This window comes from Streptomyces vilmorinianum (assembly GCF_005517195.1).
Lineage (GTDB): Bacteria > Actinomycetota > Actinomycetes > Streptomycetales > Streptomycetaceae > Streptomyces > Streptomyces vilmorinianum.
This window is the reverse complement of sequence record NZ_CP040244.1, coordinates 6,460,263-6,514,916: the sequence shown is the minus strand read 5'-3', so window position 1 is coordinate 6,514,916 and position 54,654 is coordinate 6,460,263. Positions and strand designations below refer to the sequence as shown.

The window sequence follows — 54,654 nt, the reverse complement described above, 5'->3', positions numbered from 1 at the left end:
GCAAGCTCACCCCCATCAGCGACCGGAACGACCGGAGCAGCCGCGCCACCGAGGCCGTACCGATCACCTTCGCCCTCTCCACCCTCGACACCCAGCGTGTCGCGTACGCCGAGTCCTTCGCCGAGCACGTACGGCTCGCGCTGGTCGCACCCGTCGCCCCCGGCAGCGAACCCACCGTCAGCCCCGGCGACCGCACCTACACGCTCGACAAGGACAAGTGAGGCCGGTATGAGCACCAGGATCCTGCCGGCCGTCGCCGACCCCGACGCGGCCCGGTCCGTCGTCACGCTGCTCAGCCAGCTCCCCGACGCCGAGCCCGCCGCACCCGTCGCCGACTCCACCCAGCTCGTCGACACCCTCGCCCGCCTGGCCGCCGAGTCCGTCGACGAACTGCCCGAAGTCGTCCTGGTCCACGAGCGGATCGGCCCGGTCCCGGCCCTCGAACTCGTCCGCGAGGTCGCCCTGCGCTTCCCCGCCGTCGGCGTCGTCCTCATCACCGCCGACGCGAGCCCCGTGCTCTTCTCGGCCGCCATGGACTCCGGCGCCCGCGGCCTGGTCACCCTCCCCCTCGGCTACGAGGAACTGGCCAGCCGCGTCCAGGCCGCCGCCCAGTGGTCCGCCGGCGTCCGCCGCCACCTCGGCACGGGCGCCGACGTCCTCACCGGGCCCGGCGGCACCGTCGTCACCGTCAGCGGCGCCAAGGGCGGCGTCGGCACCACCGTCACCGCCGTGCAGCTCGCCCTCGCCTCCCGGGCCTCCGGCCGCACCGTCGCCCTCGTCGACATGGACCTCCAGGGCGGCGACATCGCCTCCTACCTCGACGTACAGTTCCGCCGCTCGGTCGTCGACCTCGCCGCCGTCGACGACATCTCGCCCCGCGTCCTGCAGGACGCGGTCTACACCCACGAGACGGGCATCGCCCTCCTCCTCGCCCCCGGCGAGGGCGAACGCGGCGAGGACGTCGCCGACCGCTCCGCCCGCCAGATCATCGGCGCACTGCGCTCCCGTTACGACGTCGTGGTCGTCGACTGCGGCACGTATCTGACCGGCGCGGGCGCCGTGGCCGTCGAGATGGCCGACGCGGCGCTCCTCGTCACCACCCCGGACGTGGTCGCGGTCCGCGCCGCGAAGCGGATCGTACGGATGTGGGACCGTCTCCAGATCCGCAAGGCGGAGGAGAGCACCGTCCTGGTGAACCGGTACACGCGGTCCTCCGAGATCCAGCCCGCCCTCATCCAGAAGATCACCGGGACCCGGTTGGCGGGCGTCGTCGTCCCCGCCAACTTCAAGGAACTGCAGGGCGTCGTCGACGCGGGCCGGATGCACGAGCTCGACGCGCGCTCGACCGTGAAGCAGGCCCTGTGGTCCCTCGCCGGTGAACTGGGCCTGGTGCAGGGGCCGGAGGCCCGTCCACCGCGGGGTGGCGCTCCGCGGGGGCCGGGCAAGCAGCTCGCCCTCACGCGCGGCGACGACCGGGGATCGGTCGGCCTGCGACGACGCGGGAAAGGGCGCTGAGCCATGCCGGCCTACCAGGCGCACCAGGCGCACCAGGCGTACCGGGAGTACCAGGCGTACCGGGCGTACCGGGAGTGCAGGGACTACCGGGACGACCGGGGGCAGGTGGCGATCGAGTTCCTTGGCATGGTGCCGCTGATCCTGCTCACGCTGGTGCTGCTGTGGCAGTGCGTCCTGGTCGGCTACACCTTCACGCTCGCGGGGAACGCGGCGGACGAGGCGGTACGGGCCGGGGCGGTGGAGGGGGACTGCCAGGAGGCCGGCAGGCGGCACCTGGAGGGGGCGTGGGCGGCGGGAGCCTCCGTGGCCTGTGCCCCGTCCGGGGAGATGGTGCGGGCGACGGTACGGCTCAAGGTGCCGGTGCTCTTCCCGGGCGCGATCAGCTTCCCCTTCACCGTGACCGGTGAGGCCGGAGCCGTACGGGAAGACAGGGAGGGGCCATGAGGTCACGTGACCGGGGCCAGGTCGCCGTCGAATACCTCGGCTTCCTGCCCATCCTGCTGCTCGTCGCCCTCGCGGGCATCCAGCTCGGCATCGCCGCGTACGCCGCCCAGCAGGCGGGCACGGGAGCGCGCGCCGCGGCCCGTGCCGCCACGCACGACGACACGACGCTCGGCCCGGAAGCGGCGGGCCGGGCCGCGATGAGCGGCTGGATCGCCGAACGCAGCGACGTCTCCGCCCCGGAGGGATCCGACGAGGTCACGGCGACGGTCACCGTCCGCATCCCCTCCGTCGTCCCCTTCTGGGACGGCTTCGGGTCCGTGACGAAGGCCGCCACCCTGCCCCTGCCCGAGGAGGACGAGTAAGCATGAGTCTGCGGGCCCGTATCAGCGCCCCCGAGGAGAACGGCGCGGGAGGCAGGGAGGACGGCCACCTCGTCGCCTCCTTCCGCGTCAAACTCCTCGAGGAGATCGACCTCACCGAGATGTCCGCGCTCGCGGCCGCCGAGCGGCGCGCCCGACTGGAGCGCGTCCTCGGCCACATCATCAGCCGCGAGGGCCCCGTCCTCTCCACCACCGAACGCGCCCAGCTGATCCGCCGCGTCGTCGACGAGGCGCTCGGCCTCGGCGTCCTGGAACCGCTCCTCGAAGACGCCTCCATCACCGAGATCATGGTCAACGGCCCCGACCAGATCTACATCGAGCGTGCGGGCCGGGTCGAACTGCTGCCGCTGCGCTTCGCCTCCCACGAGCAGCTGATGCAGACCATCGAGCGGATCGTCTCCACCGTCAACCGGCGTGTGGACGAGTCGAATCCGATGGTCGACGCCCGACTGCCGTCCGGCGAGCGCGTCAACGTGATCATCCCGCCGCTCTCCCTGACCGGGGCGACCCTGACGATCCGCCGCTTCCCCCGCGCGTACACCCTGCGGGAGATGATCGGGCTCGGCTCGCTCGACGAGCAGATGCTGTTCCTGCTCGCCGGCCTCGTCCAGGCCAAGTTCAACGTGATCGTCTCCGGCGCCACCGGTACCGGGAAGACCACGCTCCTCAACGCGCTGTCCGGACTGATCCCGGACGGCGAGCGCGTCATCACCATCGAGGACTCGGCCGAACTCCAGCTCCAGCAGTCCCATGTCATCCGTCTGGAGAGCCGCCCCCCGAACATCGAGGGCCGCGGCCAGGTCACCATCCGCGACCTCGTCCGCAACTCCCTGCGCATGCGCCCCGACCGCATCATCGTCGGCGAGGTCCGCGGCGGCGAGACCCTCGACATGCTCCAGGCGATGTCCACGGGACACGACGGCTCGCTCGCCACCGTCCACGCCAACTCGGCCGAGGACGCGCTGATGCGCCTGCAGACCCTGGCGTCGATGTCGGAGGTCAAGGTCCCCTTCGAGGCGCTCAGGGACCAGATCAACAGCGCCGTCGACGTCCTCGTCCAGCTCACCCGGCACGCCGACGGCACCCGCCGCATCACCGAGATCGCCATCCTGGCCTCGAACGGACGCGAGCGCTTCACCCTCGCCACCGTCTGCGCCTTCCGCGCCCAGCCGCTCGCGGCCGACGGACGGGTGTACGGGTCGTACGCGTACTTCCCGCTGCCCCGCAGGGTCGCCGACCGGCTGTACATGGCGGGCCAGCCGATCCCCCAGGCCTTCGGCGTCGCCGCGTCCGACGAGCAGCTCGCCACCCGAGAAGCGAAGTAGGGGGACCGTCCATGAACCACCTCACCTGGCTGGTGACCGGCGTCGCGCTGCTCTGCTGCGTCCTCGGGGTGCTCGGCATCCATACGTACGCCAGTGGAGCCGCCCAGCGCGCCGCCCTGGTCGCCCGGCTCACCGAGAGCGGCGCGCCCGAGGGCGGCGGCCGGCGCAGACGCCGCTTCCGTGCCGTCGACCGGCGCGTACGCCGTACCGCGTTCGGGCGGAGACTGGAGCTGCGGATCTCCGCCACCGGACTCGACCTGACCCCTGGGGAGTTCGTCGTCTCCATGGCCGCGACGGTGGCCGCGCTGTGGATCACCGGACAGGCCGTACTCTCCCCGTTCTTCGGGCCCATCTGCGGCTTCCTCGGCGTGTGGGTCGCCCTGGGATTCCTCAACTGGCAGCGGCAGAAGCGCATCGAGAAGTTCATCAACCAGCTGCCGGAGCTGTCGAGGATCCTCGCCAACGCCACCCAGGCCGGACTGGCGCTGCGGATGGCGCTCAGCATGGCCGCCGACGAGCTGGAGGCGCCCGCCGGCGACGAACTGGAGAAGGTCGCCCAGCAGCTCGCGGTCGGCACGTCCGTCGACGACGCCCTCGGCGAACTCGCCGAGCGCCTGCCCTCCCGCGAACTGGTCGTCCTCGTCACCACCCTCGTCCTCGCCAACAAGGCGGGCGGCACGGTCGTCTCCTCGCTGCGCAACCTCACCGAGACGCTGGAGGAGCGCAAGGAGACCCGTCGCGAGGTCCGTACCCAGCTCTCCCAGGTGAGCATGACGGCGTACGCGGTCCCGGTCATCGGCATCGGCTCGCTTCTCCTGATCGACAACATGCAGCCGGGCGCGCTCGACCGGATGACGGGCTCGGGCCTCGGCCAGTTCGCCGTCGTCGCCGCCTTCGCGCTGTACGTCGTCGGCTTCGTCGTCATCCGCCGCTTCTCGAAGATCGACGTCTGAGGGGCTGACGCGTATGGAACTGTTGTTGGCCCTCGTCGCCGGCCTGTCGGTCGCCGGGATCTTCCACGGCATCCGCCTCTACCGCGCGGACGCCAAGCTCCCCGACGACCTCCGGCTCGCCCTGGAGGTCGGCTCCACGCGCACCGGAGCCGTGGACTCCGTCGTGGACCGGCTCGGCATGCGCTACTCCGCCGCCGTACTGCGCCTGATGGGGCCCAAGCGGGTCAACGCCGTCCGGCGCCGGATCGACCTGGCGGGGAACCCGGGGGGCCTGACCATCGACCGGTACGGAGCCCGGCGCGCGGTCTACGGATTCCTCGGCGGCCTGGGCGGCCTGGTCATGCTCTCCAACGGCGACTTCTTCGTCGCGCTGCTGCTTCTCGCCTTCGGTGCCTTCTGGACCGAGGTGGGCATCTGGTCGGCGATCCGCATCCGCAAGGACCAGATCGAGCGCACGCTGCCCGACTTCCTCGACGTGCTGGCGGTGGTGGTGTCGGCCGGGCTCGGCTTCCGGCAGGCACTGGACCGGGTGGCGGACAAGTACGAGGGCCCCTGGTCGGACGAGCTCAGGATCACGCTGCGCCAGATGGACATGGGCGTGAGCCGCCGACAGGCCTTCGACGAACTGCGGCGGCGCAACGACTCCGAACAGGTCGCCCAGTTCGTGACGGCGCTGCAGCAGGGCGAGGAGCTCGGCGCGCCGATCGTCGACACGCTGATCCAGATCGCCAACGACATGCGCAGGACCGACGCCCAGAACGCACGGAGGAAGGCGGCGAAGGCGGTCCCCAAGGCGACGATGGTGATCACGACCCTGATGGTCCCGGCGACGATGATCCTGCTGGGCGCGGGCTTGTTCCTGGGGACGGGAACGAACTTCGGCTCGATCACGGGAGAGTGAGCGGTGTCCGTGTCAGCGCCCATGTCCGCGCCCGTGTCCGCGCCCGTGTCCATCAATCTCCAGGTCAACGCGCTCCAGGCCATGTGCCGTCAGGTCTTCGGCTTCCGGCTCGCGATGATCGCCCTGGCGACCCCGGCCGCGCTGCTGGGGGCTGCCCCCGGCCTCGCGGCTTGGCTCGTCGGCGCGGCCGTCCTGGTCACCTTCATGGTCTCGTACGCGCTGTTCAGGGACTGGGAGCGGTTCGGCCCGCTGCTGCTCCGGCACCCGGCGCTGCTCGCCGCGGACACGCTCTTCGGCTCGCTGCTCCTGGGCACGGCGGGCCCGGAGAGCACGCTGGGGTACGTCAGTGTCTGCACGCCGCTGCTGGCGGGTCTGGCCTACAGCTGGCGCGGGGCCGCGTTCTTCGCGTGCCTCCAGTCGCTGATACTGCTGGCGATCTACGCGGCCTATGCGGCCGACGTGGGCGAGGCCACGCTGCTGCCGGGCCTGTGCGTGATCACCGGCGCGCTCGGGGTGACGCTCAGGAACCTGCTGCTCCGCTTCGGGGCGGCGACGCGGGCCCTCGCAGCGGCGCAGGCGGTGGAGGAGGAACGGGCCCGCCTCGCACGCGACATGCACGACTCGGTGGCGAAGACGCTGTACGGCCTCGCGCTGGCGGCGGACGCCCTGGCGGTGTCGCCGGACCCGCGACAGCAGGCGCAGGTCGTGGCCCGCTCGGCCCGCAGGGCGGCGGCCGAGTCGCGCGAGCTGCTCGCGGACCTCCGCAGCCGGTCATACGCCGGGGGGAGGACGGGCGCGGTCGACGTGACCGCCGAACTCACCGACCGGGTACGGGACTTCGCGGTCCGCTCGGGCATCGAGGCGCGGTACGTGGGCGCCGGGGCCGGCGCCGACGCGGACGCCGTACCGCCTGTGCCGTACGCGGTGGCGCGGCAGCTGCTCACGATCGCCTCGGAGGCGATGGAGAACGCGGGCCGTCACGCCCACCCGACGCGTGTCGACGTCTCGGCCGGTGTCTTCGCGGGCCTGCTCCGCATCAGCGTGCGCGACGACGGCCGCGGCCTGCCCCCGGGCACGACCCTGGACGACCTGCGCAGGACCGGCCACTTCGGCCTGGTGGGCATGGTGGAGCGGGCGGCGGAGGTGGGGGCGCGGATCCGCATCGGGCGGGGCGCGGCCGTGAAGGGCACGGAGGTCCGCCTGGAACTCCCGGTCTCGGTCGAGGGGGCTGCGGGATGACGCTCAGAGTCGTGATCGCGGACGACAACCCGGTGGTCCGCGCGGGCCTGACGGCCCTGCTGGACGGCCACGCCGACATCGAGGTGGTGGCCCAGGCCCCGGACGGCCGCACGGCACGCGAGGCGACGGAACGCCACCGCCCGGACGTGGTCCTCCTCGACGTCCGCATGCCGATCGTCGACGGCCTCACGGCCCTGCCGCACCTGGTCCGCCTGGCTCCGGTGCTGATGCTGACGTACAGCGGCGAGAGCGCGGTGGTGCGGGAGGCGCTGCGGCTGGGGGCGGGCGGGTACCTGGTCCACGGGGAGTTCACGGCGGAGGAACTGGTGACGGCGGTCCGGGACGTACGGGCGGGCCGGGCACACTTCACGCCGACGGCGGCGAATGCGCTGCTGGGGGTGGTGCGAGGGATTCCGGATGCGACTGCACATGGTGGTGGGGTGCCAAGTGTCTCGAATTCATTGCGGTTTCGCGAAATGACTTCGCATGTGCAACCGAATGTGGGACGGTTTGGTCTGAGTGGGAGGGAGGCGGAGGTGATGGACCTGATCGCGTCGGGCCTGAGCAATCGGCAGATCGCCGACACCTGCTTCATCAGCGAGAAGACGGTCAAGAACCACATCAACCGCATCTTCGCGAAACTCCACGCCACGACACGCAGCGAGGCGATAGCGGCCTGGCTCGGCACGAGGACGGCGTCGTGAATTGGGCCCGCATTTGGGCCTGCGGGCCCTTGGGTAGGGGTGGGGTGGCCGCGTACCGTGCGCGGGCCTACACATCCGGAGGGGACCATCATGAGCGACGTGCTGCTGAAGGCCGTGACGAGGACAAAGGTCCACTTCGGCGGCTGGGTGCGAGCGCGGTCGAGGGACCGGGGGCAGACGGCGGTCGAGTACCTGGGGATCATTGTGGTGGTCGTGGCGATCGTGGTGGCGATCACCGGTACGAGTATCGGCCAGGACATCATGAACGCGATCAGGACCAAGATCTCCAGCCTCACTGGCGGTGGCGGAGGCGAGTGACCGGTCGTCGCACCGGCGATTCCGGGCAGGCCTTCCCCATCTACATCACCGTGATGGCGGGTCTGCTCTTTCTTGCGTTCGTGTACTTCGCCGTTGGGCAGGCCGCCGCGACGCGCAATGGGGCGCAGACGGCGGCTGACGCCGCCGCGTTGGCGGCGGCCCAGGACGCTCGGAACCAGCTTCGGGACGGATGGCTTGAGGTCATTCTGGATCCGGCCGCGTGGGATCGATTCCTCAATGGCGAGAGTTACATCGCGCCTCGTGCTTGCGAGCGTGCGGCGTCGTTTGCTGCCAAGAACGATGCGGAGCTCTGGGGTAAACGCTGCGCGCGCCTGCCTGTTGGGGAAGAGGGGTTCCGTGTGCAGGTTCGCACCCGTTACACCGTGGGTGAGTCCATCATTCCGGGCACAGAAGGGCAGCACGCCACGGCGGAGGCCACAGCAGTGCTCGAACCACGGTGCACCTTCAAGGCTCCCGACCCCACACCGGAACCGGAACCAGAGCCGGCTGAGCCTGACCCCAAGCCCGCGGAGCCCGGCCCGATTCAGGGCCTGTCGTGCGACGGTGATCCCTGGGAGATCGACCCCGAGCGCCCGAGGCTGCCGAGCGCTGCCGATCTCTTCACTGTCCGACTGGCCGATTGATTAGCAGAGGAACTCCAACTCATGAGTGTTCGGTACGCGACGAAGACCCGCAGGGGGATGGTCGCTGTCGTCGTTGCGGCTGGTCTTACCCTCGGTGCCGGCGGCTGCGGCAGTGACGAGGAGCCTCCGCAGAAGAAGACCTCGGCGAGTTCCCAGGCCCCCAACACACCGGAAGGCAACAAGGGGGCACAGACCGAGGAACCAACCGAAGTCCTTGCCGTGCTCAAGGGACAGCAGGGGCTTGAGTTCACCGTCGAGTCGGCGAAGCGCGACGCAGGAGGGTTCCTGACCGTCAGCGGCAAGCTGGTCAACACCTCGGGCTCGACCCAGATCATCCCGACCCAACTGGCGGGCGATGAGACCGAGATCATCCAACACGGGATCTCGCTGGGCGGTGCGACGCTTGTGGATTCGGTCGGGAAGAAGCGCTATTACGTCCTCCGGGATACGGACGGCCGGCCGCTGACCACGACCGGTCTGTCGGACCTCGGTGCGGGACGTTCGACGAACGTCTTCATGCAGTTCCCCGCTCCTCCGGTCAACACCACCGAGGTGACGTTCCAACTGCCCACCTTCCGTCCCGGCACCATCAAACTCTCCTGACGGACGCCGCCATGACCACTCCCCACCGCCTCGCCGCCCTCGCCGTCGCCACCCTCTTCCTCACCACCCTCTCCACCGGCCCCGTCCTCGCCGACGATCCCCCCGGGTCCACCTCCAGCGCCTCCCCGCCCCCCGAGATCGACGCGAACTCGCCCGAGCTCATGCTGCCGGACGGCGCCACCCTCGCGCCCGCCAAGATTCTCGACATCAAGCAGGTCGTCGAGGAGGAGGGCGGCGAGCAGCGGCGTGAGGACACCAATGTCGATGTGACCTTCGCCCTGCAGGCCGAGGTGCTCTTCGCCAAGGACAGCGCCAAGCTCAGCCCCGCCGCCACCGCCCGTATCGCCGCCATCGCCGTGGAGATCAACAAGCAGAACTCCAGCAAGGTCCGCGTCTTCGGCTTCACCGACAACCTCGGGACGTACGAGCACGGCCTCAAGCTCTCCAAGCAGCGGGCCGACGCCGTGCAGCAGGAGCTGGCCAAGAACCTGGACCCGGGCAAGACGTTCGACATCCGCGGGTACAGCGAGGACTACCCCATCGCGGACAACAGCACCGAGGAAGGCCGGACCAAGAACCGCCGCGTCGAGATCTCCTTCCCGCGCACCACGGGCGGGTAGCGGGTCGGGCGAAGCGCCTGTGCGGATACTCTGCCTGGCGGCCAAGACAGCCAACGCCGCGCGCGTGCCGGGTAGGGAGAGTCCGTTCATGTCCGACGACAACCGCCGTTCCGGCGCGCATCCCACCGCGCAGCCCGTCATACAGCCCGCCGCGCCCCGCTTCGTACAACTGCTGCCTTCGTGGGGCGTAGGGGGCGTGACGATCCTCGTGCTCTTCGTGGCGACAGCCCTGCTCTCGTGGGAGCTCGTAGGCAAGGACCGACCCGAGGCGTACACCTCCGTCAGCGGCAACATTCTCCTCGTACACCTGCCCGCCGTCCTCACCTACGCCCTCGGTACATGGGCCGCCGGAGCGGTGCACCGGGCGCCTTCGCGTGACGCCTCACTCCGCCACTGCGTCGCCTTGTTCGTCCCTGCCCTGGTCGTGCAGGCGCTGGGATTCTTGCTGCCGGCCGCCAACCTCACCGTCCTCGGGGTCCTGATCGCGCTGGCGGATCTCGTCATCGGCTGCGCGCTCGGATTCCTTCTCGACCGGCTGCGGCGCCGGTAGGCGCCGACGGGGCCGGGGCAAGTGGTCCGCCCTGCCGGCCTTGACGCCGAGGATCAGATCGCGCCAGGCCTCACGGCCGGCGGTGCGGTAACGATCTTCCTGGCTGAGGACAGCGATGCAGCTCTGCGACCACGGCCCGGCGGCAGCGGGCCGGGTAGGCGCGTGGCCCACTCATCCCGGGCCCGGGCCGCGACTCTCGAGGCCCGGCCCCCGTCCACGGCTTGCCTCAGATGCCCTCGACGTGCGCTCTGTTTCCGCAGAGCCGTGAGAATGATCCGAGGACCGTGGTGACTCAAAGCTGTAGCGGCAACCACCGCGTCGATGGCGTACTTGTGGCCGTGCAGGTTCGCGTTGCGCAACAAGGCTGGCGAACGTGGTGGACGACTGGGGCGGGGAGTGGGGGATCGACGAGGCGCAGCCCGCCCCACCGGGGGACGAAGTCCTGGGTGGTACCACTGCCCCGGTGACCGTGCGAGTCGTCCTGCCTGGCCGGGGCCGGTCCACGGTCAGGCGAGGCCTCGATGCCGCGCCAGGCTGATCAGCGCCAGATAGGACACCAGCCCCAACGGGAGGCCGACGAAGAGCCGTACGTACACCGGCCCCCACGTGTCGGGTCCCGCGATGGTGGCTCGCTTGCGGGGGCGGGCGGGGTCGTAGCAGACCCGGACCGGTTCGCCTTCTCCGTATCCGAAAGCGCCTGGCCGGTCCTTGAACTCGACGAGTTCGCCGTCCGGAGTGCGGAAGGCGAAGGTGAACTGGGGATGGCTGCTGTTGTTGCTGGTAGCCCGGAACATCTCGCGCTTCGCGCACCACCCGTCGGCCCGCTCGCCGCGCATCACCAGCCGGATCACGATCAGTACCCGGCGCAGACAGAGGACGCACACGATCGCGCCGGCCAGACCTGCGAGCAGGAAGGCGGTTTCCATCGCCGTCACGCCGGTACCTACTTTCTTGTGAGGCAGAGGGGCGAAGGCCGTCCAGGCCGACTGCGCCGCGTGCTCGGGCATGTCATCGTAAGGGGATCACTTGACCGCGAGAACTCAAGGACGGCCCGGCTCCAGGCGTCCTTCCGCCGCGTGGCTCGACCTCGTTCCAGGCGCCGCAAGTTCGCTCAAGTGGCCAGCCATCAGGCAACCCGCCGCGTCGGTCACCTGGAGCCTGGCGACGCTTCCCGACGAACCGGATCGCGAACGTCTGGACTGCCTGGTCAAGGTGGTCGACCAGGCGCTCGCCTCCTGCGTCGGCCCGATCGGAACGTCGCGGTGGGGACGCTGCAGGAGACCCTCAACATGTGTTACGGAGAAAAGCTGGTGGTGGACCGGGACTTCGGACCCGCGACTCGTGCCGCGTTGATCCGCGCCCAGCCGAAGGCCGGCACTCCCGCAGATGGCGAGTACGGGCCCAACACCCGGAAGGCCATCAAGCACAAGCCGGTGAGCGGCAGTACGTGCGTCCGCGTCCCCTAGCCAGTGCACCGGTTGGCGTCAAAACGCCCTGGACCGTGATCGGTGCAGGGCGCTCGGCCCTGGACCGTAATGCCGCGATGACCGCCGAAGGGTGGGCGAAGCCCATCGCGCGGCGACGCGACGAGGAATGAGGAGCGCCCTTGGCGCGGCGCCGGAAGGCGCGACTCTCGGAAGGGAGGACGGTCGGCGCCGGAGGCCGGCAAGGGCGTCGACTCCAGGTCCCTACGCCGTCCCGTTCGAGTCCCCGAGCGCTCCCAGTGCCGACCGGATCGTCGTGGTCACGCGGTCCGGGTGGTGGAAGACGTCCGTCGCCGTGAAGCGGAGCACCCGGCGGACGTCCGGGCAGTCCGTCAGGGCGTTGAAGCGGGCGATGTCGCGTTCGTGGGCGTGGCGGGTGCCGTGGAAGGCGTAGCCCTCGATCTCGACGACGAGGCCCGCCTCGCGGAAGAGGAAGTCCGGGCGGAGGGGACGGCCCGAGCGGGTGAGGAGGAGCGGCTGGGACTCCGGGTGGAGGCCGGCGTCGCGCATGTGGAGGCGGGCGATCGTCTCCGCCGGGGAGCCCGACGCCGGGTCGGTCAGCGTCAGCCAGCGGCGTGCCGGGGCCGCGCCCGGGCGGCGCGGGGACAGTGCGGCCGCCACGTCCTCGGCGCGGACCAGCGGCTCGCGGCGGATGCCCCTGACGGTACGTCGGGACAGCGCGGAGTCCGCCGCGACCACGGCCTCCTCGCGCGTGCCGCACCGCATCAGGTCGCCGACCGTCCGCGCCGGGGTCGTCACCCGCAGCCCGGCCCGTACGGACACGTCCCGGTCGGCGAGCAGGCCGGTGGAGTGGACCCGTACGCCGGTACGGTCCGCGATGCCCCGCCCGCCCCGGCGGAGCGTGGCGAACTCCAGCTCCTCCGCCCCGCCGTCGTCGCGGCTCAGCATCTCGATGCGGTGCAGCCTCGCCGCCGTCCCGTGACTGCACATCAGATCGGGGCGGAGGAGCTGCACCGCCCTCGCCCGCACCTTCCAGTCCACCTCCTTCCCCCGGACGGCCCAGGCCCCCCGGCAGACCCGCTGCCACCCCTCGCTCCTCAGCCGCCCCTGCAACCGCCCGCGTGGCCAGCCCGCCGCATACGCCCACGCGGTCAGGAGCACGCCGCCGCGGGCCAGTCGCGCCAAGTCCTGCATGGGGCCAACGATCCACGGACGAGCGACCGTTCGCATCCCCTGTGGATAACGGGCGGCCTTATGCCGCATCCTGGTGCGAACGGGCGCAAGGACTGCACCGAGGTGGACTGCTGATGACGACGACAACCCCGAGCGTGCAACTGGTCAGTGACCTCGTCACGCGGATTCCCGAGTTCCAGGACGCGTTGGAGGCCCATGTCTTCAACCAGGGCGGAGTGCTGCCGCACGTGTTCTTCTGGGACGTCGTCCAGGACACCGTGCGCTCCTTCCTCGGCGAGGACCCGGCGGCGGCCCACTGGCGCCGCACGCTCGACTTCCTGGAGGAGCAGAGCTGCCGCGGCGTCCTCGGCATCGACGAGGTGATCGTCACGTCGTTCCTCAACGACCTGCCGTACCCCCACGAGCCGGGACACGCCATCGTCCAGCAGCTCGGTCCGGTCATGGCGGCGAAGTTCGGCAGGATCCGGCCCGGTGGCTGACACGGGTCGGGAGGCACGGCTCCGTGAGGCCGTCGGGGAGCTGCGGCGACTGCTCGCGGAGCAGGGTTCCGCACCGGCCGTCGTCCAGGGCGCGGGCGATGCCGACGCCCACGACCGCTGGGCCCTCTCCCGGCGGGCCGCGGCCGTCCGTGCCCGCGAACTCGCCGTCCACGAGACTCTGGAGGCCGGGTCCGGCCCGAGGACCTTGGCGCGGACGACATCGACGGGTGGTCGGACTGGCTGCGGCGCCGGGTCGCGCTCGGCATCGACGACGCTCGTGTGCTGACCCTCCTCGCCCGGGCGGGCCGCACGGGGAAGGTGCGGAGCACGGCTCGCGCACGGGCGGCGACCGCGCCCTCACCCCCGGAACCGGCCCCGACATAATCGACCGCATGTCCCCAGACCGGTCCCGTTCCTCCGACTCGCTCGCCGCCGCGCTCGGCGGCTATGCCGCCGCCCGCGTCCTCGGCCTGGCGATCCTCGCCCTCGCCGCCGCCGCGACCGGCAAGGACGGGCTGCACCGGCTGTCGGGCCGCTGGGACGCGGTCTGGTACGTCCGTATCGCCGAGCACGGTTACGGCTACGAGGTCACCCTCCCCAACGGCAGCGTCCACTCCGACCTCGCCTTCTTCCCGCTGTTCCCCCTCCTTGAGAGAGCTCTTCCGCTCGACGCCGCCACGGCCGGCCTGCTCGTCTCCTGGGCCGCCTCGCTCGCCGCCGCCTGGGGCATCTACGCCGTCGGCGCGCACGTCGCAGGCCGCCCCGCCGGTGTCGCCCTCGCCGTCCTGTGGGGCGTGTACCCGACCGCGTTCGTGCAGTCGATGGCGTACACGGAGACGCTCTTCACCGCCCTCGCCGCCTGGTCGATCCTGGCCGTGCTGCGCGACCGCTGGATCCTGGCCGGTGCGCTGTGCGTGCTCGCCGGGCTCACGCGGCCCACCGCCGTCGCGCTCATCGCCGCCCTCGGGATCACGGCCCTCGTCACCGTCGTACGCGAACGGAAGCTGCCCGCCCGCATGGCGGCCGGCGTGCTCCTCGCCCCGCTCGGCTGGCTCGCGTACATCGTCTACGTCGGCGTCCGCGAAGGCAGCCCCACCGCCTACTTCGAGGTCCAGGCCGCCTGGGGGAACTCCATCGACGGCGGGGTCGCCCTCGCCCGCTTCATCTGGGGTCTGCCGCCGCTCGCCGCCCTCGGCCTGTGCGCCGCGCTCGGGCTGCTCGCGTGGCTGGTCGTCCTGTGCGTACGGCAGAAGCAGCCCCTGCCCCTGCTCGTGTACACGGTCGCGGTCGTCGGCGTCTCCCTCGTCGGCGCCGCGTACTTCGGCTCCCGGCCGCGCCTGATGATGCCCGCGTTCGGGCTCCTGCTGCCGCCCGCGGTGGCGCTGGTACGGCTCCGCCTGCGCGCCCGTGTCGTGGTCCTCTCCGCTCTCGCGCTCGCGTCGGGGGCCTACGGGGCCTTCACTCTCCTCGGCTCGGGGCCACCGTGACCCGTACCTCCGCCCCCGGCCACAGACCCCAGCCCGCCATCGCGCCGCCCTCCGCCTCCAGCACGTGCCGGGCCCGGAGCCGGAGCATGCCGAGCCGCCCCGGTCTCATCGTGACCACGTCGAGGACCCGGAACGCGCGGTCCAGATAGGCCACGTCGATCGCGAAACGCATGCCGAAGGTGTGGATGCTGTTGGCCGGCGTGAGGAGCAGCGCGCCCGTGATCCCGTCGCGGCCGAGCAGCCCCCGCCGGCGGGACCGGTACGAGGCCGCGATCTCCAGCGGGACGGCCTCCAGCGGCACAGGCTCCAGCGGGACAGCCTCCGGCACGGTCACCGCCTGCTCCACCGTCAGCGTCCCCGCGCCGTCGCGCCATTTCCCCGGTCTCCCCATAGGGGAGACGGTAGCGGTGCGGCTGGGTAGGGTGCGGCGGGTGTTCGCCACGCTGATCGCCGTCGCCGCCCTGTGGGGCGCGGCCGTCGGGCTGCTCGTTCCGCGCGCCGCGTACCGGCTGTCGGTCGAGCCGGGGGAGCGGTGGCGCGACGACTGCCCGGCGGGGCACGCCCTCGCGGGGCCCGCGCGCGGCTGGCTCGGCGGCGCGCGCTGCCCCACCTGCGCCCCTCGCGCCCCCCGTGTCAACCGCGCCCCCCGTGTCAACCGCGCCCCCCGCGCCGCCGCAGCGACGACGACCACCGTCACCCGCACGCCCTCCACCTGGGCCCCCTCGCTCGTCACCGCCCTCGCCTGCGCGGCCCTCGCCGCCGCCACCGGCCCCCGGCCCGAACTGGCGGTCTGGCTGCTCTACGCGCCCTTCGCCGTGCTCCTCGCGACCGTCGACATCCGCGTCCACCGACTGCCCGACCAGCTCACGCTCCCGCTCGCCGCCGCCACCCCGCTGCTCCTCCTCGGCGCCGAACTGCTGCCGTACGACGCCGGCTCCTGGCTCCACGCGCTGCTCGGCGGACTCGCCCTGGGCGGCGGCTACTTCGTGCTGTTCCTGATCCACCCGAACGGCATGGGGTTCGGCGATGTGAAGCTCGCCCTCTCCCTCGGGGCGGTCCTCGGCTGGTACGGCTGGGGCGTTCTCTTCGCCGGTACGTTCGCCGGCTTCCTCTCCGGTGCGCTGTACGGGTTCGGCCTCGTCCTCGCACGGCGCGCGAGCCGCGGGTCCGCGATCCCGTTCGGCCCCTTCATGATCGGCGGCGCACTGCTCGGCCTGCTCCTCGGCGCGCTCTCCGCGACCCCCTGAGGTTGGCCGCCTAGCATCCAGCCGTATGCGGACAATGACTGACATTCTGCCCGTGAAGGCGCAGGCGGAGGCCGTCGCGCGGCCCACCCCATGGTTCCGCCGACCGGCCGCACTCTGGTGGGGCTGGGCCGCGGCCCTGTGTCTCCTCTACTCGACCGTCGCCGTGCGCCGCCACATGCTCCTGCGGACCACCGGCTACGACCTGGGCATCTTCGAGCAGGCCGTCCGCGCCTACGCCGAACTCCGCGCCCCCGTCGTCCCCCTGCGCGGCGAGGGCTTCCTCCTGCTCGGCGACCACTTCCATCCCCTCCTCGCGGCCCTCGCCCCCCTCTACCGTCTCTGGCCCTCACCGCTCTGCCTGCTCATCGCCCAGTCCGCCCTCCTCGCCCTCGCCGTCGTCCCCCTCGCCCGCTGGGCCCGGCGCGCGCTCGGCCGCCGGGCCGCCCACGCGGTCGCCGCCGGATACGGGCTCAGCTGGGGCATCGCCTCCGCCGCCGCCTTCGACTTCCACGAAGTCACCCTCGCCGTACCGCTGCTCGCCTTCGCCCTCGAAGCGCTCGGCCGGCGGCGCTGGGGACCCGCCGTCGCCTGGGCCGCGCCCCTCCTGCTCATCAAGGAGGACCTGGGCCTGACCCTCGCCGCCGTCGGTGTGTACATCGCGCTCAAAGGCCCGCGCCGCCTCGGTCTGGCGACGGCCGCCGCCGGACTGCTCGGCTCGCTCCTGGAGATCACGCTCCTGCTGCCCGCCCTCGACCCCACCGGCGGATACGCGCACGGCGGCAACCTCGCCGAGACCCGCACCTCCCTCCTCGGCGCCCTCGCCCACGCCCCGCTCGACCTGCTGCGCCCCGAGACCAAGGCGACCACGCTCGTCCTCGTCTTCGCCCCGTCCGCGCTGCTCGCCCTGCGCTCCCCGCTCGCCCTGATCGCCCTGCCCACCCTCGGCTGGCGGATGGTCTCCGAGAACGGCTTCCACTGGGGCACCGCCTTCCACTACAGCGCGATCCTCATGCCGGTCGTCTTCGCCGGGCTTCTCGACGTCCTCGGCCGCGAGACCAACCCCCGCAACGTCCGCGCCTCGCTCGCCACCGTCCTCGCGGTGACCGCCGTGCTCCTGCCCTCGTTCCCGCTGGCCCAGCTCGCCCAGCGGGCCACCTGGCAGACCACCCCGCACCTGCGGGCCGCCCGCGCGCTTCTCGACGAGATCCCCGACGGCGCGACCGTCGCCGCGTCCAACCGGCTCGCCCCGCAGCTCACTTCTCGCTGCACCGTCGTCCTCTTCCCGACCTTCCCGGTCGGCGGCCGGCTCTACGAGTACCGGCGCGAGGACCTTCCGCCGCCCACTACCGAGTGGATCATCCACGACGAGCGGACCCCGGAGGCCTGGCCGTACCGGCCGGGGCACTGGCCGTACCCGCTGCGGCAGCAGAGGGCGGAGCTGACGGCGGCGCAGGAGAAGTACGGATACGAGGTGGTGGCCGCGCGGGACGGGGTGACCCTGCTGCGCCGCGCCGCCCACTAGGTGCGCCGCCGGCCGCCCTCCGCCTGTCCGCTAGGCGTGCGGGCCCACCGTCGTCATCCGTACGTCCGCCGGCATCGGGCTCGCCCCGGAAGGGATCGCGCCGAGCGCCCCCGTCCACAGCGGCAGATCGGCGGCCGGCAGCAGATGCACGGTGCCGCGCGGTCCGTACGCCTTGACCAGGGTGCGGTCCTACCAGAGCGCCGCCCGTACGTCCGTCCGCGTCGCCTCCGCCGTACGCAGCGCCACGGACAGCTCGGCGGCCGACAGGACCTGGGCGTGCGCGCCGAGCATCGCGGCGGTCAGCGCCGCCGGCGGGGTGTCCGCCGGCTCGTCCAGGAACTGCCGGAGGCCGTCTGCCGTCAACCGGGAGGCCTGGTCCAGGGGTCCCTCTTGGGAGGTACGAAACCCGCCGCCACGCCGGGGCGCAAACCCGCCACCGGGGCCCACGGCCCTTGTCCCGACTGGGCTCCGCGGATTCTGGGACAGACCAATGGCGGCACGTGGCGCGCAGCACCAGTAATGAAGGGTTATGGTGGAAACCCCCCCTCGGGCCGGTCCGTATCCCCCCCACGGACCGGCCCGTTTTTCTTTCCCACCACCCCGGTGTCAGCGGTGGGAGCGGATGGGAGCGGTGTCAGCCTCGTCCGGCCCAGATGTTGGTGCCCTCGGTGTCCACCGCGAAGGAGTCGATCTCCTTCAGCTCCTCTCCCGTCAGCGGCGGCCCGGCCAGCGCGGCCACGTTCTCCTCCAGCTGCCCGACGCTGGACGCGCCGATCAGCGCGGACGTCATCCGCTCGTCGCGCAGCACCCACGACAGCGCGAGCTGCGCCAGCGACTGCCCGCGGCGCTCGGCGATGTCGGCGAGACCGCGCAGCCGCCGCAGCACCTCGTCGGAGAGCAGCTTCGGGTCGAGGGACTTGCCCTGCGTGGCCCGCGACCCCTCCGGGATGCCCTTCAGATACTTGTTGGTGAGCAGGCCCTGGGCCAGCGGCACGAAGGAGATGCAGCCCATGCCGGCCGCCTCCAGCGTGTCCAGGAGCGCGTCCTCCTCCGTCCAGCGGTTGATCATCGAGTACGACGGCTGGTGAATGAGGGCCGGGACGCCCATGTCCTTGAGGATCTGCGCGGCCTCGGCGGTCTGCTCGCTGTTGTACGAGGAGACGCCGACATACAGCGCCTTGCCCTGCTGGACGGCGGAGGCGAGCGCCCCCATCGTCTCCTCCAGCGGGGTGTGCGGGTCGAAGCGGTGCGAGTAGAAGATGTCGACGTAGTCGAGGCCCATCCGCTTCAGCGAGGCGTCGAGCGAGGACATCAGGTACTTGCGGGAGCCCCACTCGCCGTACGGGCCCGGGTGCATCAGATAGCCGGCCTTGGTCGAGACGATCAGCTCGTCCCGGTACGGCGCGAAGTCCTGGGCGAAGATCTTGCCGAAGTTCAGCTCGGCGGAGCCGGCCGGCGGCCCGTAGTTGTTCGCCAGATCGAAGTGGGTCACACCGAGGTCGAAGGCGCGGCGCAGGATCGCGCGCTGCGAGTCGAGCGCGCGGTCGTCGCCGAAGTTGTGCCAGAGACCGAGGGAGACGGCGGGGAGCTTGAGCCCGCTGCGGCCCGTGCGGCGGTACTCCATGTGCTCGTAGCGGTCCGCGGAGGCGCGGTACAGGGGGGAATCAGTCACGTATCTCTGCTTATCACGGACTTGTGACAGTCCCGGGCTGGGAGCCCGTTACCCGTCCGCAGTAATGTGGCGGCTTCGGGGACCGCCGTCGGCATGGAGGGGTTAAGAACAGTGAACCTGCGCGACCTGGTGTACGGGCTCTACGCACGCCGGGTGGAAGGCCGACTCGATCACGCCCAGGTGCCCAAGCACATCGGCGTCATCCTCGACGGCAACCGGCGCTGGGCCAAGGCCTCCGGAGGCACCCCCGAGCAGGGACACAAGGCCGGCGCGGACAAGATCCAGGAGCTGCTCGGCTGGTGCGCCGAGACCGACGTCGAGGTCGTCACGCTCTGGATGCTCTCCACGGACAACCTGAACCGGCCCGAGGAGCAGCTCGTCCCGCTGCTCGGCATCATCGAGAACGCCGTGCGCGCGCTCGCCGCCGACGGCCGCTGGCGGGTGCACCACGTCGGCACGCTCGACCTGTTGCCGGCCCGCACCCAGTCCGTACTGAAGGAGGCCGAGCAGTCCACCCACGACAACACGGGGATACTCGTGAACGTCGCGGTGGGCTACGGCGGTCGCCAGGAGATCGCGGACGCGGTCCGCTCGCTGCTCCTGGAGCACGCGGAGAAGGGGACGAGCTTCGAGGAGCTCGCGGAGATCGTCGACGTCGAGCACATCTCCGAGCACCTCTACACGCGCGGGCAGCCCGACCCGGACCTGGTGATCCGTACCAGCGGTGAGCAGCGGCTGTCCGGCTTCATGCTCTGGCAGAGCGCCCATTCCGAGTACTACTTCTGCGAAGTGCACTGGCCGGCCTTCCGCAAGGTCGACTTCCTGCGGGCGCTGCGCGACTACGCGGCCCGTCACCGCCGCTACGGAACCTGACGCCGGAACCAGTCGACGGAACCCGACGACGGAACCTGACGCCGAACCCGACAGCGGCCCCGGCGGTCCGGTCACCTCCCGTTCATGAACACGCCGTCATATGCCATGGCATGGGCGGGGGTGTTCGAGGGAATACCCCTTCCAGAGTGAGCGGCACGGAGACCGCCACCCGGGAGGCCCGTTGCACCAGGACGACCGTGCAGGACATGTACGGACGAAGCGGAGGGCCGGTGCTCGGCCCACGTTTCGTGGCCAGAGCCCGGTCCCATCCCGCAGCGACACCGGTTCCGTCGCACCCCGACCTCATGAGGGTCGTCAAAGGGGGTCTGTCCTTCCGTGGTGACCAGCACTAAGCGCCGCTTGTCCGACAGGCGCACCTATGTTCTCGACACCAGCGTCCTGCTGGCCGACCCCAACGCCGTGTCACGCTTCGACGAGCACGAGGTCGTGCTCCCGATCGTCGTGGTCACCGAGTTGGAGGCCAAGCGGCACCACCCCGAGCTCGGCTACTTCGCCCGGGCGGCCCTGCGCCTCCTGGACGACTTCCGGGTCCGGTACGGGCGCCTGGACGCCCCGCTCCCCATCGGGGACCTGGGCGGCACCCTGCGTGTCGAGCTGAACCATTCCGACCCCGGCGTGCTTCCCGCCGGCTACCGGTTGGGGGACAACGACTCACGGATCCTGGCGGTCGCGCGCAACCTCCAGGCCGAGGGGTACGACGTCACGGTCGTCTCCAAGGACCTGCCGCTGCGCATCAAGGCGTCCTCGGTCGGTCTCCTCGCCGAGGAGTACCGCGCCGAACTGGCCATCACGGACAACAACGGCTGGACCGGAATGTCCGAACTGGCACTCTCCGCCGACCAGGTGGACATCCTCTACGACCAGGACACGCTCTACGTCCCGGAGGCCGCCGAGCTTCCGGTGCACACGGGCCTGGTCCTGCAGTCCGAGCGGGGCAAGGCGCTCGGCCGGATCACGGCGGAGGGCAACATCCGGCTGGTGCGCGGCGACCGTGAGGCCTTCGGCATCCGTGGCCGCAGCGCCGAGCAGCGCATCGCGCTCGACCTGCTCCTCGACCCGGACGTCGGCATCATCTCGATGGGCGGCCGGGCCGGCACCGGCAAGTCCGCGCTGGCCCTCTGCGCGGGCCTGGAGGCGGTCCTGGAGCGCCGGCAGCACCAGAAGGTGATGGTGTTCCGTCCGCTGTACGCGGTCGGCGGCCAGGAGCTCGGCTATCTGCCGGGCAGCGAGGCCGAGAAGATGAGCCCCTGGGCGCAGGCGGTCTTCGACACGCTCTCGGCGGTCGCGGGCCGCGAGGTCATCGAGGAGGTGCTCGGCCGCGGCATGCTGGAGGTCCTGCCGCTCACCCACATCCGGGGCCGCTCCCTCCACGACGCCTTCGTCATCGTGGACGAGGCCCAGTCCCTGGAGCGGAACGTCCTGCTGACCGTTCTGTCCCGGATCGGGGCGAATTCCCGTGTGGTGCTGACCCATGACGTCGCGCAGCGCGACAACCTGCGGGTCGGCCGGTACGACGGAGTCGTCGCCGTCGTCGAGAAGCTGAAGGGGCATCCGCTCTTCGCGCACGTCACCCTGACCCGCTCGGAGCGCTCGCAGATCGCCGCGCTCGTGACCGAAATGCTGGAGGACGTGCATATCTGAACCGATTGAGACGGTTCCTACCGTCTCGTACGCGTACAGCAGTTGGCGCCGTCCGGCGAAGCGGAGGAGCTTAGCCGGGCGGCGCCCTGCTGTCCGCAGATTCGGCCAAAACTCCTGTGGCTTGCGAGGTGTGAGCTTTCACACGCAACGCAGAATTGCCTTGCGGTGTCGGCGTCCGGCAGAGTCTTGCTTCCGTCAGGCCCCGCATACGGCACACGTGCACCCTCAGGGGTGCGGCACCACACAACTCAACAGCCGTTCGCCGTATGCCGCCCACAGCACCACGGGCCCGTGTCTTCTGTGACCCAGTACGTCGAAGACCAGCGCCAGGGGCACGATTTCGCCCGCTTGGTCACCTGCGTGGGCGATGCTGGAAGGAAACCGTGTGAGCCGGATCTCGGTCCGGGGATTCGCGGTGGCTTCGGCCACTGCGGTCACCACCGTCGGCGCCGTCGTGGGTGTTGCCTCGGGCAACGCCCAGTCCTCGGACGACAACTTCGAGGCCACCGCGGCCGACACCACGCTGCTCGCGGACATCCCCGCGGGCGAGCAGGCCCAGGTACAGGTCTCCTCGCTCTCGGAGCAGGCCGACGTCCAGGCCGCCGCGGCCGACTCGGCCGCGAGGAAGTCCGCCGAGGAAGCGGCCCGTCTGCAGGCCGCCAAGGACGCCGAGGCGAAGAAGGAAGCCGCCGACAAGGCGGAGCAGGAGCGCAAGGAGGCCGAGGAGCGGGCCAACCGCGCCGCCGTCCGCGACGCTTCGAGCTTCTCGGCCCAGGGGTCGTACACCATCGCCGAGGTCAAGGCGATCGCCCGCCAGATGATCCCGGCGGACCAGTTCCAGTGCTTCAGCAACATCGTGGACCACGAGTCCGGCTGGAACTACCGTGCCGTCAACCCCTCCTCGGGTGCCTACGGCCTCGTCCAGGCCCTCCCGGGTTCGAAGATGTCGACGGCGGGCGCCGACTGGCAGACCAACCCGGCCACCCAGATCAAGTGGGGCCTGAACTACATGAACAGCCGCTACGACAGCCCGTGCGGCGCGTGGAACTTCTGGCAGGCCAACCGCTGGTACTAGACCGGCGAGCTCAACCTCGTGGAGCCCCTCACCGTCCTACGGTGGGGGGCTCCAGGCGTGTAGGTTCACAGTTCCACGGCTCCCGGGGGGAGTGAGCGGGGGGAGAGAGAAGATCATGTCGACACTGCCACGATGGCTCGGCCGGCTGGGCGAGGGGCTGAGCCGTATGGGCGAACGCCTGGACGAGCGCCGCGCCCGCGCGGAACGCGCGCATGAACTCGACCCGCCGTTCGGGGACCCCGGTCCCCCGGCCGCGTCCCCGGCCACGTCCGCGGACGGGCACGCGGACACGGAGGGCGTCGGGCGACGTGGCACCGGCCCGGGCGGTTCGCCCGAGTCCGGGCGGCGCCCCGGTCCCGGAGCCGGCCCCGCCGACGGCCGGGACCCCGGCCAGGGTCCGGGTGAGGCGGCCTCCGACGACAAGCGGTACGCCGAGGGGACGCCCCCGTCCGAGCGGTGGCCCGGACGGCGGGCACCGCAGGGCGAGACCCCCGGCTCCTCCGTGCCCGCGCCCCCCGCCTACGCGCCCGCCGTCGCCGCACGCCCCGACCCCGTCGCCGCGATCCCGTGGGGCATGCGGGTCGCCGCCGAGGCCGGCTGGCGACTGCTCGTGCTCGCCGGCACGGTCTGGGTCCTGATGAAGGTGATCAGCTCGGTGCAGCTGGTCGTGCTCGCCTTCGTCGCCGCGCTGCTCATCACCGCGCTGCTCCAGCCCACGGTGGCCCGGCTGCGGAAGATGGGGCTGCCCCGCGGGCTCGCCACCGCCGTCACCGCCGTCTCCGGCTTCGTGATCATGGGCCTGGTCGGCTGGTTCGTGGTCTGGCAGGTGATGGACAACCTCGACAACCTCTCGGACCGCGTCAGGGACGGTATCGAGGAGCTCAAGCGCTGGCTGCTCGACAGCCCGTTCCATGTGACCGAGTCGCAGATCAACGACATCGCCGAGAACCTCAGCGACACCATCGGCTCCAACACCGAGCAGATCACCTCCGCCGGACTCCAGGGCGTGACCGTGGTCGTCGAGGCCCTGACCGGGATACTGCTCGCGATGTTCTCGACCCTCTTCCTCCTCTACGACGGGAAGAAGGTCTGGCAGTGGACGCTGAAGCTGGTGCCCGCCCAGGCCCGGCCCGGCGTCGCGGGCGCGGGGCCCCGGGCCTGGCGGACGCTGACCGCCTATGTGCGCGGCACGGTGGTCGTGGCCCTGATCGACGCGGTCTTCATCGGCATCGGCCTCTACTTCCTCGATGTCCCGATGGCCGTCCCGCTCGCCGTGTTCATCTTCCTCTTCGCCTTCATCCCGCTGGTCGGTGCCGTCATCTCCGGCGCCCTCGCGGTCGTGGTCGCCCTGGTCACCAACGGGGTCTTCACCGCCCTGATGGTGCTCGTCGTGGTCCTGGCCGTGCAGCAGATCGAGGGCCATGTGCTCCAGCCCTTCATCCTGGGCCGGGCGGTACGGGTCCACCCCCTCGCCGTCGTCCTCGCGGTCGCGGCCGGCGGTCTGACCGCGGGCATCGGCGGCGCGGTGGTGGCGGTGCCGCTGGTCGCGGTCACCAACACGGTGGTCGGCTACCTCCGCGCGTACACCCATGAGCAGGCCCTGCTCAGCACGCCGGAACCGCGCGGGGCGACCGCGTACGCGGTGGCGCCGACCCCGGCGCCCGGCTCCAGGGACAAGGGCGAGGCGTGATCTCCGAACCGGAACTGGTGGGCGGGGCCGACTTCCCGACCGGTGAGGTGCTCGCCCCCGAGCCGAAGACCCCGCGCCCGCCGCGCCCGCGCCGCCCCTGGCTGTGGGCGCTGGGCGGCGCGGTGGTGGCGTCGGCGGTGTGGGGCGGCGGCCTCTTCGCGTACGACCGGACGCGGGACGAGGGCCCCGACCTGGGCGGGTACGGCAGCGTCGTCGACCTGTGCGAGAAGGCGGAGCTCAAGGCGCTCGCCGACGCCCTCGGAGAAAGGTCCGTGGACGGCCTCAGCGAGCCGATGAAGCACCCCGCGCTGGAACGGGCCGGTTGCTCGCTGGCCTTCGGGCCTCCCGAGAGCGGGTACAGCGTGCAGATCGACTACACCCTGCACAAGGTGACCGATCCGGAGCCCGAGTTCGGTTCCCGGTTCGGCGACGGGATCGAGTCCACCGAGCGGATCGACGGGCTGGGGGAGAAGGCGAACTTCCTCCGCCAGGACAACGAGTACGCGTGGATCGCCGTCCTGGACGGCCAGGCGGAGATCGAGATCATGATCAACGCCCAGTACCAGTACGACGAGAACGGCGAGCCGGTCCAGTCGACGCGGAAGACCGACCTCTCCGGCATCGACGTCCCGCTGTCCCAGGACGTCAAGGCGCTGATGGCGGCGCTCAAGAAGTGACAGAAGGGCCCCGGGGCGAACCCCGGGGCCCTTCTCGTCACGTCACGCGTCTCACTCGGCGATGAGCGCTTCCGCGTCCAGCGTCACGCCGACCGCCTGGATCACCGAGGCGATCTTGACGGCCTCCTGGATCGTCTCGCGGTCCACGCCGGCCTTGCGCAGGACCTGCTCGTGCGAGTCCAGGCACTGGCCGCAGCCGTTGATCGCCGAGACGGCGAGCGACCACAGCTCGAAGTCGACCTTCTCGACGCCGGGGTTGCCGATGACGTTCATCCGCAGACCGGCGCGCATCGTCCCGTACTCCGGGTCCGACAGCAGGTGCCGGGTCCGGTAGAAGACGTTGTTCATCGCCATGATCGCGGCGGCGGACTTGGCCGCCGTGTACGCCTCGGGCTTGAGGTTGGCCTTGGCCTCCGGCTCCAGCTCCGCCAGGACCTTCGGCGAGCGCGAGGCGATCGCGCAGGCCAGGACCGTGCCCCAGAGCTGCTGCTGCGGGAGCTCGCTGTTGCCGATCACCGAACCGAGGTTCAGCTTCAGGTCCTTGGCGAAGTCCGGTATGGCGGACTTGAGTTCGTCGAGAGCCATGTCAGATCACTCGCCCGACAGGAGCGCGGCCGCGTCGAGGGTGTTCTCGCCCTTGTTCCAGTTGCACGGGCACAGCTCGTCGGTCTGCAGGGCGTCCAGGACCCGCAGGACCTCCTTGGGGTTACGGCCGACGGAGCCGGCGGTCACCATGGTGAACTGGATCTCGTTGTTCGGGTCCACGATGAAGACGGCACGCTGCGCGAAGCCGTCCTCGCCCTCGACGCCGCAGTCGCGCATGAGCTCGTGCTTGGAGTCGGCGAGCATCGGGAAGGGCAGGTCACGCAGGTCGGCGTGGTCCTTGCGCCAGGCGTGGTGCACGAACTCGGAGTCGCCGGAGACGCCGAGGATCTGTGCGTCACGGTCCGCGAACTCGTCGTTCAGCTTGCCGAAGGCGGCGATCTCGGTCGGGCAGACGAAGGTGAAGTCCTTGGGCCAGAAGAACACCACACGCCACTTGCCCTCGTAGGACTTGTGGTCGATCTGCTCGAACTCCTTGCCGCTCTCCAGCGACACGCAGGCGGTCAGGTCGTAGGTGGGGAACTGGTCACCGACAGTGAGCACGCGCTCTCCTCGCAGGTTGGAAGGGTCCCTTTTGGGGTCTTCCGTAAGGGGTTGGACGGCCCACAGCATGGCACGGGGTGCATTGATCAGTGAAATAGCTACACTCGGTCGGGTTGATCGAAGGTGGTTATCAGTGATCCCTGCACGGCGGGTGAAGCAGCCCAGCCTTTCCCAGCTCAGAGCCTTCGCGGCGGTCGCGGAGTATCTCCACTTCCGGGACGCGGCGGCGTCGATCGGGATGAGCCAGCCGGCGCTTTCGGGCGCGGTTTCGGCTCTCGAAGAGGCACTCGGTGTCCAGCTCCTCGAGCGTACGACGCGCAAGGTACTGCTCTCGCCCGCGGGGGAGCGGCTGGCCGTCCGGGCGAGGACCGTCCTGGACGCCGTCGCGGAGCTGATGGAGGAGGCGGAGGCGGCGCAGGCGCCGTTCACCGGGGTGCTGCGGCTCGGCGTGATCCCGACCGTCGCCCCGTATCTGCTGCCCACCGTCCTGAGCCTGGTCCACGAGCGCTATCCGGAGCTCGACCTCCAGGTCCACGAGGAGCAGACCTCCTCGCTCCTGGAGGGGCTCGCGGCCGGGCGGCTCGATCTGCTGCTGCTCGCCGTGCCGCTCGGGGTGCCCGGGGTCTCCGAACTGCCGCTCTTCGACGAGGACTTCGTGCTCGTCGCCCCGGAGGGACATCCGCTCGCCGGACGCGGTGACATTCCGCGCGAGGCGCTGAAGGAGCTCGACCTGCTGCTGCTCGACGAGGGGCACTGCCTGCGCGACCAGGCCCTCGACATCTGCCGCGAGGCCGGCCGCACCGAGGGGACGCCGGTCACCACGACCGCGGCGGGACTGTCCACGCTGGTCCAGCTGGTGGCGGGCGGCCTCGGCGTGACCCTGCTGCCGCGCACGGCCGTCAAGGTCGAGACCGCCCGCAACACCGCCCTGTCGACCGGTCGCTTCACCGCCCCGGCCCCCTCACGCCGGGTCGCCCTCGCCATGCGGACGGGGACGGCCCGTCACACGGAGTTCGAGGAACTGGCACACGCGCTGCGGGGTGCGATGAAGCGGCTTCCGGTACGGGTGGTGGGCGCGGGCCCGGGCTCGGGCTCGGGCGCCGGCGAGTGAGCCCGGGGTGGTCATCGGCGGATCTCCTCGGCGAGCCGGTCGAGCCGTGAGGCGATCAGTTCCAGCCAGCGCAGATCGGCTTCGAGATGGAACAGGGCGTGGTCGCAGATCAGTTGGTCGGCGAGATCGCCGCCCTTCTTGCGCCGGGTCAGCTCGCGCGTCAGCCGCAGATGTTCGGTCCGCTGCGCATCGATCAGCTCGGCCGCCCCGCGTCCGGTGAGCAGCGCGAGGACGACCTTGGCGTGGAGCGTGGACCGGAGGTACGGCTCCGGTTTCTCGGGGCGGCCCAGCCACTGCTCGACATCGGTGACGCCGGCCTCGGTGATGGCGTACCGCTTCCGCTCGGGGCCGGCGCCCGCCTCGACGCCGTCCACCTCCACGAGGCCGTTCCTCAGCAGCCGGGACATGGTCGAGTAGACCTGTCCGTAGTGCAGCGGCCGGTCGTGGCCGAAGCTCTCGTCGAAGGCGCGCTTGAGGTCGTAGCCATGGCGCGGACCGGACTCCAGGAGCCCGAGAAGGGTGTGACCGACGGACATGCGGCTCACTGTACACACGGTGTATACACGCGATGTACAGCTGGCCGACAAGTGCCCCTTGCTGACACGTCAGGGGTGTTGTGACCGATTGCGCACAACCATCCCGGTCCCAGAAGCGTCGGTTCCAGCGAGACGGGTGCTGATTCTCACGTCCGGAAAAGACCGGATCGATAGGCCTTTGTCACCATCAGCGGTGTTAGCTTGCTGAGCTGATCCGGCCAGGGCACCCGGCCGGAACCACGACGAGCGGAGCGACGAAGAAAATGGGCCGAACGGACACGCGCCAGGGGAAGAAGGGCGGGCGCATACGCCGTCTCTTCACCTGGAAGAAACTCCTGGGCACGTTCTTCGTCGGCTGCCTGCTCGCCATGGGCGCGTTCTACGTGATCTACCTGATGGTCCCGGTGCCGACCGCCAACGCCCAGGCGACCATGCAGAGCAACGTCTACAAGTTCTCCGACGGCAAGGTCCTCGCCCGTACCGGCGAGATCAACCGCGAGATCGTCGGCCTGGAGAAGATCCCCAGGGACGTCCAGGACGCCTTCGTCGCCGCGGAGAACAAGACCTTCTACAAGGACAACGGCGTCGACATCAAGGGCACCACCCGCGCCGCCTGGAACACGATCACCGGCAAGGGCAAGCAGGGTGGCTCGACCATCACCCAGCAGTACGTGAAGAACTACTACCTGAGCCAGGACCAGACGGCCACGCGCAAGCTCAAGGAAATGGTGATCGCGCTCAAGGTCGACCAGCGCATGGGGAAGCCCGAGATCCTCGCCGGGTACATGAACACCAGCTACTACGGCCGCAGTGCCTACGGCATCCAGGCCGCGGCCCAGTCGTACTACGGCATCGACGCCTCCAAGCTGAACGTCGCCCAGGGCGCCTACCTCGCCTCCCTGCTCCAGGCCCCCAACCAGTACGACTGGACCTCCGCCACCCCGACCGGCCGCAAGCTGGTCGAGGAGCGGTGGAACTACACCCTGGACAACATGGTCGAGGAGGGCTGGCTCGACGCCTCCAAGCGCGCCACGCTGACCTTCCCCGTCCCGCAGAAGGCGAAGGCCGCCCCCGGCATGGAGGGCCAGACCGGCTACATGGTCGAGGCCGCCAACCAGGAGCTGATGCGCCAGGGCATCCCCGAGGAGGACATCAAGGCCGGCGGCTGGACGATCACCCTCAACATCGACGAGAAGAAGCAGAAGGCCCTCGTCAAGGCGGTCGAGCGGCAGCTGGAGGCGAAGCTCGACCGCAAGGGCGACAAGAAGGACGCCACCGTCCAGGCGGGCGCCACCTCGGTCGACCCGAAGACCGGCAAGGTCGTCGCGATGTACGGAGGCGTCGGCGCCACCGAGCACTGGACGTCGAACGCCACCCGCCGCGACTACCAGCCCGCCTCGACCTTCAAGCCGATCGTCCTCGCCGCCGCCCTCGACAACGGCGCCGAGACCCAGGACGGCCGGAAGATCGGCCTCGGCACGATCTACGACGGCAGGAGCCGGCGGCCGGTCGTCGGCAGCGACGTCCCGTTCGCCCCGGAGAACGAGGACGACCGCAGCTACGGCCCGGTCACCGTGCAGAAGGCCACCAACAGCTCGATCAACTCCGTCTACGCGCAGATGATCGTGGACGTCAGCCCGGGCAACACCAAGAAGACCGCCCTCGCCCTCGGCATGAAGGACGGCGCGGACTTCGGCGAGACCCCCGCGATGTCGCTCGGCACCATGGGCGCCTCCACCTGGGACATGGCCGGCGTCTACGCCACGCTCGACAACCACGGTGTGAAGGTCACCCCGACCATCGTGAAGTCCGCCGAGCACCGGGACCGCAAGGCCGAGCCGGTGAAGTCGATCGGCGAGCAGGTCATCAGCCGCGAGGCCGCCGACACCGTCACCAAGGCGATGACCGGCGTCGTCCGCAGCGGCTCGGGCTTCCGTGCGGCCGGCGACTACGCGGCGGCGGGCAAGACCGGCACCTCGGAGAACAACCGCTCCGCCTGGTTCGTCGGCTACACCCCCGAACTGGTCACCGCCGTCGGCCTCTTCGGCGAGGACGCCAAGGGCAACCAGGTCACGCTCACCGACACGATCAACCCGGGCCGCGCCAACGGTGGCCGGACCCCGGCCCAGATCTGGGGCGACTACACCACCGCGGCGCTCGGCGGCGGCTCCGACGCCCGGTTCGACCTGGAGACCGACAGTTCGCAGGACGTCGTGGAGTCGGCCCCGACCCCGTCGCGGAGCAGCGAGGCGCCGACCTCGACCCCGCCGCCCGTCACCGATTCCCCGGACCCGACGCCGCCGCCGACCTCGACGGCGACCACGCCGCCGCAGCCCACGGACACGGTCACGACGCCGCCGCTCCCGACGCGGCCGACGAAGCCCCCGGAGACCACGGACCCGACGATCGAACCGCCGGTCTTCGACCAGCAACCGCAGCAGTGACAGCCGTGTACTGACGACGAAGGCCGGACCCGACAGGGCCCGGCCTTCGTCGTCACCCGGGCGACCGTGTCGCCGCGCGTGCCGATCCGTTCGGCTCGATCCGTTCGGCTCGATCCGTTCAGCTACGGGTCGGAAGCTCGAACCAGACGACCTTGCCGCCCGAGAGCCGCGTCGCGCCCCACCGCCTGGCCAGCCGGTTCACCAGGAAGAGACCGCGCCCGCCCTCGTCGGTGTCCCGGGCCCGCCGCTGCCGGGGCAGCTGCGGGGAGTCGTCGCCGACCTCGCAGCGCAGCACGTCGGTCTTGAGCAGCCGCAGGGTCACCGGCCGCTCCGCGTACCGCACGGCGTTCGTCACGACCTCGCTGATCAGCAGCTCGACCGAGTCCGTGAGCTCCTCCAGGTCCCAGCGGGCGAGCGCCCGCCGGGCCAGCCGCCGCGCCCGCCCCGGGGCCGCGTCCTCCGGCTCCAGGAACCAGTACGCCACGTCACTGGGCGCGATCCCGTCGAAACGGGCCGCGAGCAGCGCGATGTCGTCGTCCCGGTCGCCCGGCCCGAGCATGTCGAGGACGTCGTCGCAGAGCGCCTCAAGGGGAGGCGAGTGGTCGGGGCCGGTCAGCTGGGCGGTCGCCGCGAGGCGCTCCCGCAGCTGCTCGATCCCGGTCCACACGTCCCGCAGCCGGGACTCGACCAGACCGTCCGTGTACAGCAGCAGCGTCGCCCCGGCCGGGGCGTCCAGCTCGACCGCCTCGAAGTCGACCCCGCCCACGCCGATCGGCGCCCCCGGCGGTACCCGCAGGACCTCCGCCCGGCCGCCGAGGTGGAGCAGTATCGGCGGCGGATGGCCGGCGTTGGCGATGGTGATCCGGTGCGAGACCGGGTCGTACACCGCGTACATACAGGTCGCCATCCGGTCCTGGCCGAGGCGCTGGGCCTGCTCGTCCAGGTGGTGCAGCACCTCCTGCGGCGGCAGGTCGAGCCCCGCCAGGGTCTGCGCCGTGGTCCGCAGCTGGCCCATGATCGCCGCCGAGGTCATGGAGTGGCCCATGACGTCGCCGACCACCAGCGCCACCCGGCTGCCGGGCAACGGGATCGCGTCGTACCAGTCGCCGCCCACCCGGGCCGTCTCGGCGGCCGGCAGATAGCGGGAGGCGAGCCGCACGCCGGTCGGCTGCGGCAGCGAGTCCGGCAGCATGGTGCGCTGCAGCTCGTCGGCGATGTACGCCTCGCGGCCGTACAGCACGGCCTTGTCGATGCCGAGCGCGGTGTGCGTCGCCAGCTGCGCCGCCACCAGCAGGTCGTTCGGCTCGAAGCCCGGCCGCTCGGGGCGGCGCAGGAAGACCGCGGCGCCGATCACCCGGCGCCGGCCCCGCAGCGGGGCCAGTATCGCCCGGTGCCCGCCGGGCAGCACATGGTCGGGCCCGAGCAGCTCGGGCAGCGCGGCGCGGGCGGCGGCGGAGTCGCCGAAGACCGGCCGCACCCCGCGCAGCACCTCGGCGAGCGCGCTTCCGGAGCGGACCTCGCACAGCTCGGCCGCCGGGGTCGGATCGGGGTCGGGGACGAGCAGCAGCTCCTCGCCCTCCAGGTCCGTTAAGCGGAGCCGGTCGGTACGGCGCAGCCGCAGCACGAACGGCGCGACGGGGCGCTCGTCGCCCACCGGCAGCGGGTCGCGCAGATACACCAGGATCGCGTCGGAGAAGGTCGGCACGGTCGCCCGGCACAGGCCGAGCACGATCTCGTCGAGGTCTATCCCGCGCGCGATCCGGCGGGTCGCCGCGCCCACGAACCGCAGCCGGTCGCCCTCGCGCCGCGCCTCCGCGGCGTCCTGTGCCGGGGCGCCGCCGCCGGGCCCCGCCACGGCCATCACCGCGGCCGCCATGCCCTGCCCCGGCACGGGACGGCCGGTGTCGCCACCCGTCCCTGTGGCGGTGTGCCCACGGTCGCCGCCCGCGGCTGCCGTCCCGCCCGAGGCGGGGGCCGCCGCGGCGGATGGCGTCACCTGCCCGGGCACGGGGGCACCCGTGCCGGAGCGGCCCGGGCCCGGCGCGTCGCCCGGCCGGGGGCCGGGCCGCTCCGGCACCGGCGTCTCGGCGGCAGCGGTCTCGCCGCTCCGGGACGGCGTACGAGAGGCGTCCCGGGCGTCGGCGCGGCCCGGTCGGCCGCCCGTGCCCGGCGCGCTCGCCTCGGCCGCTTCCTGGCGGGGGCGGGTGCGCTCGTGCGACCGGGCAGCCAGCGGCTGCCGGCCTTCGTGGGAGGTGGGATGCTCCGTCACGCGTGGGATTCCGTCCGTCCGGGCCGGTGGTGCGATGCACTCGCTCTTCTCGCCGATGCCGCGCCTTCACCGGGGATAAACCCCTGGCGCGCGGTGGATGTGAACGCCCCGCCGGCAGCGGCTACGACAGGGGTCGGAACACCCGGGCACACGTCCGGCACTGCTCTCCCCCTCAAGGATGACTTACGGTCAGGTCCTGCGCCGTGCTCTGTGGTTGACGCCTCGTCGGTTGATCACCGCCTTGCGGAGGACGATCCTACGTTTGCACCCCGGGGGCGCATCAAGGGTCTCACGGTGCCGTGTGCGCCGGGGTGCGATCCCAATCCACCGGCAGCTCGGGCACGGTCCACCCCGGATCGGGCCGCCAGTTCTCCCAGCCGTCCGAGAACGGCGCGCCCCAGGCCCGGATCACCTCGACCGCGGCCCGGCCCGCGGACCGTACCCGCGCCGCCTGCGCCGCGCCCATCAGCCCGGACCGCTGGGCCTGCGCGAACTCGTCCTCGTCCCGCCACAGCCAGCTGCGGTCCGGGTAGACGGAGATGTCGAGGAAGTGGTCCTCTGAGTCGACGCCACCGGACCAACGGGTGCGCGGCTCCTCGAGGTTCACGTACCAGCTGCGGAAGCGCCAGCCGCGCTCCCAGAACAGCCAGACCGACCAGGGGTCCCCGGGCCGGGCCAGTTTCAGCACGCCCGTGCCGAACCAGCGCGAGCGGGCGGTGGTGCGCGGGGCGGTGTAGCGGGTGGCGAGCGGCTCCTCGTGCACGGGAGTCCCGTCGGCGAGCACCGGCTTGACGCACTCGGTGCCCGGGGCCATCCAGACCGCGAGCAGTTCGGGGGTGTCCTGGACGACGGTCACCGGCCGGCAGATGTGCACCGCGCCGGAGCCGTTGCCGCGGTAGCGCCAGAGGATGTGCTCCCCCGGCGCCCAGTGCTGAGGGCCGCCCGATCCTGTCATGCGCAGATCTTAGGGGCGGGCCCCCTTCACCGCTGCGGCACAGGTCACGGATGAGTCATACGCAGGACGTCGAGGGCCTCGTCGAGCTGCTCCAGGGTCAGATCGCCCCGCTCGACGTAGCCGGACGCGAGCACGACCTCGCGGATGGTCTTCCGCTCCGCCAGGGACTTCTTGGCCACCTTGGCGGCCTCCTCGTAGCCGATGTACCTGTTGAGCGGGGTGACGACGGACGGCGAGGACTCGGCGTACTCCCGGGCCCGCTCGACGTTGGCGGTGATGCCGTCGACGGTACGGTCCGCGAGGAGGCGCGAGGCGTTGGACAGCAGCCGGACCGACTCCAGGAGGTTCTTGGCGATCACCGGGAGCATCACGTTGAGCTCGAAGTTCCCGGCCGCGCCCGCCACCGCCACCGTGGTGTCGTTTCCGGTCACCTGCGCGGCGACCATCAGGACCGCCTCGGGAACGACCGGATTGACCTTGCCCGGCATGATCGACGAGCCGGGCTGGAGGTCGGGGAGGTTGATCTCGGCCAGGCCGGTGCGCGGCCCCGACGCCATCCAGCGCAGGTCGTTGGAGATCTTCGTGAGACCTACGGCGATGGTCCTGAGCTGGCCGGACGTCTCCACCAGGCCGTCCCGGGCGCCCTGCGCCTCGAAGTGGTCGCGGGCCTCGGTGAGCGGCAGGCCGGTCGCGTCGGCGATCTCGGCGATGACCGCGGCGGAGAAGCCGTGCGGCGTGTTGATGCCGGTGCCCACCGCCGTACCGCCGAGGGGGAGTTCGGCGAGCCGGGGCAGGGAGGAGCGCAGCCGCTCGACGCCGTACCGGACCTGGGCCGCGTAGCCGCCGAACTCCTGTCCCAGGGTCACGGGGGTGGCGTCCATCAGATGCGTACGGCCGGACTTCACCACGTCCGCGAATTCGGCTGATTTCCGCTCCAGCGAGGCGGCCAGATGTTCCAGCGCGGGGATCAGGTCCCGGGTGACGGCGGCCGTGGCGGCGATGTGGATCGAGGACGGGAAGACGTCGTTGGACGACTGGGAGGCGTTCACATGGTCGTTGGGGTGGACCTCCCGGCCCTCGGGGAGCCGCTCGCCCGCCAGGGTGGCGATGACCTCGTTGGTGTTCATGTTGGACGAGGTGCCCGAGCCGGTCTGGAAGACGTCGACCGGGAAGTGCTCGTCCCAGCGGCCCTCGGCGACCTCGGAGGCGGCGGCCTGGACGGCGTCCGCGATGTCCTGGTCGATCACGCCGAGCGCGGCGTTGACCTTGGCGGCGGCGGCCTTGATCCGGGCGAGGGCCTCGATGTGGGCGCGCTCGAGCCGCTGGCCCGAGACGGGGAAGTTCTGCACGGCCCGCTGGGTCTGCGCACGCCACTTGGCGTGCGCGGGGACCCGTACCTCGCCCATGGAGTCGTGCTCGGTCCGGTACTCGCTCATGTCGTCGCCGGTCGTGTCGGCCATGTCGTCAACCTCCATGCAAAGTTGAGCACTTGTCTTGTTACGGCTATTCCCATTGCGCGTACCGGCCAGTAGAAACCGTGGGTAACCCCACTTCCAGGAGGCGCAATGAGGCGCACCAGGTACAGACTCCGCTGGACGATCGCGGCCACGGCCGCGGCCGCAGCGGCCTTCGGCACCATGGCAGCCGCAGCCCCCGCCGGCGCGGCCGACACCGGCACCGGCACCCGTACGGCGGCGTCCGTGCCGCTCTCGCCCGAACTGGAGGCCATCCGCGCCGCCGAGGCCACCAGGATCTACGGCAGCCCCGAGGAGCGGCCGCTCGCCGAGCGCAGGACCGGCCTGATCTCGCTCGGCGACAGCGAGATCTCCGGCGAGGGCGTCGGCACCTACGAGCCGCCGACCAACGGGCCGACCAACTGGTGCCACCGCTCGCCCGACGCCGCGATCCACCGCACGGCGATCCCCGCGGACCTCACGTTCAACGTGTCCTGTTCCGGCGCCTACAGCGGCAACATCAGGATCGGCGGCTCGAAGCAGTACGCCGACGAGCTCGTCCAGAGCGACAACCTCGCCATCAAGGCCCGCAACACCCGTATCAAGATGGTGCTGCTGGTCGCCGGCGCCAACGACGACCTGCAGTTCGGTCCCGTGATGACCGACTGCGTCACCCGCTACCTCACCCTCCAGGGCCCGTGCGAGCCCAAGTACGCCCCCGGCTGGCAGGCCCGCGTCGACGCCCTCGTCCCCAAGGTCGAGCAGACCGTCCGCGACCTGCGGACCGTGATGCGCGACGCCGGATACGCCGACGGCGACTACAAGCTCGTCGTCATGGGCTACCCGAGCCCCATCGGCCCCGACTTCCACGACAACCCGAACTTCCCCGGCAAGCTCGCCTGCGGCGGACTCGGCTACGACTCCGACACCGTCTGGGGCCGCAACACCGCCGTCCCCGCCTTCGAACGCGGCATGCGCAGGGCCGCCGCGAACACCGGGGCCACCTACCTCGACAACTCGCGGCTCTTCCACGGCCACGAGGTCTGCATGGAGGACACCTGGGCCCGCGGTCTGTACATCGACCTCTCCAAGCCCGGCACCCCGGACGAGAACTCCGTCCGGCAGTCCTTCCACCCCAACGCGAGCGGCCACGCCGCCTTCGCCTCCTGCCTCACGCAGATCTACGACTCCGGTCTGCGCGAGGCGAGCTGCGCGGACGTCAACTCCAGCGGGCGGCCGACCCTCTTCCCGTACGCCTGGGACGACGTCTACAAGCCGCTGAAGAACCAGGCCACGGGGAACTGCGTGGACGTCGAGGCGGCCACCTCCGCGAACGGCACCGCCGTGCTCGGCTGGGACTGCCACGGCGGCCGCAACCAGGGCTGGTGGTACGACTCCGGGCGCAGGACCGTCCACACGGAGCTGACCCAGGACCGCTGCCTGGACGTTCCCGCCGCCAGGTACCAGGCGGGCGCGGCGCTCATCGTCTGGAACTGCTCGGGCGCGGCGAACCAGACGTTCGTACGGGACGGGGCCACGATCCGGCCGGCGGCCGCGACCGGGCTCTGCCTCACACAGGCGGCGGCGAAGCAGCCGCTGCGGCTGCAGAACTGCGACGGCTCGGCGAACCAGCGGTTCGCGTGACCGTGCGGTGAGACGCCGTGGCCCCCGTCCGGTGCGGGACGGGGGCCACGGTCCGTGCGCAGGGATCAGAGGGTCTTGAGGCTGGACCGGGCCAGCTCGTAGGCCGGCAGCATCTCCCGGTGCTCCTCGGAGTCGAGCCCGCCCAGGTGCACGACGACCGTGCCCTTGGGGGTGGAGACGGCGAAGGCCCGCTCCTCCTTGGACTCCTCCATGATCTCGTTGTAGACCGTGTACGTGACCTCGGTGGCGGGCAGCGCGCCCGCCTTCGTCTCCTTGTAGGAGACCTTCGAGGTGTTCTTCTCCGCCTTCACGAAGCCTTCGAGGGTCGCCCTGGCGTCGCCCGGCCTGCCCGTCCAGACCCGCAGATACCCGAGGTGACCGGCCGGCTTGGCGTCGATCTCGCAGACGGACAGGACCGGACCCTGGCGGGTGAGCGCGGCGAACTCCGGGTCCTCCGCGTTCTTGATCACGTTCGGCTTCCAGTCCGCCGCCAACTCGAAGGAGACGGGCAGCGCACAGGCGGTCCCGGGTCCGCCCAGGGTCGCCTTGGGCGACGCCGACGCGGGCGACGTGGCCTTCGCCGCCGGCGTGCCGGCCGCGCTGTCGGCCGTGCCGTCGGCCGTCCTGTCGGGCTTCGCCTCGGTGCCCAGGCAGCCGGTCAGCAGTCCCGCCGCCGCCAGCGCGGCGAGGGCCGGGACCATGATCCGTATCGGGTGTCTCATGCGCGTGAGCGTATCCAGGGCGTCCGGTACCCCTACCGCGGGGTGTTCAGCACGTCCATGTAGTGCTGGTTCCGCATCACGCCGAGGACGTTCCCGAACGGATCGGTCACCGAGGCGGTGACGAATCCCGGGCCGCGGGGGGTGAGCGGCTCGTACTCCTTCGCCCCCATGGACAGGAGCTTCTCGAACGTCGCGCTCACGTCGTCGACGTGCCAGTAGACGATCGCGCCCCCGGGTCCGGCCGCGGCGCCCGCGGGTGCGTAGCGGGCGTCGATCAGCCCGAACTCGTGCTGGTAGTCACCGATGCGGAACTCGGCGTACCCCGGCCGCTCGAAGTACGGCTCCATGCCGAGCAGTTCCGAATACCAGCTCTTCGCCGCGGCCAGGTCGGAGGCGTAGAAGCTGACCGTGGTGAGCCCTCGCAACATGGACGTTCCCCTCTCGTCACCGCCGCGGACACCGCGTCCCGGCCGATGGCAGGACTCTAGGGGCCAAGTAGGCCGGATTCCGGCCTACTTGGCCTCAGGGGGGAGAAGGGTGCCGGTCAGCCGAGGCCGGGGCCGCGGACCGGGATGTGGGTGAAGGTCGGCTCCGGGGCCGGGTTCTGGAAGAAGTCGTTGCCCTTGTCGTCCACGACGATGAACGCCGGGAAGTCCTCGACCTCGATCTTCCAGACGGCCTCCATGCCGAGCTCCTCGTACTCGACGACCTCGACCTTCTTGATGCAGTCCTGCGCGAGACGCGCCGCCGGGCCGCCGATCGAGCCCAGGTAGAAGCCGCCGTGGCCGCCGCACGCGTCCGTGACCTGCTTCGAGCGGTTGCCCTTGGCCAGCATGACCTTGGAGCCGCCCGCGGCCTGGAACTGCTCGACGTACGAGTCCATCCGGCCGGCCGTCGTCGGGCCGAAGGAGCCGGAGGCGTAGCCCTCGGGGGTCTTGGCCGGACCGGCGTAGTAGACCGGGTGGTCCTTCAGGTACTGCGGCATCTCCTCGCCCGCGTCGAGCCGCTCCTTGATCTTGGCGTGCGCGATGTCGCGGGCCACGACCAGCGGGCCGGTCAGTGAGAGGCGGGTCTTGACGGGGTACTTCGTCAGCTCGGCGAGGATCTCGTCCATGGGCTGGTTCAGGTCGATCTTGACGACGTCCCCCTCGGTGGAGAGGTGCTCGTCGGTGGTGTCCGGCAGGAAGCGCGCCGGGTCGGTCTCCAGCTGCTCCAGGAAGACGCCCTCGGCGGTGATCTTCGCGACGGCCTGACGGTCGGCGGAGCAGGACACCGCGATCGCGACGGGCAGCGAGGCGCCGTGGCGGGGCAGGCGGACGACGCGGACGTCGTGGCAGAAGTACTTGCCGCCGAACTGCGCGCCGATGCCGATCTTCTGGGTGAGCTCGAAGACCTTCTCCTCCAGCTCCTTGTCCCGGAAGCCGTGGCCGAGCTCGGAGCCCTCGGACGGCAGCTCGTCCAGGTAGTGCGCGGAGGCGTACTTCGCGGTCTTCAGCGCGAACTCGGCCGAGGTGCCGCCGACGACGATCGCCAGGTGGTACGGCGGGCAGGCGGCCGTGCCGAGCGAGCGGATCTTCTCCTCCAGGAACTTCATCATGCTCGCCTCGTTGAGCACGGCCTTCGTCTCCTGGTAGAGGAAGGACTTGTTGGCGGAGCCGCCGCCCTTGGCCATGAAGAGGAACTTGTACGCGCCGCCGTCCGTCGCGTACAGCTCGATCTGCGCGGGCAGGTTCGAGCCGGTGTTCTTCTCCTCCCACATGGTCAGCGGGGCCATCTGCGAGTACCGCAGGTTGAGCTTGGTGTACGCGTCGTAGATGCCCTTGGACAGGGCCTCCTCGTCCTTGCCCCGGGTCAGCACGCTCTGGCCGCGCTTGCCCATGACGATCGCGGTGCCGGTGTCCTGGCACATGGGCAGGACGCCCGCGGCGGCGATGTTCGCGTTCTTGAGGAGGTCGAGCGCGACGAACTTGTCGTTGCTCGACGCCTCCGGGTCGTCGATGATCCGGCGCAGCTGGGCCAGGTGGGCCGGGCGCAGGTAGTGCTGGATGTCGTGGATCGCCTCGGCGGCGAGCGTGCGCAGCGCCTCCGGCTCGACCGTGAGGAACGTACGGCCGTCGGCCTCGAAGGTGGAGACACCTTCGGAGGTCACCAGGCGGTAGGGCGTGGTGTCCTCTCCCAGGGGGAGCAGATCGGAGTACGCAAACTCTGGCATTTCGGCCATTCCTCACTCGGCAGACAGCTGCACGGCCTCCATTGGCAGCGCGCCCTCCAGCGTAGAACGGCCCGTACGTCCCGATCCTGTGAGGTAAGGCTCACTTCCCGCCCAGCGGCGTCCGGTGCAGGGCGACGAGCAGCCGCCAGGTGCGGTCCGCGAGCTCCTCCGGGGTCGCCTCGATCAGGCCGTGCAGCCAGTCGGCGAGCAGCCCGCCGAAGGCCGCCGACACGGCGGACGCGACCAGCGCGGGCTCCGGCGCGCCGGCGAGCGCGCGCTCCCGGCGGCTGTACTCGCGCAGCTCGGCGTGGAGCAGGTCGCCGAGCGGCCCGCCGCCGCCCGGCCGCAACAGGCTCGTGTAGAGCCGGGCGTGCGGGGCGACGTCCGCGAAGAACGCGGCCAGGGCCGGAGGCGGTACGTCGGGGTCGGGGACGCCCCGCCAGGCGTGCAGGGCCTCGACCGCCTCCCGTACGACATCGGCGCAGGCGTCGACGGCGAGGGCCTGGAGGTCGGTGTAGTGCAGATAGAAGGTGGCCCGGCCGACTCCCGCCCGGCGGACCAGCGCGGCGACCCCGACCTCGTCCAGGGGGCGTTCGGCGCACTCCTCCAGGAGGGCGGCGCGCAGCTTGGCGCGCGTGCGGGCGGCGCGGGGGTCGGTGGCTGCTGCGGTCACCCCGCCCACAGTACGGCGGCCAGGGCGAGCGCACCGGGCAGGGCCTGGGCGAACAGGATCCGGCGGTTGGCGGTGACGGCTCCGTACACCCCGGCGATCACGACACAGGAGAGGAAGAAGATCTGCACCCGGTGGCCGGTGGGGTCGGCGGCGATCAGGCCCCAGACGAGACCGGCGGCGAGGAAACCGTTGTACAGGCCCTGGTTGGCGGCGAGGCCGGCGGTCGCGCGGGCCATGTCCGCGTCGAAGCCGGAGAGTTCGCGTCCCGGGCGGCGCTCCCAGAGGAACATCTCCAGAACGAGGATGTAGGCGTGCAGGGCGGCGACGAGGCCGACGAGGATGTTCGCGATGATAGACACCTGTCCAGGATACATGGACAGGTGTCCAGAAGGGTCACCAGGAGCGCCGCCGCGCCCTCTAGTCGCGATCTATCGCGTTTCGCTAGGCTGAGGTCGTGGACCTCGAAAAGCAGCCTGAGAAGCCGGTCGCCCCCGCCGAACCCACGCCCGTGGGCGATCCGTCCGATGCTCTGCGGGCCTCGGACGCCGACCGGGACCGGATCGCGGACATCCTCAGGGACGCCCTGGCCGAGGGCCGGCTCGACGCCGAGGAGCACTCCGAGCGGATCGACGCCGTCTACCGCGCCAAGACCCTGGGCGAGCTGGAGCCGATCGTCCGCGACCTCCCCGCGGGCGCGCGCCCCCGCCAGGAGCCCGAGCGGGCCTACGCGTACGGACCCGAGGACGTCTCGGGCCCCGCCGACAACCTGATCGCCGTCTTCTCCAGCACCACCCGCAAGGGCCGCTGGCGCGTGAGCCGCAGGACCAACGCGTTCTCGCTCTTCGGCAACATCGAGATCGACCTGACCGAGGCGCTCTTCGCCCAGCGGCTGACCACCATCAACGCCACCTCGATCTTCGGCAACGTGGAGGTGCGCGTCCCGGAGAACATCAGCCTGCGCGGCAACGGCACGGGGATCTTCGGCAACTTCGAGGTCGTGAACCTGGAGGCCGCCGATCCGCAGGCCCCGCTGGTCGTGATCAACGGCTACTCGGTGTTCGGCAACGTCGAGGCCAAGCCCAAGCGCGGCAAGTGGATCACCGACCTGCAGAACCACGTCCAGAACAGGATGCGCAAGCACCTCGGTCACTGACCCTGGGGCCGGTGACCGGAATCCGCCCCTGAGGTTCCGCACTCCGGAACCGGACGGCACTCAGTGCATAGGCGTGCGCACAGCGGGTAGGGCTGCTGCATCGTCTCTCGCTCGCGAAGCCGTCGTCAGGAGTAGACCGTGCTGCAACTGCCGCATCAGTCCCGCCAGGTCGCCGCCGTTCCGCCCCCGCGCGCTCCCGCACGGGAGGACGAGGCCGGCCCCTGGCACACGGAGGCGGTGTGCCGCCGGGACGAGGCCGGACTGTTCTTCGCCCCCTCCAAGGAGCCGACCGCCTCCCGGCTCTCGCGCGAGGAGGCCGCGAAGCAGGTCTGCGCCCGCTGCCCCGTGATGGTCGAGTGCCGGGAGCACGCGCTGCTCCAGCCGGAGCCGTACGGCGTGTGGGGCGGGCTGACCGCGGCCGAGCGCCGCGTCGTGCTCGCCCGGCGCAGGCGGCGGGAGGTGGAGCTCAAGAAGGCGGCGGCAGCGGACCGGGTCGCCGCGGCCGGCTGACGGGCCTCCGTACGGGCCGTACGGGAAGGGGCGCCCCCACCGCACATGGGGGCGCCCCTCTTCGTACCGCAGTCAGGTGGTGCTTCGCCTGCTGCTTGCCTGCTACTCGGCCGCTACTTCGCCTGCTACTTCGCGCGGTCGAAGTCGATCTTGCTGTACGCGCGCAGCTTCGACAGCCGGTGCGTGGAGTCGATCTGGCGGATCGTGCCGGACTTCGAGCGCATCACCAGCGAGGACGTGGTCGCGGTCTCCGAGCGGTAGCGGACGCCGCGCAGCAGCTCGCCGTCCGTGATGCCGGTGGCGACGAAGAACACGTTCTCGCCGCTGACCAGGTCGTTCGTGGACAGCACACGGTCCAGGTCGTGCCCGGCGTCGAGCGCCTTCTGCCGCTCGGCCTCGTCCTTGGGCCACAGCTTGCCCTGGATGACACCGCCCAGGCACTTGATGGCGCAGGCCGAGATGATGCCCTCGGGCGTACCGCCGATGCCGAGGAGCATGTCCACGCCGGTGCCCTCGCGGACGGCCATGATCGAGCCGGCGACGTCGCCGTCCGAGATGAACTTGATCCGGGCGCCGGTCTCGCGGATCTCCTTGACGATGCCCTCGTGGCGGGGGCGGTCAAGGATCACGACCGTGACGTCCTCGGGGGACATGCCCTTGGCCTTGGCGACCCGGCGGATGTTGACCGAGACGGGGGCGTTGATGTCGACGAAGTCGGCGGCCTCGGGGCCGGTGACCAGCTTGTCCATGTAGAAGACCGCGGACGGGTCGAACATGGTGCCGCGGTCGGCGGCGGCGAGGACGGCGATCGCGTTCGGCATGCCCTTGGCGTTGAGCGTGGTGCCGTCGATCGGGTCGACGGCGATGTCCACCTCGGCGCCGGTCCCGTCGCCGATGCGCTCCCCGTTGTAGAGCATGGGAGCTTCGTCCTTCTCGCCCTCGCCGATGACGACGACGCCGTTCATCGAGACGGTGGAGACGAGGGTCCGCATGGCGTTGACCGCCGCGCCGTCCGCGCCGATCTTGTCGCCGCGGCCGACCCAGCGGCCGGCGGCCATGGCGGCGGCCTCGGTGACGCGCACCAGCTCCAGGGCCAGGTTGCGGTCGGGGGCCTCGGGGGAGACCTCGAGCTCGGACGGCAGATGATGCTCGGTCATCGGAGCGCACCTTTCTGTACGGCGACGGCCGGAATAAAGAGGGTGCTGCGACTCTATCGGTACGTCGACAAATTGAGCAGAGGGGCCCACGTATGAGCACAACACCATGATGCGACCATGGGGGGCGTGGCAGGTATGCGAGGCAGGCAGACGGTACGCGGGATGTTCCAGTCCCTGGCGGTGATCATGGTCGCCGCGGGCGTGATGTATCTCTTCATCCCGCACGACGAGGACGCGGTCCCGGTCAAGGCGAAGGACTATCGGGTGGAGCTCCTGACGGCCCAGCGGGCGGCGCCGTACCCGGTGCTGGCCCCCGAGGGGCTCGGCGAGGGCTGGAAGGCGACCGTCGTCTCGTACAAGCGTGAGCAGGGCGACGCCTGGCAGCTGGGCTTCCTGGACCCGGACACCCAGTACGTGGCGATCCACCAGTCGACGGCGGAGCCCGCGAAGTACATCCCCGAGGTCACGCAGAAGGCCGAGAACTCCGGGAAGACCCAGACGGTCGCCGGCCAGGTCTGGCAGCGCTGGGAGGGGCCGAAGTACGACGCCCTGGTGCGCACGGACGGCGGAGCGACGACGGTCGTGACCGGCACGGCCTCGTTCGAGCGGCTGGCCGAGATGGCGGGCGCGCTGCAGTCGAAGAAGGCTTAGGGGCGAAGGCGAAGGCGAAGGCGAAGGCGTAGCGATACGCGAGGAACCCCCGGACTCGTGGAGTCCGGGGGTTCCTCGCGTCCGTGACGGCGCTCAGACGTCGCGTCCGCGACGGGGCTCAGACGGTGGTGACGACCTCGTCGAAGTCGAGGCGCGGGGAGCGCGGGAACCAGGCGCCCTCGCCCGGCTTGCCGATGTTGACGACCATCAGCGGGGTGTGGTCGTCGTCCAGGAACTCCTTCTGGACGCCGGCGAAGTCGAGACCGGTCATCGGGCCGGCGGCCAGGCCGGCGGCGCGGACGCCGATGATGAAGTACGCGGCCTGGAGGGCGGCGTTGAGGAGCGCGGAGCCCTCACGGGCCGGGCGCTCGGCGAAGAACATGTCCTTGGCCTGCGGGAAGTGCGGGAGCAGGGCCGGAAGCTCCTCGTGGAACTCGTTGTCCGCGGAGAGGATCGCGACCAGCGGGGCGGCGGCGGTCTTCGGCTGGTTGCCCTCGGCCATGTGCGTGACCAGACGCTCGCGGGCCTCGGGGGAGCGGACCAGCGTGATGCGCAGCGGAGTCTGGTTGAACGCGGTCGGGCCGAACTTGACGAGGTCGTAGATCGCCTGGACCTGCTCGTCGGTCACCGGCTCGTCGGTGAAGGTGTTGGCGGTGCGGGCCTCGCGGAAGAGGAGGTCCTGGGCGGCGGGGTCAAGGATGAGGGACATGGGTGCGTGCCTTCCGGACGTGCAGGGGGTTCCAGCGATGCCCTCACCGTACGACCGTGATTGATGAAAGTTCAACTAAACGAAGCGGATGGTGTTCCGTTTCACAGTCCCCAGTGCGCGCCTATGCGCTCTATGCGCCCTATGCGTCTACGCGCCTACGCGTCCTCGTCGTCCCCCCCGGTCTCCGCGTCCTCCGGAGTGGCCAGCGCGGCGTCCAGCCGTGCCCGCGCGCCTTCCAGCCAACGCCGGCAGACCTTGGCCAATTCCTCTCCGCGCTCCCAGAGCGCGAGCGACTCCTCGAGGGTCGTACCGCCCGTCTCCAGGCGCCGGACGACCTCGATCAGCTCGTCGCGCGCCTGCTCGTACCCGAGCGCCTCTTCCGTGGTGGCTGCCATGGGAACCACCCTAAGCGCCGGGTCCGACAACACGCCGTACCGTGAACTCGCCCGCCGCGACCCTGGCCCGCAGCTCCTCGTCCACCGCGACCTCCTCCGGGGACCGCACGACCGATCCGTCCGCCCGCTGGAGCACCGCGTACCCGCGCTCCATCGTCGCGGCCGGCGACAGCGCCCGGACCCGCGCGCGGGTGTGCGACAGCTCCGAGTCGGCCCGGTCGAGGAGATGCCCGAGGGTCCGCCTGCTGCGCGCGAGCAGCGCGTCGAGCTCGTCCTCGCGCTGCTCCACCATCCGCTGTGGATGCTCCATGACCGGGCGTGCGAGCGCGTGCGCGAGGCCGCGCTCCTCCCGGTCGAGCAGCCCGCGCACGGTCCGCAGCGCCCGGTCCCGCAGGCCCTGCACCCGGTCCAGCTCCTCGCCGACGTCCGGTACGACCTTCTTGGCGGCGTCGGTCGGCGTGGAGGCCCGCAGATCGGCGACGAGGTCGAGCAGGGGCGAGTCCGGTTCGTGGCCGATCGCGGAGACCACCGGCGTACGGCAGTCGGCGACGGCCCGGATCAGCTGCTCGTCCGAGAACGGCAGCAGATCCTCCACGCTGCCGCCGCCCCGGGCCACGATGATCACGTCCACTCCGTCGTGCGCGTCCAGCTCCTTCACGGCCTGGACGACCTGGGGCACGGCCTTCACGCCCTGCACGGCGACGTTGCGCACCTCGAACCGGACGGCCGGCCAGCGCCGCCGCGCGTTCTCCAGGACGTCCCGCTCGGCGGCGGAGGCGCGGCCGCAGACCAGGCCGACGAGCTGGGGGAGGAACGGCACGGGCTTCTTGCGGTCGAGCGCGAAGAGCCCCTCGGCGCCCAGGCTCCGCTTCAGCTGCTCCAGCCGGGCCAGCAGCTCCCCGATGCCGACCGGCTTGATCTCCACCGCCCGCAGGGACAGCTGCCCGCGCGGCGCGTACCACTCGGGCTTGGCGTGCACGACGACCCGGGCGCCCTCGGAGACGATGTCGGCGACGGCGTCGAAGACCTGGCGGTAGCAGGTGACGCCGATGGAGATGTCGTACGAGGGATCCCGCAGCGTCAGAAAGACGACCCCGGCCCCGGGCCGCCGCGACAGCTGCGTGATCTGCCCCTCGACCCACACGGCACCGAGCCGGTCGATCCACCCCCCGATCAGCCGGGAGACCTCTCCGACGGGCAGCGGCGCTTCTGCGGACGTAGTGAGACCCATGCGCCGAGCGTAGTGGCCGCCTAGGACATCCGTTGTGGGCGACTTCCGCCGGGGCGGAACGGTGGGCACAACCCACAGGGGCGGCGCCCCTTCAGGCGCGTTCGCTCGCGGCCTTCGCAGGCCGGGTCCGCCGCCCGGGTCCGCCGCCCGGGTCCGCCGCCCGCTCAAGGGCTCCGCGTCGCCCCCTGCACCGCGAGCACCACCAGCCCCACCCCCAGCCAGACCACGCCCACCACCTGCGCCGACACCGCCGCCTCCGCGATCACCGCGATCAGGATCGCCGCGCCCACCACCGGCATCACCACATGCCGCAGCCAGTGCGGTGGCCCCGCCATCCGGCGTACCGCGAACCACCCCACCACGCTCGCGTGCAGCAGCACGAACGCCGTCAGCGCCCCGATGTCGACCACCGAGACCAGGTGGTCGAGGCCGTCGTCCCGCTGCGCCGCCCAGACCGCCGCCACCATCGTGACCGCCGCCGCCAGCAGCAGCGCGACCCGCGGCACGCCCGCGTCCGTACGCGCCAGCAGATGCGGAAGCCGCCGGTCACGGGCCATGGCGAAGAGCAGCCGGCCCGCGGCCGCCTGGCCCGCCAGCGCGGCGAACGCCGCGCCGATCGCCTTCGACACCGCCACCAGGTCGTGCAGCCACGTCCCGACGGACGCGTCCACCGCGTCGTAGAAGGCCGAGCCCTGTCCGGCGGGATCCGCCGCCAGCTCCGCGGACGACAGCGGCTCAAGGAGCGCCACCAGATACGTCTGGGTCACGAACAGCGCGCCCGCGAGCGCCAGACAGAACAGCACCGCCCGCGCCACCTTCGCCGACCCTCCGGTGACCTCCTCCGCGAACGAGGCGATCGCGTCGAAGCCGAGGTACGACAGCACGGCCACCGACACCGCGCCCAGCACCGCGGCCACCGAGAACGCCCCGTCCCCGGTCAGCGGCGACCACCAGTCGCGCCGCGCCCCGTCCCGTACGAGAACGGCCACCGCCGACACCACGAAGACCAGCAGCACCACGATCTCCATCGCGAGCACCGCGAAGCCGACCCGCGCCGCCGCCCGTACGCCCCACAGATTCAGCAGGGTCGTGATCACCACCGCCAGCGCCGTCCACACCCACCGGTCCACCTCCGGTACAAGCGCCTCCATCGCGATGCCCGCGAAGAGATAGGCCACGGCCGGGATCAGCAGGTAGTCGAGCATCGCCATCCACCCGGCGACGAACCCCGGCCCGTCGCCCAGCCCCTTGCGGGCGTACGTGAAGACGGAGCCCGCCAGCGGGGCGACCCGCACCATCTGGGCGTAGCTGAAAGCGGTGAACGCCATCGCGACGGTGGCGACGAGGTAGACCAGCGCCACGGCGCCGTGCGACTTCGCGTCGAGGGTGCCGAAGACACCGACGGGGGCCATGGGCGCGATGAACAGCAGCCCGTACACGACAAGGTCGCGGAACCCGAGGGTCCGCCGCAGTCCGGTGTGCGCCGCCACCTGCGCTGCCACCTGTGCTTCCTCGGCCATGGGCACAGTCTCGGCCACGGTGTCGATCATCCGTCTCAGCGACGCGACCGCAGCGGGTCGCCCGACCGCGCGGCCTTACGATGGGACGCATGACTGCAACGCCCGCGACCAACCGCCCGAAGCGTGTCCTGCTCGCCGCTCCCCGCGGCTACTGCGCGGGCGTGGACCGTGCCGTGATCGCCGTGGAGAAGGCCCTGGAGCAGTACGGGGCGCCGATCTACGTCCGTCACGAGATCGTGCACAACAAGTACGTCGTACAGACCCTGGAGCGGAAGGGCGCCATCTTCGTCGACCAGGCGACCGAGGTGCCCCCGGGCAACATCGTGATGTTCTCCGCGCACGGCGTCGCCCCGACCGTGCACGAGGAGGCCCGCGAGGGCCGCCTCAAGACCATCGACGCGACCTGCCCGCTGGTCACGAAGGTGCACAAGGAGGCCGTGCGGTTCGCCAAGGAGGACTTCGACATCCTCCTGATCGGCCACGAGGGCCACGAGGAGGTCATCGGCACCTCCGGCGAGGCCCCCGACCACATCCAGCTCGTCGACGGCCCGGAGGACGTGGCCAAGGTCGAGGTCCGCGACCCGTCCAGGGTCGTCTGGCTCTCCCAGACCACGCTCTCCGTCGACGAGACGATGGAGACCGTGGACGCGCTGAAGGAGAAGTTCCCGCAGCTGATCTCCCCGCCGTCCGACGACATCTGCTACGCCACGCAGAACCGGCAGCTGGCCATCAAGGAGCTCGCCGGCCAGGCCGAGCTGGTGATCGTCGTCGGCTCGAAGAACTCCTCGAACTCGATCCGTATGGTCGAGGTCGCCAAGCAGGCCGGTGTCCCGGCCGCGTACCTGGTCGACTTCGCGAGCGAGATCGACGAGGCCTGGCTGGAGGGCGTCACCTCGGTCGGCCTGTCGTCGGGCGCCTCGGTGCCGGACGTCCTCGTCCAGGAGGTCCTGGAATGGCTCGCCGAGCGCGGCTACGCGGACGTGGAGATCGTCAAGACGGCCGACGAGTCCCTGACCTTCTCGCTCCCCAAGGAGCTCCGGAACAAGGACCTGCGCGCCGAGGCGGCCGACCTCGTCAAGGAGTAACGGCCGTCGTCAGCCCGTAACGTTGGGTCCATGAACGTCTTCGGAGTGGACATCGGCGGCTCGGGCATCAAGGGCGCTCCCGTGGACCTGGAGCGAGGAGACCTCGCCGAGCCCCGCCACAAGGTACTGACCCCGCAGCCCGCCACACCCGACGGTGTGGCGGGCTGTGTCGCGGAGGTCGTGGAGAACTTCGGCTGGTCGGGTCCGGTCGGGGTGACCTTCCCCGGTGTCGTCACCGGCTCCACGATCCGTACGGCCGCGAACGTCGACAAGGCATGGATCGACGTCGACGCGGGCAAGCTGATCGGCGACCGCCTGGGCGGGCTGCCGGTGACGGTCCTGAACGACGCGGACGCGGCCGGGGTCGCCGAGATGACCTTCGGCGCGGGCCGGGGCCGCAAGGGCACGGTGATCCTGCTGACGCTCGGTACGGGCATCGGTTCGGCGCTCTTCGTCGACGGCCGCCTCGTGCCCAACACGGAGCTGGGGCACCTGGAGCTGAAGGGCCACGACGCCGAGAAGCGGGCCTCGACGAAGGCGAAGGACGACGAGGGCCTCAGCTGGGAGCACTGGGCGACGCGGCGCCTGCAGAAGTACCTGGCCCATGTGGAGATGCTGTTCTCGCCGGAGCTGTTCATCATCGGCGGGGGAGTGAGCCGGAAGGCGGACAGGTTCCTGCCACTGATCGAGGGCATCAGGGCGGAGATCGTGCCGGCGGGGCTGCGGAACAACGCGGGGATCGTGGGCGCGGCGATGGCGGCGCAGGCGCGCTAGGGGCCCCGGCTTCCGGCTCTACGGGGCGGGCCGCCGCACCGCGTGGGGTGCCCCCGCCCCGGCAGCCCGGGCGGCGGCCGCCCGCTGGCGGCGCCCCATGTCCCGTACCTTCCGGACGCAGGTGATCAGCCCGGCGACGAGGGTGCCGCCGTAGAGCCAGCCGGCGTGCACGGCCAGGGCGGTGACGACGGCCATCGCCTGCCCGCCGAAGCCGCCCGTGCCGCCCGCGATGGGCACCACGCCCACGGCGAAGGCGATGGGCACGCTGATCGGGGCGGTGACGAGGTCGGCGGTACGGACCCAGAGCGCGGTCAGGGCGCTGACCGGCAGGAACAGCAGGCCGAAGACGAGGGGTGAGCCGTCGAGGAGCACCCGGTCGAGGAACCCGATGACCAGCATGGCGGCGGAGGCGAAGAGCCCGGCGCCGAGGCCGGTCAGCCTCGGGTTGGGCAGCCGCCGCAGGGCGAGGACGACGGGCGGCACGGGCCGGGTCCTTACGGGGCGCACGGGCATGGCCCGCTCGACCCGGCCGTTGCCCGGGCCCCCCGGACGTGCGGCGACGCGATAGACGGTGGCGCCTTCCACGAGCGCGCCGGGCGGCGTGAGAGGCGTCTGCGGCCGCCGGCGGCCTCGAGGCTGACTTGTCCTGTGCTGCTCCACCCCACCAACGTAGGTCGGGAAGGGCCGGGGGAGCGGTACAGGACACGCCCTTTGGGTGACCTTGCCCTTGAGTTCGACCGAAGGTCGACGTCGCAGGCCGGTTCGGACCCCCCGTAAACTGGGGGATCGGCCCACCCACCGCACCCCCATCCGTACTCCAGGAAGTCGCCACCGTGTCGCTCACGATCGGAATCGTCGGTCTGCCGAATGTCGGCAAGTCGACCCTGTTCAACGCCCTGACCAAGAACGACGTCCTGGCGGCCAACTACCCGTTCGCCACGATCGAGCCGAACGTCGGCGTCGTCGGTGTCCCCGACGCGCGTCTGGCGAAGCTGGCCGAGATCTTCGGCTCGCAGCGCCTCCTCCCGGCGACGGTCGACTTCGTCGACATCGCGGGCATCGTGCGCGGCGCGAGCGAGGGCGAGGGCCTGGGCAACAAGTTCCTGGCGAACATCCGCGAGTCCGACGCGATCTGCCAGGTCATCCGCGCCTTCAAGGACGAGAACGTCGTGCACGTCGACGGCAAGGTCTCGCCGAAGGACGACATCGAGACGATCAACACCGAGCTGATCCTCGCCGACCTGCAGACGATCGAGAAGGTCCTGCCGCGCCTGGCGAAGGAAGCCCGCATCAAGAAGGACGTGGCCCCGAAGGTCGCGGCGGTCGAGGCGGCCAAGGAGATCCTGGAGCGCGGAGACACCCTGTTCTCGCAGGGCATCGTCCAGGGCTCGGACAAGGCCGAGCTCCTGCACGACCTGCACCTGCTCACCACCAAGCCGTTCCTCTACGTCTTCAACGTCGACGAGGACGAGCTGACCGACGACTCCTTCAAGGACGAGCAGCGCGCGCTGGTCGCCCCGGCCGAGGCGATCTTCCTCAACGCCAAGCTGGAGCAGGACCTCGCCGAGCTCGACGAGGAGGACGCCATGGAACTCCTCCAGTCCGTGGGCGCCGAGGAGCCGGGCCTGGCGACGCTGGCCCGCGTCGGCTTCGACACCCTGGGCCTGCAGACCTACCTCACGGCAGGCCCGAAGGAATCCCGCGCCTGGACGATCAAGAAGGGCGCGACGGCCCCCGAGGCGGCCGGTGTGATCCACACCGACTTCCAGAAGGGCTTCATCAAGGCCGAGGTCATCTCCTTCGCCGACCTCGTAGAAACGGGCTCGGTGGCCGACGCCCGCGCGGCGGGCAAGGCCCGCATGGAGGGCAAGGAGTACGTGATGCAGGACGGCGACGTGGTGGAGTTCCGCTTCAATGTGTAGCGGCTGACATATCACCACGTCGCTGATCTGGCAAATGTGCAGGTCAGAGAGGGTCCGACTCTTCGGGGTCGGGCCCTTGGTTTTTTCCCGTGCTGGGATTGTGCTGGGATGGGATGGGGGCGCCGGTGCTGGGATTTGTGCGAGCCGGGCGCTGGCCGAGTGTGAAGGTAGTGCGAACGTGGCGCTTTTCCTACTCGTTTGACACAATCGCGGTATGGCTGAGACGACGTACAGCATCGGGGAAGGCCCGGCGACGCGGGTGAGCCTGTCGCTGCCGGAGGGGACTGCGGAGGCGATCCGGGCTCGGGTGGGCAAGCGGGAATTCTCCGCGTTCATCGCCGAGGCGGTCGAGCGTGAGTTGCGCGGGCAGGTCCTGGACGAGTACCTGGCGGACTACGAGAGTCGCAAGGGGCCGGTTTCCGAGCCGGCTCGTCAGCGGGCGCGGCAGGTCTTCGACGAGGTGTTCGCCGAGGAGGCCGAGTGGCCCGCCGCAGGCTGAGTCACGAGGGGGCGCTGGTCCTCGACAGCGAGGGACTCTCGAAGCTGCTCGCCGACGACGAGCAGGTGGTGGCTCTGATCGCTGAGGCGCGCTCGCGCGGCATGGAGGTCGTGATCAGTGCGCTCACCATCATCGAAGCCGTCCACTCGCCTACGAACAAGTCCCGTTTGAACTGGGTGCTGTCCGGGCTGCGGGTGGTCCCGGTCGGTGACGAGGAGGCGAGGGCGGCCTCGAAGTTGCTGATGAATGCCGGATTGCATGGACACAAGTACGCGATCGATGCGGCGGTCGCCGAGGTCGCGCTGCGACAGCATCGCCCTGTGGTCATGCTCACTTCCGATATCGACGACATGGCCAAGCTGTGCGGCGAGCGGGTACGGCTCGTGGCGGTGTGAGCTCCTCTGGTCGCCGGCACCGCAGCCGGCTATCGGGTGTAGGGGGATCCCGGCGGGAAGGGCAAGGCCCCCAGAAGGTGGGCAGCCACCAGCAGAGCACCGAGCGGTCGTCGGGCCACGGGGCTCGGTCCTCGGCTGCCCAGTCCTCGAAGGAGTCCCGGGTCAGATCGATGGGGCGCCAGGCGGGGTCGAGCGGCTCGTCTTCGGCCGGCGGGCGGACGAACCGGCGGCCGTGCTCGTCGCAGGCGCCGAAGTCCTGGTAGTTCCGCTGGGCCTCGATCAAGGAGACCTTGTTCGCGCCGCCGCCCATGGTCGGCCAGCGGAACTGGACCCCGTCGTCCTCCCAGAAGCAGACGGGGCAGATCTCGTACGAGCCGGGCATCTCGCCCAGCACGCGGTGCCCGCAGCAGGGACAGGGGTAGCGGTCGCTCACCTGGGCAGTCTCCTTGCCGGTCCCGCCGGTGCGCCATGGATTTCTCGGCCTCCGCCCGCCCGGCCGGTCCGCAGCCAGTCCGCAGGACACCCGTAAACGATCGTCGGGAGCCAACGTATGCCAACGAGGAAATCCCAGGTCAGGATCGGGCTTCAGGCACTCCGCTTCAACGTGTGATGTCTCGTCAAGAACCGTGCCCGACCCGCCTGTTGGTGGGGCGGGTATAGGCGCCTGTCCGTGTGGAGTCCTTGCCCCGTGACGTGGGGCAGCGGCAGGTCTGGTCGGCGTCAGGCTGCCTCAGACCTTGACGACCTCCACGGAAGGGCCGCACAGGAGTGTCAGATCCTCGGGGTCGGACGTGAGGACGGTGACGGGCCGGGGTGCGTTGCGGGCGATGACGGCGAAGGCGGCACCGATTGCGTACTTGTGCCCGTGGAGGTGATGGGTGCGCAGAAGCGCGGCGGCCTGGTCGGTGATCTCCTTGGTGACGTCGTGAACGTCGACGCGGGAGAGGATCCATTTGATACGGGCGGGGTGGATGCGCTCGTAGTCGGCCTCGAGGGTGGTCATGGCGCTTGTGGCGACGCGGATGCCCTCTTCCGACGCCGCTTGGACCAGAGCCACGACGGCACGGTCCTTGAGGTAGAGCTTCGAGAGGCCTTCGCTGTCGAGCAGGAGCGTGCCGGGCATCAGGCGGCGGCCCCGCCGGCCTGTCGGTGGTCGTGGCGCAGCAGCGCCCGGGCGGTCTCGACCTCCTCGCGGGTGAGAGCTTCGTTGTCGGTCTCGAAGTCGGCGACGATCTCCCGGAGCTTGTCCATGGCGACCCGCTGTTCGAGTGCCTCGGCAACGTAGGCGGAGAAACCGCCAGGGCCGACGTGGGCGCGTACGGCCTCGGCGAGGTCCTCGGGCAGGCTGATCGAGTACTTCTTGCTACCACTCATGATGCCAATCCTACCGGCGGTGGTAAGTCTTCGCGAGGTGAACGGCCCCACGGACAGACCGGTCGCAGTGGAGTCGGCGGGGAGATGCGATCGACGTTCCACGGGCTGGGCTGGTCCGTGGCGAAGTCCACCCCGCAAAGCAAGAAGCCATCCCCTTCAGGGTCGGAAGAGTCACCAGGGATCGCAGGCGCCGCCGAATCGGGCGGCGCACACTGAGGTGAGTGCGATCCGCTCCGCGAGGTGATCCGATGCGCCGAATCCTGTCTGCCGGTTGCGCCTCTCTCCTGGCGCTGGCACTCGCAGGGGCGAGTGGCTGTGGCTCCTCCGGTGAGGAGCAGAAGGTGGAAACGGGTCCGACAGTCACGAGGACCCAGACCGTCACAGCGGAGCCGACGCCCACTCCCACGCCGCCTTCCACCCCGCCGAAGCCGACTGCAGCTCCCACTGCTGACGCGGCCTCCACTGTCGAGGCGTATTTCGCTGCCATCAATGCGCGCGACTACCGACGAGCGTGGGACCTCGGGGGCAAGAATCTTGGCGGCTCTTACGAGTCCTTCCAGGCAGGCTTTGCCGACACCGTTCAGGACACCGTCCGCATCGTCGATGTCCAGGACGGCGCGGTCACGGTCACGCTCGACGCCCTGCAGGCGGATGGGACCGTGCGTTCCTTCGAGGGCACGTACGAGGTCAGGAACGGGGTGATTGTCGACGCCGACGTACGGCTAGTGAGCCCGACGCCGGAGAGCGCAGCACCGACAGTGCCGGAGGACACCATCCGCTCATATCCCCCGGGTCCTCCTGCGGGCGTTCCCGACGTCGACTGCTCAGACCTTCCTGGTCCCGTTTGGGTCGGCCCCTCAGACCCCCACCGCCTCGACCGCGACGGTGATGGCA

Annotated in this window: 61 protein-coding genes and 1 pseudogene (2 of these 62 running past the window's edge); 37 read left to right on the top strand and 25 right to left on the bottom strand. The window is 70.9% G+C overall.

Annotated elements, in window-relative coordinates; all coding sequences use genetic code 11:
* The 14 genes from cpaB to FDM97_RS30050 all read left to right on the top strand — a co-directional run.
* Positions 1-221, top strand: partial view of a Flp pilus assembly protein CpaB gene (gene cpaB / locus FDM97_RS30115; protein WP_137993637.1) — the final stretch only. It extends 493 nt beyond the left edge of the window; the window shows 221 of its 714 coding nt (coding positions 494-714); its start codon lies beyond the left edge, outside the window; it ends in the stop codon at positions 219-221.
* 7 nt (positions 222-228) lie between these two features.
* Positions 229-1,515, top strand: coding sequence for an AAA family ATPase (locus FDM97_RS30110; protein ID WP_137993636.1), 1,287 nt, complete (start codon positions 229-231; stop codon positions 1,513-1,515).
* 3 nt (positions 1,516-1,518) lie between these two features.
* Complete coding sequence (locus FDM97_RS30105) at positions 1,519-1,959, top strand: TadE/TadG family type IV pilus assembly protein (protein WP_137993635.1); 441 nt, start codon at positions 1,519-1,521, stop codon at positions 1,957-1,959.
* Positions 1,956-2,321, top strand: coding sequence for a TadE family protein (locus FDM97_RS30100; RefSeq protein ID WP_137993634.1), 366 nt, complete (start codon positions 1,956-1,958; stop codon positions 2,319-2,321). The genes FDM97_RS30105 and FDM97_RS30100 overlap by 4 nt, the downstream gene beginning before the upstream one ends.
* Before the next feature lie 2 nt (positions 2,322-2,323).
* On the top strand, positions 2,324-3,664 hold the full coding sequence (locus FDM97_RS30095) for a CpaF family protein (protein ID WP_137993633.1): 1,341 nt from the start codon (positions 2,324-2,326) through the stop codon (positions 3,662-3,664).
* An 11-nt stretch (positions 3,665-3,675) separates the two neighbouring features.
* A complete protein-coding gene (locus FDM97_RS30090; RefSeq protein ID WP_137993632.1) occupies positions 3,676-4,617 on the top strand; it encodes a type II secretion system F family protein in 942 nt (313 codons plus the stop codon).
* A gap of 13 nt (positions 4,618-4,630) precedes the next feature.
* Entirely contained in the window at positions 4,631-5,518 is an 888-nt protein-coding gene (locus tag FDM97_RS30085) for a DUF5936 domain-containing protein (protein WP_137993631.1), read from the top strand.
* A 33-nt stretch (positions 5,519-5,551) separates the two neighbouring features.
* The gene (locus FDM97_RS30080) at positions 5,552-6,757 is read left to right on the top strand and encodes a sensor histidine kinase (protein ID WP_432816259.1); all 1,206 of its coding nucleotides are present in this window, start codon (positions 5,552-5,554) and stop codon (positions 6,755-6,757) included.
* On the top strand, positions 6,754-7,461 hold the full coding sequence (locus FDM97_RS30075; RefSeq protein ID WP_137993630.1) for a response regulator transcription factor: 708 nt from the start codon (positions 6,754-6,756) through the stop codon (positions 7,459-7,461). The genes FDM97_RS30080 and FDM97_RS30075 overlap by 4 nt, the downstream gene beginning before the upstream one ends.
* Positions 7,462-7,551: 90 nt before the next feature.
* Complete coding sequence (locus FDM97_RS30070; protein ID WP_137993629.1) at positions 7,552-7,779, top strand: Flp family type IVb pilin; 228 nt, start codon at positions 7,552-7,554, stop codon at positions 7,777-7,779.
* Positions 7,776-8,423 carry a pilus assembly protein TadG-related protein gene (locus tag FDM97_RS30065; protein ID WP_137993628.1) on the top strand — a complete coding sequence of 216 codons (648 nt, stop codon included), beginning with the start codon at positions 7,776-7,778 and terminating at the stop codon, positions 8,421-8,423. Before FDM97_RS30070 ends, FDM97_RS30065 begins: the two co-directional genes overlap by 4 nt.
* A gap of 21 nt (positions 8,424-8,444) precedes the next feature.
* Positions 8,445-9,026: a hypothetical protein gene (locus FDM97_RS30060; protein ID WP_137993627.1), complete on the top strand. Its 582-nt coding sequence runs from the start codon at positions 8,445-8,447 to the stop codon at positions 9,024-9,026.
* A gap of 11 nt (positions 9,027-9,037) precedes the next feature.
* Positions 9,038-9,646: an OmpA family protein gene (locus FDM97_RS30055; protein ID WP_137993626.1), complete on the top strand. Its 609-nt coding sequence runs from the start codon at positions 9,038-9,040 to the stop codon at positions 9,644-9,646.
* A gap of 88 nt (positions 9,647-9,734) precedes the next feature.
* Entirely contained in the window at positions 9,735-10,196 is a 462-nt protein-coding gene (locus FDM97_RS30050) for a hypothetical protein (RefSeq protein ID WP_137993625.1), read from the top strand.
* Positions 10,197-10,702: 506 nt separating this feature from the next.
* On the opposite strand, the gene FDM97_RS30040 is transcribed toward FDM97_RS30050, so the two are convergent.
* A complete protein-coding gene (locus FDM97_RS30040) occupies positions 10,703-11,131 on the bottom strand; it encodes a DUF3592 domain-containing protein (RefSeq protein WP_175439286.1) in 429 nt (142 codons plus the stop codon).
* A 327-nt stretch (positions 11,132-11,458) separates the two neighbouring features.
* Between FDM97_RS30040 and FDM97_RS30035 the strand changes: the two genes are divergently transcribed.
* Positions 11,459-11,662: a peptidoglycan-binding domain-containing protein gene (locus FDM97_RS30035; protein WP_137993623.1), complete on the top strand. Its 204-nt coding sequence runs from the start codon at positions 11,459-11,461 to the stop codon at positions 11,660-11,662.
* 222 nt (positions 11,663-11,884) lie between these two features.
* On the opposite strand, the gene FDM97_RS36065 is transcribed toward FDM97_RS30035, so the two are convergent.
* Positions 11,885-12,835, bottom strand: coding sequence for a hypothetical protein (locus FDM97_RS36065; RefSeq protein WP_175439285.1), 951 nt, complete (start codon positions 12,833-12,835; stop codon positions 11,885-11,887).
* Positions 12,836-12,948: 113 nt separating this feature from the next.
* Between FDM97_RS36065 and FDM97_RS30025 the strand changes: the two genes are divergently transcribed.
* From FDM97_RS30025 to FDM97_RS30015, 3 genes are all read left to right on the top strand, one after another.
* Entirely contained in the window at positions 12,949-13,314 is a 366-nt protein-coding gene (locus tag FDM97_RS30025; protein WP_137993622.1) for a hypothetical protein, read from the top strand.
* Positions 13,307-13,600, top strand: a complete 294-nt coding sequence (locus tag FDM97_RS30020; protein ID WP_137993621.1) for a hypothetical protein — start codon at positions 13,307-13,309, stop codon at positions 13,598-13,600. The genes FDM97_RS30025 and FDM97_RS30020 overlap by 8 nt, the downstream gene beginning before the upstream one ends.
* A gap of 106 nt (positions 13,601-13,706) precedes the next feature.
* Complete coding sequence (locus FDM97_RS30015) at positions 13,707-14,801, top strand: hypothetical protein (protein WP_137993620.1); 1,095 nt, start codon at positions 13,707-13,709, stop codon at positions 14,799-14,801.
* Here FDM97_RS30015 and FDM97_RS30010 read toward each other — a convergent pair.
* Positions 14,773-15,192 carry a DUF192 domain-containing protein gene (locus tag FDM97_RS30010; RefSeq protein WP_137993619.1) on the bottom strand — a complete coding sequence of 140 codons (420 nt, stop codon included), beginning with the start codon at positions 15,190-15,192 and terminating at the stop codon, positions 14,773-14,775. The genes FDM97_RS30015 and FDM97_RS30010 overlap by 29 nt on opposite strands.
* Before the next feature lie 40 nt (positions 15,193-15,232).
* On the opposite strand from FDM97_RS30010, the gene FDM97_RS30005 reads away from it, so the two are divergent.
* Together FDM97_RS30005 and FDM97_RS30000 are read left to right on the top strand one after the other, a co-directional pair.
* Positions 15,233-16,048 (top strand): prepilin peptidase, encoded by an 816-nt coding sequence (locus FDM97_RS30005; RefSeq protein ID WP_175439284.1) that lies wholly within the window; start codon positions 15,233-15,235, stop codon positions 16,046-16,048.
* A gap of 25 nt (positions 16,049-16,073) precedes the next feature.
* Positions 16,074-17,570: a DUF2079 domain-containing protein gene (locus FDM97_RS30000; protein WP_254705804.1), complete on the top strand. Its 1,497-nt coding sequence runs from the start codon at positions 16,074-16,076 to the stop codon at positions 17,568-17,570.
* Between the two features lie 51 nt (positions 17,571-17,621).
* Here FDM97_RS30000 and FDM97_RS29995 read toward each other — a convergent pair.
* Together FDM97_RS29995 and mgrA are read right to left on the bottom strand one after the other, a co-directional pair.
* Positions 17,622-17,933, bottom strand: a pseudogene (locus tag FDM97_RS29995) (DNA glycosylase AlkZ-like family protein); the annotation flags it as partial.
* A 271-nt stretch (positions 17,934-18,204) separates the two neighbouring features.
* Complete coding sequence (gene mgrA / locus FDM97_RS29990; RefSeq protein ID WP_137993618.1) at positions 18,205-19,242, bottom strand: L-glyceraldehyde 3-phosphate reductase; 1,038 nt, start codon at positions 19,240-19,242, stop codon at positions 18,205-18,207.
* Positions 19,243-19,353: 111 nt separating this feature from the next.
* Here mgrA and FDM97_RS29985 point away from each other — a divergent pair, with 111 nt between their 5' ends.
* The 5 genes from FDM97_RS29985 to FDM97_RS29965 all read left to right on the top strand — a co-directional run bounded on the left by FDM97_RS29985 (position 19,354) and on the right by FDM97_RS29965 (position 25,219).
* Positions 19,354-20,115, top strand: a complete 762-nt coding sequence (locus FDM97_RS29985) for an isoprenyl transferase (RefSeq protein WP_137993617.1) — start codon at positions 19,354-19,356, stop codon at positions 20,113-20,115.
* 336 nt (positions 20,116-20,451) lie between these two features.
* The gene (locus tag FDM97_RS29980) at positions 20,452-21,777 is read left to right on the top strand and encodes a PhoH family protein (RefSeq protein ID WP_137993616.1); all 1,326 of its coding nucleotides are present in this window, start codon (positions 20,452-20,454) and stop codon (positions 21,775-21,777) included.
* A gap of 385 nt (positions 21,778-22,162) precedes the next feature.
* Complete coding sequence (locus FDM97_RS29975; protein WP_137993615.1) at positions 22,163-22,852, top strand: aggregation-promoting factor C-terminal-like domain-containing protein; 690 nt, start codon at positions 22,163-22,165, stop codon at positions 22,850-22,852.
* Between the two features lie 115 nt (positions 22,853-22,967).
* Complete coding sequence (locus FDM97_RS29970) at positions 22,968-24,542, top strand: AI-2E family transporter (RefSeq protein WP_137993614.1); 1,575 nt, start codon at positions 22,968-22,970, stop codon at positions 24,540-24,542.
* Positions 24,539-25,219 carry a hypothetical protein gene (locus FDM97_RS29965; protein ID WP_137993613.1) on the top strand — a complete coding sequence of 227 codons (681 nt, stop codon included), beginning with the start codon at positions 24,539-24,541 and terminating at the stop codon, positions 25,217-25,219. The genes FDM97_RS29970 and FDM97_RS29965 overlap by 4 nt, the downstream gene beginning before the upstream one ends.
* A 51-nt stretch (positions 25,220-25,270) precedes the next feature.
* Here FDM97_RS29965 and FDM97_RS29960 read toward each other — a convergent pair whose 3' ends face one another.
* Both FDM97_RS29960 and FDM97_RS29955 read right to left on the bottom strand, forming a co-directional pair.
* Positions 25,271-25,804 (bottom strand): alkyl hydroperoxide reductase, encoded by a 534-nt coding sequence (locus FDM97_RS29960; protein ID WP_137993612.1) that lies wholly within the window; start codon positions 25,802-25,804, stop codon positions 25,271-25,273.
* 6 nt (positions 25,805-25,810) lie between these two features.
* Entirely contained in the window at positions 25,811-26,365 is a 555-nt protein-coding gene (locus FDM97_RS29955; protein WP_137993611.1) for a peroxiredoxin, read from the bottom strand.
* Between the two features lie 133 nt (positions 26,366-26,498).
* On the opposite strand from FDM97_RS29955, the gene FDM97_RS29950 reads away from it, so the two are divergent.
* Entirely contained in the window at positions 26,499-27,476 is a 978-nt protein-coding gene (locus tag FDM97_RS29950) for a hydrogen peroxide-inducible genes activator (RefSeq protein ID WP_254705803.1), read from the top strand.
* Positions 27,477-27,487: 11 nt separating this feature from the next.
* Here FDM97_RS29950 and FDM97_RS29945 read toward each other — a convergent pair whose 3' ends face one another.
* Positions 27,488-28,012, bottom strand: a complete 525-nt coding sequence (locus FDM97_RS29945) for a PadR family transcriptional regulator (RefSeq protein WP_137993609.1) — start codon at positions 28,010-28,012, stop codon at positions 27,488-27,490.
* 263 nt (positions 28,013-28,275) lie between these two features.
* Between FDM97_RS29945 and FDM97_RS29940 the strand changes: the two genes are divergently transcribed.
* Positions 28,276-30,456, top strand: coding sequence for a transglycosylase domain-containing protein (locus FDM97_RS29940; RefSeq protein WP_137993608.1), 2,181 nt, complete (start codon positions 28,276-28,278; stop codon positions 30,454-30,456).
* 118 nt (positions 30,457-30,574) lie between these two features.
* On the opposite strand, the gene FDM97_RS29935 is transcribed toward FDM97_RS29940, so the two are convergent.
* The 3 genes from FDM97_RS29935 to FDM97_RS29925 all read right to left on the bottom strand — a co-directional run bounded on the left by FDM97_RS29935 (position 30,575) and on the right by FDM97_RS29925 (position 35,140).
* Positions 30,575-32,725, bottom strand: a complete 2,151-nt coding sequence (locus FDM97_RS29935; RefSeq protein ID WP_137993607.1) for a SpoIIE family protein phosphatase — start codon at positions 32,723-32,725, stop codon at positions 30,575-30,577.
* 289 nt (positions 32,726-33,014) lie between these two features.
* A complete protein-coding gene (fomD, locus tag FDM97_RS29930) occupies positions 33,015-33,680 on the bottom strand; it encodes a cytidylyl-2-hydroxypropylphosphonate hydrolase (RefSeq protein ID WP_137993606.1) in 666 nt (221 codons plus the stop codon).
* Between the two features lie 44 nt (positions 33,681-33,724).
* Entirely contained in the window at positions 33,725-35,140 is a 1,416-nt protein-coding gene (locus FDM97_RS29925; RefSeq protein ID WP_137993605.1) for a class II fumarate hydratase, read from the bottom strand.
* A gap of 105 nt (positions 35,141-35,245) precedes the next feature.
* On the opposite strand from FDM97_RS29925, the gene FDM97_RS29920 reads away from it, so the two are divergent.
* Entirely contained in the window at positions 35,246-36,778 is a 1,533-nt protein-coding gene (locus FDM97_RS29920; protein WP_137993604.1) for a ricin-type beta-trefoil lectin domain protein, read from the top strand.
* Between the two features lie 65 nt (positions 36,779-36,843).
* On the opposite strand, the gene FDM97_RS29915 is transcribed toward FDM97_RS29920, so the two are convergent.
* From FDM97_RS29915 to FDM97_RS29895, 5 genes are all read right to left on the bottom strand, one after another.
* Positions 36,844-37,500 carry a lipoprotein gene (locus FDM97_RS29915; RefSeq protein ID WP_175439282.1) on the bottom strand — a complete coding sequence of 219 codons (657 nt, stop codon included), beginning with the start codon at positions 37,498-37,500 and terminating at the stop codon, positions 36,844-36,846.
* A 32-nt stretch (positions 37,501-37,532) separates the two neighbouring features.
* A complete protein-coding gene (locus tag FDM97_RS29910) occupies positions 37,533-37,928 on the bottom strand; it encodes a VOC family protein (RefSeq protein WP_137993603.1) in 396 nt (131 codons plus the stop codon).
* 116 nt (positions 37,929-38,044) lie between these two features.
* Positions 38,045-39,712, bottom strand: coding sequence for a fumarate hydratase (locus FDM97_RS29905; protein WP_175439281.1), 1,668 nt, complete (start codon positions 39,710-39,712; stop codon positions 38,045-38,047).
* 100 nt (positions 39,713-39,812) lie between these two features.
* On the bottom strand, positions 39,813-40,385 hold the full coding sequence (locus tag FDM97_RS29900; RefSeq protein WP_137993601.1) for a TetR/AcrR family transcriptional regulator: 573 nt from the start codon (positions 40,383-40,385) through the stop codon (positions 39,813-39,815).
* Entirely contained in the window at positions 40,382-40,759 is a 378-nt protein-coding gene (locus FDM97_RS29895) for a DUF1304 domain-containing protein (protein WP_432816258.1), read from the bottom strand. Before FDM97_RS29895 ends, FDM97_RS29900 begins: the two co-directional genes overlap by 4 nt.
* An 80-nt stretch (positions 40,760-40,839) precedes the next feature.
* Between FDM97_RS29895 and FDM97_RS29890 the strand changes: the two genes are divergently transcribed.
* Together FDM97_RS29890 and FDM97_RS29885 are read left to right on the top strand one after the other, a co-directional pair.
* A complete protein-coding gene (locus FDM97_RS29890) occupies positions 40,840-41,538 on the top strand; it encodes a DUF1707 SHOCT-like domain-containing protein (RefSeq protein WP_137993599.1) in 699 nt (232 codons plus the stop codon).
* Between the two features lie 138 nt (positions 41,539-41,676).
* A complete protein-coding gene (locus tag FDM97_RS29885; RefSeq protein ID WP_137993598.1) occupies positions 41,677-42,048 on the top strand; it encodes a WhiB family transcriptional regulator in 372 nt (123 codons plus the stop codon).
* 125 nt (positions 42,049-42,173) lie between these two features.
* On the opposite strand, the gene glpX is transcribed toward FDM97_RS29885, so the two are convergent.
* A complete protein-coding gene (glpX, locus tag FDM97_RS29880) occupies positions 42,174-43,205 on the bottom strand; it encodes a class II fructose-bisphosphatase (RefSeq protein WP_137993597.1) in 1,032 nt (343 codons plus the stop codon).
* Positions 43,206-43,322: 117 nt separating this feature from the next.
* Here glpX and FDM97_RS29875 point away from each other — a divergent pair, with 117 nt between their 5' ends.
* Positions 43,323-43,856 (top strand): DUF4245 domain-containing protein, encoded by a 534-nt coding sequence (locus tag FDM97_RS29875; protein WP_175439280.1) that lies wholly within the window; start codon positions 43,323-43,325, stop codon positions 43,854-43,856.
* 118 nt (positions 43,857-43,974) lie between these two features.
* On the opposite strand, the gene FDM97_RS29870 is transcribed toward FDM97_RS29875, so the two are convergent.
* The 4 genes from FDM97_RS29870 to FDM97_RS29855 all read right to left on the bottom strand — a co-directional run bounded on the left by FDM97_RS29870 (position 43,975) and on the right by FDM97_RS29855 (position 47,711).
* Entirely contained in the window at positions 43,975-44,565 is a 591-nt protein-coding gene (locus FDM97_RS29870) for a malonic semialdehyde reductase (RefSeq protein ID WP_137993595.1), read from the bottom strand.
* Between the two features lie 155 nt (positions 44,566-44,720).
* Positions 44,721-44,960 carry an exodeoxyribonuclease VII small subunit gene (locus FDM97_RS29865; RefSeq protein WP_137993594.1) on the bottom strand — a complete coding sequence of 80 codons (240 nt, stop codon included), beginning with the start codon at positions 44,958-44,960 and terminating at the stop codon, positions 44,721-44,723.
* Between the two features lie 10 nt (positions 44,961-44,970).
* A complete protein-coding gene (gene xseA, locus FDM97_RS29860; protein WP_137993593.1) occupies positions 44,971-46,191 on the bottom strand; it encodes an exodeoxyribonuclease VII large subunit in 1,221 nt (406 codons plus the stop codon).
* A 164-nt stretch (positions 46,192-46,355) separates the two neighbouring features.
* Positions 46,356-47,711 carry an APC family permease gene (locus FDM97_RS29855; RefSeq protein ID WP_137995108.1) on the bottom strand — a complete coding sequence of 452 codons (1,356 nt, stop codon included), beginning with the start codon at positions 47,709-47,711 and terminating at the stop codon, positions 46,356-46,358.
* An 80-nt stretch (positions 47,712-47,791) separates the two neighbouring features.
* On the opposite strand from FDM97_RS29855, the gene FDM97_RS29850 reads away from it, so the two are divergent.
* Positions 47,792-48,796 carry a 4-hydroxy-3-methylbut-2-enyl diphosphate reductase gene (locus FDM97_RS29850; RefSeq protein WP_137993592.1) on the top strand — a complete coding sequence of 335 codons (1,005 nt, stop codon included), beginning with the start codon at positions 47,792-47,794 and terminating at the stop codon, positions 48,794-48,796.
* A gap of 30 nt (positions 48,797-48,826) precedes the next feature.
* Positions 48,827-49,570, top strand: coding sequence for a polyphosphate--glucose phosphotransferase (gene ppgK / locus FDM97_RS29845; protein WP_137993591.1), 744 nt, complete (start codon positions 48,827-48,829; stop codon positions 49,568-49,570).
* An 18-nt stretch (positions 49,571-49,588) separates the two neighbouring features.
* Here the strand turns inward: ppgK and FDM97_RS29840 are convergent, their stop codons facing one another.
* Positions 49,589-50,230 carry a DUF6542 domain-containing protein gene (locus FDM97_RS29840; RefSeq protein WP_175439278.1) on the bottom strand — a complete coding sequence of 214 codons (642 nt, stop codon included), beginning with the start codon at positions 50,228-50,230 and terminating at the stop codon, positions 49,589-49,591.
* Positions 50,231-50,403: 173 nt separating this feature from the next.
* On the opposite strand from FDM97_RS29840, the gene ychF reads away from it, so the two are divergent.
* The 3 genes from ychF (at position 50,404) to FDM97_RS29825 (ending at position 52,386) form a co-directional block, all read left to right on the top strand.
* Positions 50,404-51,492 carry a redox-regulated ATPase YchF gene (gene ychF, locus FDM97_RS29835; protein ID WP_137993590.1) on the top strand — a complete coding sequence of 363 codons (1,089 nt, stop codon included), beginning with the start codon at positions 50,404-50,406 and terminating at the stop codon, positions 51,490-51,492.
* Between the two features lie 214 nt (positions 51,493-51,706).
* Positions 51,707-51,991 (top strand): hypothetical protein, encoded by a 285-nt coding sequence (locus FDM97_RS29830; RefSeq protein WP_006138089.1) that lies wholly within the window; start codon positions 51,707-51,709, stop codon positions 51,989-51,991.
* Positions 51,973-52,386: a PIN domain-containing protein gene (locus tag FDM97_RS29825; protein WP_137993589.1), complete on the top strand. Its 414-nt coding sequence runs from the start codon at positions 51,973-51,975 to the stop codon at positions 52,384-52,386. Before FDM97_RS29830 ends, FDM97_RS29825 begins: the two co-directional genes overlap by 19 nt.
* Here FDM97_RS29825 and FDM97_RS29820 read toward each other — a convergent pair.
* The 3 genes from FDM97_RS29820 to FDM97_RS29810 form a co-directional block, all read right to left on the bottom strand.
* Positions 52,322-52,819, bottom strand: coding sequence for a CPCC family cysteine-rich protein (locus FDM97_RS29820; RefSeq protein ID WP_432816257.1), 498 nt, complete (start codon positions 52,817-52,819; stop codon positions 52,322-52,324). The genes FDM97_RS29825 and FDM97_RS29820 overlap by 65 nt on opposite strands.
* 297 nt (positions 52,820-53,116) lie before the next feature.
* Positions 53,117-53,509, bottom strand: coding sequence for a DNA-binding protein (locus tag FDM97_RS29815; protein ID WP_137993588.1), 393 nt, complete (start codon positions 53,507-53,509; stop codon positions 53,117-53,119).
* Positions 53,509-53,760, bottom strand: coding sequence for a hypothetical protein (locus FDM97_RS29810; RefSeq protein WP_137993587.1), 252 nt, complete (start codon positions 53,758-53,760; stop codon positions 53,509-53,511). The genes FDM97_RS29815 and FDM97_RS29810 overlap by 1 nt, the downstream gene beginning before the upstream one ends.
* Positions 53,761-54,008: 248 nt before the next feature.
* Between FDM97_RS29810 and FDM97_RS36660 the strand changes: the two genes are divergently transcribed.
* Positions 54,009-54,654, top strand: partial view of an excalibur calcium-binding domain-containing protein gene (locus FDM97_RS36660; protein ID WP_254705802.1) — the 5' portion only. It continues 20 nt past the right edge of the window; 646 of the gene's 666 nt are visible here — the first part of the coding sequence; it begins with the start codon at positions 54,009-54,011; its stop codon lies beyond the right edge, outside the window.

What these genes read in the sequence shown, in the direction of transcription:
- FDM97_RS29895 (WP_432816258.1), bottom strand. Translation starts at nt 40,759, where the DNA reads ATGTATCCTGGACAGGTGTCTATCATCGCGAACATCCTCGTCGGCCTC.
- FDM97_RS29830 (WP_006138089.1), top strand. Translation starts at nt 51,707, where the DNA reads ATGGCTGAGACGACGTACAGCATCGGGGAAGGCCCGGCGACGCGGGTG.
- FDM97_RS29925 (WP_137993605.1), bottom strand. Translation starts at nt 35,140, where the DNA reads ATGGCCGACACGACCGGCGACGACATGAGCGAGTACCGGACCGAGCAC.
- FDM97_RS30060 (WP_137993627.1), top strand. Translation starts at nt 8,445, where the DNA reads ATGAGTGTTCGGTACGCGACGAAGACCCGCAGGGGGATGGTCGCTGTC.
- FDM97_RS30010 (WP_137993619.1), bottom strand. Translation starts at nt 15,192, where the DNA reads ATGGGGAGACCGGGGAAATGGCGCGACGGCGCGGGGACGCTGACGGTG.
- FDM97_RS29810 (WP_137993587.1), bottom strand. Translation starts at nt 53,760, where the DNA reads ATGAGTGGTAGCAAGAAGTACTCGATCAGCCTGCCCGAGGACCTCGCC.
- FDM97_RS30075 (WP_137993630.1), top strand. Translation starts at nt 6,754, where the DNA reads ATGACGCTCAGAGTCGTGATCGCGGACGACAACCCGGTGGTCCGCGCG.
- FDM97_RS30025 (WP_137993622.1), top strand. Translation starts at nt 12,949, where the DNA reads ATGACGACGACAACCCCGAGCGTGCAACTGGTCAGTGACCTCGTCACG.
- FDM97_RS29960 (WP_137993612.1), bottom strand. Translation starts at nt 25,804, where the DNA reads ATGGCTCTCGACGAACTCAAGTCCGCCATACCGGACTTCGCCAAGGAC.
- FDM97_RS30000 (WP_254705804.1), top strand. Translation starts at nt 16,074, where the DNA reads ATGCGGACAATGACTGACATTCTGCCCGTGAAGGCGCAGGCGGAGGCC.
- FDM97_RS29855 (WP_137995108.1), bottom strand. Translation starts at nt 47,711, where the DNA reads ATGGCCGAGGAAGCACAGGTGGCAGCGCAGGTGGCGGCGCACACCGGA.
- FDM97_RS29940 (WP_137993608.1), top strand. Translation starts at nt 28,276, where the DNA reads ATGGGCCGAACGGACACGCGCCAGGGGAAGAAGGGCGGGCGCATACGC.
- FDM97_RS36065 (WP_175439285.1), bottom strand. Translation starts at nt 12,835, where the DNA reads ATGCAGGACTTGGCGCGACTGGCCCGCGGCGGCGTGCTCCTGACCGCG.
- FDM97_RS29970 (WP_137993614.1), top strand. Translation starts at nt 22,968, where the DNA reads ATGTCGACACTGCCACGATGGCTCGGCCGGCTGGGCGAGGGGCTGAGC.
- fomD (WP_137993606.1), bottom strand. Translation starts at nt 33,680, where the DNA reads ATGACAGGATCGGGCGGCCCTCAGCACTGGGCGCCGGGGGAGCACATC.
- FDM97_RS29910 (WP_137993603.1), bottom strand. Translation starts at nt 37,928, where the DNA reads ATGTTGCGAGGGCTCACCACGGTCAGCTTCTACGCCTCCGACCTGGCC.
- ppgK (WP_137993591.1), top strand. Translation starts at nt 48,827, where the DNA reads ATGAACGTCTTCGGAGTGGACATCGGCGGCTCGGGCATCAAGGGCGCT.
- FDM97_RS30110 (WP_137993636.1), top strand. Translation starts at nt 229, where the DNA reads ATGAGCACCAGGATCCTGCCGGCCGTCGCCGACCCCGACGCGGCCCGG.
- FDM97_RS30050 (WP_137993625.1), top strand. Translation starts at nt 9,735, where the DNA reads ATGTCCGACGACAACCGCCGTTCCGGCGCGCATCCCACCGCGCAGCCC.
- glpX (WP_137993597.1), bottom strand. Translation starts at nt 43,205, where the DNA reads ATGACCGAGCATCATCTGCCGTCCGAGCTCGAGGTCTCCCCCGAGGCC.
- FDM97_RS30090 (WP_137993632.1), top strand. Translation starts at nt 3,676, where the DNA reads ATGAACCACCTCACCTGGCTGGTGACCGGCGTCGCGCTGCTCTGCTGC.
- FDM97_RS30095 (WP_137993633.1), top strand. Translation starts at nt 2,324, where the DNA reads ATGAGTCTGCGGGCCCGTATCAGCGCCCCCGAGGAGAACGGCGCGGGA.
- FDM97_RS30070 (WP_137993629.1), top strand. Translation starts at nt 7,552, where the DNA reads ATGAGCGACGTGCTGCTGAAGGCCGTGACGAGGACAAAGGTCCACTTC.
- FDM97_RS29875 (WP_175439280.1), top strand. Translation starts at nt 43,323, where the DNA reads ATGGGGGGCGTGGCAGGTATGCGAGGCAGGCAGACGGTACGCGGGATG.
- FDM97_RS29850 (WP_137993592.1), top strand. Translation starts at nt 47,792, where the DNA reads ATGGGACGCATGACTGCAACGCCCGCGACCAACCGCCCGAAGCGTGTC.
- FDM97_RS29905 (WP_175439281.1), bottom strand. Translation starts at nt 39,712, where the DNA reads ATGCCAGAGTTTGCGTACTCCGATCTGCTCCCCCTGGGAGAGGACACC.
- FDM97_RS30055 (WP_137993626.1), top strand. Translation starts at nt 9,038, where the DNA reads ATGACCACTCCCCACCGCCTCGCCGCCCTCGCCGTCGCCACCCTCTTC.
- FDM97_RS29915 (WP_175439282.1), bottom strand. Translation starts at nt 37,500, where the DNA reads ATGAGACACCCGATACGGATCATGGTCCCGGCCCTCGCCGCGCTGGCG.
- FDM97_RS29920 (WP_137993604.1), top strand. Translation starts at nt 35,246, where the DNA reads ATGAGGCGCACCAGGTACAGACTCCGCTGGACGATCGCGGCCACGGCC.
- FDM97_RS29945 (WP_137993609.1), bottom strand. Translation starts at nt 28,012, where the DNA reads ATGTCCGTCGGTCACACCCTTCTCGGGCTCCTGGAGTCCGGTCCGCGC.
- FDM97_RS29870 (WP_137993595.1), bottom strand. Translation starts at nt 44,565, where the DNA reads ATGTCCCTCATCCTTGACCCCGCCGCCCAGGACCTCCTCTTCCGCGAG.
- FDM97_RS30100 (WP_137993634.1), top strand. Translation starts at nt 1,956, where the DNA reads ATGAGGTCACGTGACCGGGGCCAGGTCGCCGTCGAATACCTCGGCTTC.
- FDM97_RS30015 (WP_137993620.1), top strand. Translation starts at nt 13,707, where the DNA reads ATGTCCCCAGACCGGTCCCGTTCCTCCGACTCGCTCGCCGCCGCGCTC.
- FDM97_RS30105 (WP_137993635.1), top strand. Translation starts at nt 1,519, where the DNA reads ATGCCGGCCTACCAGGCGCACCAGGCGCACCAGGCGTACCGGGAGTAC.
- FDM97_RS29865 (WP_137993594.1), bottom strand. Translation starts at nt 44,960, where the DNA reads ATGGCAGCCACCACGGAAGAGGCGCTCGGGTACGAGCAGGCGCGCGAC.
- FDM97_RS29815 (WP_137993588.1), bottom strand. Translation starts at nt 53,509, where the DNA reads ATGCCCGGCACGCTCCTGCTCGACAGCGAAGGCCTCTCGAAGCTCTAC.
- FDM97_RS30085 (WP_137993631.1), top strand. Translation starts at nt 4,631, where the DNA reads ATGGAACTGTTGTTGGCCCTCGTCGCCGGCCTGTCGGTCGCCGGGATC.
- xseA (WP_137993593.1), bottom strand. Translation starts at nt 46,191, where the DNA reads ATGGGTCTCACTACGTCCGCAGAAGCGCCGCTGCCCGTCGGAGAGGTC.